Genomic DNA, 45095 nt, shown 5'->3' on the forward strand with positions numbered 1-45095 from the left:
ATGATGAAATCAAACATTAGTAAAACCAGTGGAACTTACCCTGACACGGATTTCCACTGGTTTTTACGATTTTTATCAGACTAACTTCCACTTTTATTGGCGATGGAAGTTAGTTTGGGAATTTAGCCATACCATCTGATAAGCAGGAAAACTTACATTTTCAGAAAAGAAACTATTGACGAGATTTAATTTAAAGGGTATAATAATAAAAGTTAAGGCGGTATAGCCAAGTGGTAAGGCACGGCTCTGCAAAAGCTTGATCGTCGGTTCAAATCCGTCTACCGCCTCTATATTATCGAAGACTCCCACAGGAGTCTTTTCTTTTTCACTATTAGAAAAGCTTTATCAGTTCTACTCTGATAAAGCTTTTGTTTTATTCTGTTTCTTCTTCTGATTCAAGTTCTTGGATTTGAACCTTAAGCTTGGTTACACGTCCATTTTTGACCTTATCATTGGTTAGAGTGATATGCTTATTGCTACTTTCTAACTCATAGCTAAGTTTTTCTGATGTTGGAATAGTTCCCACGCCAGTCAAATAGTAACCAGCGATCGTATCTACATCATCACTTTCAAGTTCAACATCAAAGTAGTCATTGAAGTCATTTAAATTCATTGTTCCTTGGACGATATAGGTATCTTCACCAATTGTATGAACATAGACTTCAGCTCGGTCAGTTTCATCATCAATTTCACCGACAATCTCTTCAAGAAGATCCTCAAGTGTTACCAAACCAGCCATACCTCCATACTCATCCAGTAGGATAGCCATCTGTCTTTGGGTATTTCTAAACTCTTTTAATAAATCATCCACAAAAATGGTCTCAGGTACAAAGAGTGGATCTTGTAAGATTCGCTTCCAGACAATATTGTCAAAACCGCTGGCAAAGGCTTCTTTAAGAAGACTCTTAGTATGAATCAATCCAATAACATTGTCCTTATCTCCATCATAAACAGGAATCCGAGAAAAGTTCTGTTTTAAGATACTTTGGATAATGGTCTGAGTGTCATCTTGAATATCTACCATGAAAGCATCGGTTCGAGGAACCATGACTTCACGTGCCATGAGCTCGTCTAGCGAGAAAATCCCTTGTAACATTTCAATTTCATCAGCATCCAAGGTTTCTTCACTCTTAGACAACATGTACTCAATCTCATCACGAGTCATTTTTTCATCTGCATCGTCAAATGTCATCGGTGTCAATTGACTCAAGAGATTAGTTGATGCTGAGAGCATCCAAACGAAGGGACTCACAATCTTACCAAGAGCAATAATAAACGGTACTGTTCGGATAGCCAAGGCATCCTTAAGATTTAGAGCAATTCGCTTAGGATAAAGCTCACCAAAAACAATAGAAATATAGGTCAAGAAAGCTAATGATAAGAAGCTAGCTACCGCATAGGCAGTTTCGCTATTTCCCATCCAAGAGGCGATCAACTCTCCAAGTGAATCTGCTAGTTTAGCCCCTGACAAGATCGTAATTAAGGTGATACCAACTTGAATGGTTGATAAAAAGTGATTCGGGTTTTCAAGTACCTTTAGTAAACGGATATAGCGTTTATCCCCCTCCTCAGCTTTTTGCTCAACACGTGAACGACTAAGTGAAACCATGGCCATTTCTGTTGCAGAGAAAAAGGCATTTAAAAAGGTCAAAACAACTAATAAAACAAATTGCAGTAACAAATCCTGACTGCTCGGGTCTTCCATTTTCCTTCTCCTAAAAAGTATAATTGAAACTATTATACCATATTTTCCAATTTCTACACATTAATTTTCAATTTCTATGATAAAGGGTCGCTGAATAGAGAGCCGCAATCCAAGTCCCGACGCCCTAGTTCCAGCCTTGTGAATCTTCAAAAAAGCTCTTTAAAATCAGAAGAGCAAAAAAAAAGCAATCGTGTCAACAGTTCATGACTAATAAAAAACGAGGTTGGGATTTTCCCTCAACCTCTTGATCAATTAGTTATTTTTTGTGACTGTGACCTCACCTGTTCGGTAATCTAACTGAATTCCCTTTTGGACATTTGGAATCACGACATTAAACTCCAATTCTCCGTCAGAGGATTTAGCTTCAATCTGCGATGCGGACGGCACCAAGTCTTCCTCAGACGCATAGAGCAACGTCACACGGTAACGCACTCGTTTGTTTTGATCTAGGACTTTTCGAACCAGACTTTCATAGTAGTTTTGGCCTGTGGAATCTTCTGCACGCGCTTGGTTGGCCCAAGCTGTCTGTACGGCAATATTTTTAGGATTGCTGGTAGAAGCATCGAAGCCATCTAAGCCACCTATCAAGGCATAGCCTAACAAGTGTCCTCTATCGACCGCATGGTTATAGCTTCCTTTTAGGTTCTTAACCTGATGCCAACCCGCAGGCGTCCAAGATGTTGAACCATTGCCAGTTTCTTCACGGTCCTTGTACTGCCTTGTTGCTTTTGACATGATTGCATTCGCTACTGTGGGAACTGTCTCTCCTCCTACCGTTTTTGTCTTGTTATCCGCATAGGGTTTGCTTGAAACCTTAGCATCCAGATTGGTTTTATTGTTATTGACGATAAAGGCTCCTGCGCCATTCCACTCTAGAGTACCCTTAATTTGTTTTTTAACTGAATCTGTTAGGACACTTTCAGCCAGTTCTTGACTTGGAGTATCAGACGACTGTGATTTTTGTTTTACTTGTGTTTGTGGTGCAGTGTTGGAAGACTGCATTTGTTTAATATAGTAGCTTCCTGCTGACAAGAGCAAAAAGAGCAAGAGGCCAATTAGGGCCTGCCTTGTTTTTTTATTCATATTTTCTCCTTGTACTCTTCGAAAATCTCTTCAAACCACGTCAGCGTCCATCTGCAACCTCAAAGCAGTGCTTTGAGCTGACTTCGTCAGTTCTATCCACAACCTCAAAACTGTGTTTTGAGCAGCCTGCGGCTAGCTTCCTAGTTTGCTCTTTGATTTTCATTGAGTATTACATTCACTTCCTAGAAAAAGACTGGTCTCCCAGCCTATTTTCCTGTAAATTTTGCGATGAGTTCTTGCCATTTTGCTGGCGCTAAAATAGCCCAAGGATCTTGACCTTTTCCTAGAATACCATAGCCAATCATCAAACCAATAGCAAGAGCTAAGAATCCTAGTAGTAATACTACAATTACTAGGACAAAGCGACGTAAGACATATTTGGATCGTTTATTCATCTTCATCAGCTTCCACACTTACCCGTTCAATCTTAGCTCCTAACTGGGCTAATTTTTCATGAAAACGGTAGTAACCTCTATCTAAATGGACAAGCTTTCCTACAACTGTTTCGCCTTCAGCTACCAAGCCTGTCAAAATCAAGGCTGCACTGGCACGTAAGTCTGTCGATAGAACTTCTGCCCCTTGGAGAGGCTGTCCTCCGACGATACGGGCTGTATCACGGATGATTTCAGAGTGCAAGCCCATACGACGCATTTCCTCTAAATGTTGGAAACGATTCTCAAATACAGTCTCTACCATGGTTGACTCACCTTGAGCAACGGTCATTAGAGCCGTGAACTGTGCTTGCATGTCTGTCGGAAATCCTGGATGTGAAAGTGTCTTAACGTGGACAGCCTTTAACTTTTCACGTTGAGAACGAATACGAATTCCTTCGTCCTCATCGATGACTTCAACACCCATTTCCAATAATTTAGCAATCAAGGGACGATTGTGTTCCCAGATGGCATCTTGAATCAAGACATCTCCACCTGTAATGGCAGCTGCTACCATGAAGGTCCCTGCTTCAATACGGTCTTGTACAACATTGTGGGTTGCACCATGTAGTTGCTCAACACCAGTAATCGTCACAGTTTCTGTTCCTGCACCTTTGACCTTGGCACCCATTTTATTTAGGAGAACAGCCAAGTCGACAATCTCAGGTTCACGCGCAGCATTTTCAATGACTGTAACGCCGTTAGCAAGAGTTGCTGCCATCATCAAGTTTTGAGTAGCACCTACACTTGGGAAGTCCATGTAAATGTGAGCTCCGTGCAAGCGTTCTGCCTTAGCTTCGATATATCCTGCCGTTTGAGTAATTTGAGCCCCCATCGCTTCGAGTCCCTTTAGGTGAAGGTCGATAGGGCGACTACCGATAGTACAACCACCTGGCATAGAAACTTTAGCATGTCCTACACGAGCCAAGATTGGCCCCAATACTACAATAGAAGCACGCATCTTGCTGACATACTTATAGGGAGCTTCTTCTGTGATATCACCGGTTGCATCAACTTCAACAACATGTGCTTCTTGATCAAAGTCTACTTTCGCATTTAATCCACGAACCACCTGATTCATGGTAAAAACATCCGATAAAATAGGAACATTTTTTAAGACCGTTTTTCCTTCACTTGCTAAAATAGTTGCTGCAAGCAGTGGCAAAACTGCATTTTTCGCACCCTCAATGGCTACACTTCCGACAAGGCGATTATCGCCGCCTCGAACTACAATTTTTTCCATAACTATTTTCCTTTACTTCCAAGTTTAGAATAATGTCCGTACTGCTTCTTGCCATAATTGGTAGAGATTTAGGAAAAAAGAACTAATCAGATATCCCAAACCGATACTACACAATACTACCAAAAGTCGTACCTTCCTCGCATTGTCCTTAGTCACCTTCAAAATTTGATCCCATTTGACCAAATCTTTCAAGAGCTGAAAGACTAGGTAGACAAAAAACATATGACTACTAAGGGTAAAAAACAATTGAATCATTTGCCTATTATACCATCTTCTCTTTTTCTACGCTAGTCTATGAACTTACACCGTATTTTAGGGGTTGTTTTTCAAGTAGTCAATTGCATCCTGAAACGTTTTGACTGGAACGATTTTCATGTCTGTTTTAATCATTTCAGCCGCTTCTAGAGCTGTGTCATAATTACTCTTGGCATTTGGATTGGCCTTTTTAGCTTCTTCAGTTACTGGATTATTAGGAGCAAAGAATACAGTAGCTCCCTTTTTAGCTGCGGCAACCACTTTTTTATCAATTCCGCCAATGTCACCTACGTTACCATCTCTATCGATGCTTCCGGTACCCGCAATAATCCGTCCATTTCGAAGAGTAGGGTCTGCAATTTGCGTGTAGATGGATAAACTAAACATCATCCCAGCACTAGGACCACCAATGCCAGCAGTTGAAAACTTGATTGGTACATCACTAGATACTTCTGTGCGGTCAATCAAACCGATTCCGATACCATTCTTCCCATTTTCCAGAGTAATGATCTTTCCTTCAGCAGTTTTGACTTTTCCATCCTCCTCATAAGTAACCTTAACCTGATCACCTAGAGTTTGAGAATTAACGTAGTCAACCATCTCCTTGGAACTCTCAAAAGTCTTATCATTGACAGCTGTTACGGTGTCAGCAATATTAAGAACCCCTTTGAAAGTCGAGTTATCTGTTACAGTCAAAACATAGACACCCAGATATTTGAGCTCTATTTCCTTACCAGCCGTCTTCAAACCTTGATATTTGGCCATGTTTTGCGAAGTTTCCATATAAAACTGGTTGATTCGCATAAATTCCGCATCTGATGAACCACCAGTCATCTCTTTGGCACTATGTATGTCCGTAAAAGGTGTTAGCCAAGCATAGACTAAGTCAACCAGTCTAGCGTGCTTAACTCCAACCGTCACAAATTGGTAGGAACCTTCCTCTTGGTCAGGTTGGTTATTAACTTGTAAGACCTTTCGAATATCTTCAGACGTTCCTGGCACCTCGATATAATAAGGCAGGGGCACTGTAAAAGCGATAAAAGTGATAATGAGCCCAATAATGAGATATAAGGGCCATCTAGTTTTTTTCTTCATTGTTTAACTCCTCTAGGACAGCATTTGGTACATACCCACTGATATCTTGACCAAATTTCAATAGTTCTCTCACAGCCGAAGAGCTGATGTATACATGCTCTGGGCGACTGTGGAGATAGATTGTCTCCATTTCTCCTGCTAGTTGATGGTTGTAAAAATCAAAACTGGCTTCATACTGAAGATCTGTTGCATTACGCAATCCACGCACCAAAACCTCTACACCTAGTTTTCTAGCAACATCAACTACTAATTCATCATGAGAAGATATAACCTGAACATTTTTTAGATGTGCCACTGCTTTTTTAACAGTCTTTATCCGACTTTCTATCGGCAAAAATCCTGTTTTATGAGGATTATAAAAAATTCCTACATACAATTGATCAAAGAGCTTACTTGCACGCTCAATGAGATCCAAATGTCCATTGGTCATCGGATCAAAGGAACCTGTAAATAGCCCAATCTTATCTGACATAAACCGTCACCTTACTAATTCCATATATTTTTTCCTTCCAGATGCCCAAACAGGCAATCTCTTCTGGAAGTTCTACTGATTTATCGGTTTCACAAACCACCATGACATCTTTTGAAAAAAGATCTCGCTCTGCCATTTTTTCAATATCAGACACGATTTGTTCCTTTGCATAGGGAGGGTCCAAAAAGATGAGATCAAAAACGCCATCCACCTGCTCCAACGCACGACTGGACTCCATTTTCAATAATTGAAACTTTGAGGTTTCCTTGGTCATCCGGATATTTTCTGCCACAATATTCTGTGCTCGGCGATCCTTCTCAACTAGGACAGCGCTCGACATCCCTCTTGAAACTGCTTCAATGGATAACCCCCCACTACCAGCATAGAGATCTAGCACGCGCCCTCCTTCAAAGTAGGGACCAATCATATTGAAAATAGCTCCTCGGACCTTGTCCGATGTCGGCCTCGTTGTTTTCCCGTCCAAGGTCTTTAAAGGACGTCCTCCGTAGATTCCTGATACGATTTTCATAAGGTATATTATACCAAATTCTGATGAAATAAGAAAATCGAACCTCTCGGTTCGATTGATTAAAGAATATTTTCGTAAGTATCTCTCACTTCTTGAGGCCAAACACTGGTTTGGACTTCACCGATATGCTTCTTACGAAGCAGGAACATAGCCATACGAGATTGGCCAATTCCTCCACCAATTGTCAATGGGAAGAGGCCGTTTAAGAGAGCTTTGTGCCACTCCAAAGAAAGGCGGTCTTCATCTCCTGTAATAGCTACTTGGCGACGGAGGGTATCTTCATCGACACGAATGCCCATTGAAGACAATTCAAAGGCTGCACCCAAATTATCATTCCAAACAAGGATGTCCCCATTCAAGCCATGATAGCCATTTTCAGACTCAGTTGTCCAGTCATCATAGTCTGGTGCACGTCCGTCATGAGGTTTTCCATCTGGCAATTCTCCACCGATACCAATCAAGAAAACAGCACCAAATTCCTTACAGATAGCATTTTCACGTTCTTTTGGTGTCAAGTCTGGGTAGCGTTCCACCAACTCTTCAGTATGGATAAAGGTAATTTGTTTAGGTAGAATTGACTCAATATCATAGCGTGCTTCTACTGCTAACTCTGTCAAACGAATAGCCTTATAAATCTTTTCGACTGTTTCTTTGAGATAGGCTAGATTGCGCTGTCCGTTTGGAATAACTTTTTCCCAGTCCCACTGGTCCACATAGACTGAGTGAGTTGCATCTAGCGAATCTTCATCTGGACGAAGGGCCTTCATGTGAACAAAGAGGCCTTCACCCTCGCCAAAACCAAAACGAGCCAAGGTATGGCGTTTCCACTTAGCAAGGGAATGAACCACTTCATAGGTTTCATCTGGGATTTGCAAAACCTTAACAGAAACTGGATGTTCAATCCCTGAAAGGTTATCCTGCATCCCATCCCCAACCTTACTCAATATTGGTCCTTGCACTTCTACAACTTCTAATTTATCTTTCAAATACTGGGTAAAGGTATTTTTTACAAAGGAAATTTCTTCCTGTTGATGGATAAAACTTTTCTTCATACATCTCTCCTTTTGAATAATAAGATGATTATACCCTTTTGCCAGTAAAAATAAAAGTAAAAATTAAAAAAAGAGCTCATTTGAGCTCTAAAAGTATTAATCGTCACTTCCAAAGATACGCAAGAAGCTGAGGAAGAGGTTGATAAAGTCGAGGTAGAGACTAAGTGCCAATGAAATTGCCCAACCTGTAGCGACTTGACCATTTGATTCTTCATAAACATAGCGAATCTTTTGGTTATCCCAAGCAATCAAACCTGCAAAAACAAGAACCATGACAATACTGATAATGTAATCGAATAGACCACTGTTTAAGAATACATTAACAATCATAGCCAAGATGAGACCTACCAAGGCTCCAATCAAAGCACGTCCGATACCACTCAAGTCCTTTTTAATCACAACTCCAATAATAGCCATGACAAAGAAGAGAGCTGCGCTGGAAATAAAGGCCGTTAGAACCGTTCCTGGTAGATAGAGCGACACGATGAAACTCAGTGAAAAACCGTTCACTACTGAATAGATGAGAAACATCGGAAGAGCTGCTGGGCTATTTTTATAAGCCATATTACTGGCTGCAATGACAAGAGCAACTTCAACTACTCCTGTCACGATTAGCCATATGCGGGCGTTAAGCATCAACTGAACAAGAAGGTCTTGGAAGGTTGTTAACATTAAGGCTGAAACAAGTGCAGATAAGGCGATCCCAATCCCTACAAAAGCATAGACTTTTGCATAAAATTGATTCAAGCCAGAACGTTCTTGAATAATTGTTTGATTCATATCTTTTTCTCCTTATGAAATCTTTTTACTGATTATAACAAAAATAAACTATTTTAACTCAAATAAAACATGAGTATGCCTGCAGCAATGGCAACGTTGAGACTTTCCGCTTGCCCTTTCATGCTGATGTGGACCAATTGATCTGCCTGGTCTGTCATGAATGGACTGATTCCTTGACCTTCATTCCCCATGACCAAGGCAAAATCTTCTAGCTGAACAAGCTCACGATAATCTTTAGAATTTTGAGACAAGGTAGTTGCCAGAATTGGTAAATTGCCCTTTTTTGCCTCTTCTACAAATGTTTCAACAGGCATCCGATAAATCGGTAAATGAAAATGGCTGCCCTGCATGGATCGGAGAGTCTTCAAGCTATAAATATCTGCTGACTTGCTTGAAACAATGACTCCTGAAAAACCTGCTGCATCTGCCGTCCGAATCATGGTCCCCACATTTCCAGGATCTTGCACATCTTCTAAGAAAAGGTATTTCCCTGAAGTCAAATCCGGCAACTGCTCCTCTTCCTTTTGAACAATAGCAACAATGCCCTGAGGCGTTTGCGAATCTGCTAAATCAAGCAGAATTTCTTCGGTTACAAAAACAGTTTGAGGATAGTCTACCAGTTTATCTCCATACTCTGCAAGGGCAAAAATTTTCTCAATCTTTGCACCAGCTTGAACAGCTTCTTCAAACAAGTGCCAACCCTCAATCAAGTAAGAGGTTTTTCGATATTTTTTTTGATGTAATTTTTTGGCATTTTTCACCACAGAATTGGCTTTAGAGGTTATAATAGTCATAGAAATATTATAACACAATCAAGGAGGTTTGGTATGCAAAAGGTTAAAATGATCGCCCAAGGTCGCGTCCAAGGAGTGGGCTTCCGCTGGGGTGTCTATACCCTAGCTCTAGAACTAGGTGGCATTACGGGTCGTGTCTGGAATAACGATGACGGAACCGTTGAGATTCTGGCCCAGGCAGAGTCTTCTGCCATTATGGCTAAGTTTATCCAAGAAATCCGAAAAGGTCCTACACCTTTCTCTAAAGTAACCTACCTAGATGTGCAAATGAGTAACTTTCCATCTTATTCAGACTTCAAAGTCGCAAATTAGGTCTCTAGAACTATTGTATATTTCCCAAAAAAACAGTAGAATAGAAAGGTATAATTTTTAAAGAAGGAATAAAAACAGTGAAATCAATTAAACGAATCGCTCTCTCGGCTATGGGAGTGGCTATGCTATTAGTCTTAACAGGTTGTGTCCAGGTTGATAAATCAACAGGACTCCCAACTGGTCCCGTTTGGGATTTCTTGGGTGCTCCAATGGGAGAAGCTATCAAATACTTCGCCAATGATCAAGGCCTCGGTTTCGGTGTTGGGATCATCATCGTAACCATTATCGTTCGCTTGATTATCCTCCCACTTGGTATCTACCAATCATGGAAGGCAACGCTTCACTCTGAAAAGATGAATGCTCTCAAGCACGTCCTTGAACCACATCAGACTCGCCTGAAAGAAGCAACAACTCAAGAAGAAAAACTAGAAGCTCAACAAGCTCTCTTTGCTGCTCAAAAAGAGCACGGCATCAGCATGTTTGGCGGCGTGGGATGTTTCCCTATCCTCATTCAAATGCCTTTCTTCTCTGCTATCTACTTTGCTGCCCAACATACTGAAGGAGTCGCCCAAGCAAGCTACCTAGGAATTCCTCTAGGCTCACCAAGTTGGATTCTTATCGCCTGCGCAGGTGTTCTCTACTACGTCCAATCACTCCTTTCACTACACGGAGTTGAAGACGAGACTCAAAGAGAACAACTCAAGAAGATGATTTACATGAGTCCACTCATGATTGTCATGTTCTCTATCTTCTCACCAGCCAGCGTTACGCTTTACTGGGTTGTCGGTGGTTTCATGATGATCCTTCAACAATTCATCGTCAACTACATTATTCGTCCAAAACTTCGTAAAAAAGTACGTGAAGAACTGGCAAAGAACCCACCAAAAGCAGGTAAATCTTCAGCTGCTCGTAAAGATGTCACACCTGAATTAGCAACAGCTATCACAACTTCTAACAAGAAGAAAAACAAAAAACGCAATGCTGGAAAACAACATTCTAGATAAAAAATAAAAGGCTTAGCTAGATAGCTAAGTCTTTTTTGCATTATAAAAGCCCGATGTTCCCATCAGGCTTATTTTTATCCATGTACACGTTTCATGTAATCTTGATAGCTTTCTGTATCCATCAATTCCTTAGCATTCTTGACGCGATCTGCTGTTGGAGGTTTAACTCCTTCAAGTGAATATGGAATCCCAAGTTCACGCCATTTGAACTCTCCCATAGTGTGGTAAGGCAAAATCTCAAACTTATCAACGTTTTTAAGAGTTTTTACAAACTTACCGAGTTCAATCAAATCTTCATCGCGGTCTGTCAATCCTGGCACTAACACGTGACGAATCCATACAGGTTTACCGATTTCTGACAAGTATTGAGCACAGGCCAAGATGTTTTTGTTGGTTTGACTGGTCACAATCTTGTGCTGCGCTTCGTTGATTTCCTTGATGTCAAGGAGAACCAAGTCTGTTACAGCCATGAGCTTGTTGAATTTCTCTAGATAGCGTGGTTTGTTACGGAATGGAAGGGCACAAGTATCCAAGGTACAGTGAATGCCTTTTTCTTTTGCCTTGGTAAAGAGTGCAATCAAGAAATCAATCTGCAAGAGGGCTTCTCCTCCGCTGACTGTAATACCTCCCTTGTCTCCCCAGAAGCCACGATAACGAAGTGCTTCTTCTAGAACATCATCTACTGTTCGTACGCGAGATTTATTGGTTTCCATAGCCCAAGTATCTGGGTTATGGCAATATTGGCAACGCATCTGACAGCCTTGCAAAAAGACAATAAAACGAATCCCAGGACCATCTACCGCCCCAAAACTCTCTGTCGAATGCACCATTCCTGTCACTTGTCCATAGTCAATTATTTCCTCAGACATATCGTTACCTTCCTTGAAAACGTTTTATAGTCTTTATTATACCATGACTGAAAAGAAAAACCACAGATTTTGCCTATTTTTTAGAAAACAATCTGTTTTTCACTTTCAACTTTCATGATTTTCAAAAATCTTCTAATCCTTGTCAAAGCCAAACCCATAGAGAGTCGCAAAATAGTCCTCTGGTCGCTCTGCTCGGCGAATCAATCGTGCTCCACCATCCTCTGTATAGAGAATTTCTGCCGAACGAAGTTTGGCGTTGTACTGGTAGCCCATAGAGAATCCATGCGCACCTGTATCATGAATAACTAACAAATCACCAATTTCTGTTTGAGGTAGCTCACGATTAACTGCAAACTTGTCGTTGTTTTCACAGAGAGAGCCAACAACATCAACGACTTCAGTCTGACCATCAGGATGCATCATATTGGTGATGTGGTGATAAGCACCATACATAGCCGGTCTCATAAGGTTGACAGCTGACGCATCTACTCCTAGATAAGTACGATAGGTTTTCTTTTTATGAGTTACTTTTGTGACTAGAATTCCATGAGGTGCCAACATAAAGCGTCCTAGCTCTGTAAAAATCTTCACCTGACCAAGACCTGCTGGTGTGAGGACTTCTTCATAAACCCGACGAACTCCCTCACCAATCAAGGCAATGTCATTAGGCTCCTGGTCTGGACGATAGTTGACTCCAATACCACCTGAAAGATTGATAAAATCAAGTGAGATTCCTAATTTTTCTTTAATTTCAACAGCTAACTCAAAAAGCTGACGTGCTAATTCTGGATAGTAGAGATGGGTCACTGTATTGGAAGCTAGGAAGGAATGAATCCCAAAGGTTTTAGCTCCCTTTTCTTTCAAGATTGCAAAGGCTTCAAAAAGCTGTTCCTTAGTCATCCCGAACTTAGCTTCACCAGGATTATCCATAATGTCCGTACCCAGTTCAAATACGCCACCAGGATTGTACCGGCAAGAGATAATCTCAGGAATTCCTGCAGCTCGCTCTAAATGCTCGATATCTTCAAAGGCATCCAAGTTAATAGTCGCACCTAATTCACTGGCATAAGTATATTCCCTATCTGGAGTATTGTTAGATGAGAACATCATATCTGAACCTGCAAACCCAAGCTTGTGGCTCATCAAGAGCTCTACATAACTAGAACAATCCACTCCACATCCTTCTTCTTGCAAAATCTTTAAGATAGCTGGGGTTGGAGTCGCTTTAATAGCGAAGTATTCTTTAAAACCCTTATTCCAAGAAAAAGCCTTGTTTACTGCGCGTGCTTTCTCACGAATTCCTTTTTCATCGTAGAGGTGAAAGGGAGTTGGATACTCCTCAACAATCTTTTCTAAGGCATCACGTTTAATAAATGGTGTTTTCATAGAACTCCTTCATATTCATTATCAAAGAAAGGCTGGGACGAAAGTTCCAACCTTTGTATTTCAAGTCAATTCTTATTTTTCTGTATCGAAGATATTTCCAACTTCAACAGCAATTTGTTGGTTCTTCACATCAATATTTGTGACTCTCAAGAGTGACTTGTAGTCGAACTGTTGTTCACGGTCTTCCTGTGCATTATCAGCAAAGACAGCTACACCAGCCAACTCTGAATCAAACTCAGACAAGAGGCTAATCATCCCGTTAATGGTTCCTCCACCCTTCAAGAAGTCATCGACGATCAAGACACGACTTCCTGCTTTGAGGCTACGTTTTGAAAGGAACATCTTTTCGATACGATCACTAGAACCTGAAACATAGTTGACACTAACAGTTGAACCTTCAGTGATTTTCAAGTCGCGACGGACAATGACAAATGGAACATTGAGAACATTTGCTACTGCATTTGCAAGCGGAACCCCTTTAGTAGCCACAGTCATAACGGCATCAATCTTCTGATCCATAAAGCTCTTAGCAATAATGCGACCGATATTTTTCAAAATAGCTGGAGTGCTCAATAGGTCAGATAAATAAATGTAGCCACCCGGAAGAATACGGTCACTCTCTGAAAGTTTATCACGAAGCTCTTCGATAATCGTTTTAGACTCAAGGGTAGAGATCGATGGTGTAAAAATAACACCACCACCAGCACCTGTCACCGTTTGAATATGACCGATTTCAATTTCTTCGAAAGCACGTTTAATGATGACGATATCTTCAGAAATAGACGATTTGGCAGATTCATACTTTTCCGCAAAGGTGTTGAGACTGGTTAATTTGTATGGATTGTTAATCAAGTAATTGGAAATGACAACCATCCGATCACTTCTTCTTAATTTCATTATATTTTTACCATTCTTTTTTATTTAGTCTTTTTCTCATTATATCACACTAAAGCAAAAAAACGAACTTTATTGCCTAAATAAAGTTCATTTTTTTAGTTTCTAGTCTAATTTTGGCTTGTAGAAGGAACGATTGTCCATAGCAAAGACCTTATTGGTCATTTCTCCCTCATCAACAAGGGCCAGAGCTGTTGTCATCATCATCATGCTGGCATCCAAATTATCAATCATATGAATAATTTCTGCTTCCATCACTCGAGGACGAACTGGACTACCATACTCGAGGAGACCATGATGACTGAGAATGACATGGCGAAGAAGTACAACCTCTTCTCTGGTGTCATCAATGCCAAGCTCCATTACTGCTTTGGTAATCTCGCTATCAATCAGAGCGATATGACCAATAAGGTTTCCTCTTACTGTGTACTCTGTCTGGTCAGGACCTGTCAACTCAATAACCTTGGCAAGGTCGTGCAGCATAATCCCCGCGTAGAGCAAGCTCTTATTGAGCTGAGGATAAATATCTGCAATTGCTTCTGCCAAACGAACCATAGTAGCAGTATGATAAGCAAGCCCTGTTTCAAAGGCATGATGGTTGGTCTTAGCAGCTGGATAAGAGTAGAATTCCTTGTCATACTTGGTGTAGAGATTTCGAACAATTCGCTGCCAAATTGGATTTTCAATTTTAAAAATCATCTGCGCCATATACTCACGAATCTCTTTGGCATCTACTGGAGATTTAACCTTGAAGTCCGCTGGGTCATTTGGTTCGCCAGGTTGTGGTAAGCGAAGGGTGATTTGATTAACCTGAGGCGTATTGTTATACACTTCACGACGACCTTGCATATGGACTACTTTCCCTGCTGTAAAGGTTTCAACATTGTGGGGTTGAGCATCCCAGAGCTTCCCTTCGATTTCTCCACTATCATCTTGGAAGGTGAAGGCTAGGTAGTTTTTCCCAGCACGTGTCTGTCTCAGGTCAGCTGACTTGATCAGGTAAAAGCCTTCAAAAAGCTCATCTTTCTTCATGTGACTAATCTTCATATTCTTCCTCATCTTCTTGGAATTGGAGCAAATCAAGCGCAGGCTCACCTTCTGATAACTCAATGTGACGAAGCGTTCGCTCGATAGCTGTAGTACGACGGTTTAATAAATCATCAATATTGCCAGAGGCATGTTGGAGATGTTTTTGTGCCTTGACCAGAATTCCACCAAACTTACCAAATTCGGTTTTGACGTTGGCTAGAGTTTGGCTAATATGATCAGCACTCTTTTGGATATTCAGAGTCTTGAAACCAACTGATAGAGAATTGAGAAGGGCTGACAAGGTACTTGGTCCAGCAACGATAATCTGCTCCTCCCGTCTCAAATCATCAAAGAAAATCGGATTGCGAACGATTTCCGAATAGAGACCTTCTGTCGGAACAAACAAGACTCCAAAATTGGTTGTCCGAGGTGGCGCCAGGTACTTACTCTTAATATCCTTAGCAAAATGCTTGACGCTTGCTAGGAGAGACTTACGACAGCGCTCAATCTCGTCCTTGTCACCTGCTTCATAGGCTTCTTCCAGACGGTAATAATCCGCCAATGGAAACTTAGAGTCAATCGGTAGATAAACATATTCTTGGTCGCCTTGCCCAGGCAACTTGATAGCGTACTCGACTCGCTCACTCGAATTTTCAACCGTTGCAAATTCTCGTTCATACTGGGCAGGTGTCATGATGTCTTCAATAATCTGCCCCAGTTGTAATTCACCTAGAATTCCTCGCGTTTTAGTTCCAGAAAGAACTTTATTTAGCGCACCGACATCTCGCGCAACAGTTTGCATTTCACCTAGGCCACGATTGACAGATTCTAGTTGCTTGGAAACTGTCTCAAAAGAGGCCTGCAAGCGTGTCTGCAAGGTCTTTTCTAGCTTTTCCTCGACCGTTTGGCGCATCTGTTCCAAGCGTTGCTCATTTGACTCCTGCAAGGCTTGGAGGCGTTGGTCAGTCTTATCTCTTGTTTGGAGGAGGTTCTCATTCATCTCCTGTCGAACCTGAGTCAGACCCTGGTGCAATTCAATCCGCACCTCCTGCAAACGGTCACTAACAGCTACTTCTAGATTTTTTTGATCTAGCTGGCTAGCTTGTCGAGCTTGTTCAAATCGATAATCTAGCTGGTCTGATAGATTATCTGCTTGGTCCTCCAAGCTCTTGGTCAGATATTTTTCCTGCTTGTCCTGCCTTTGCCAAATAAGAAAGAGGCCGGCTAGATTAGCAACTAATAAAACAACAAGTAAACTTTCCATCCTACCTCCTATCTTTGCTATGCAAGACGACCACATAGCCATCTGGGCAAGTCACCGAAACTTCCCTATCTATATATTCGTTAGAAGCGTAAACTTTCTTAAAGAAAAAATTCTCCTCTGTCAGTTCATACTTGGCACCGAGTATTGTCAAACGACTATCCCTCACAGGCATAAAGGCCAAATAATCATAGTCCGAACGTGGTTCAAGTCGACTGATTCCTTCTGGGCAATAGCTAATCAAATTTTGCCCATCCTCAATCTCTATTTGACGCATATAGGGCGCCAATTTAAGATTGCTGGGTAGAAAGACATTAGCTAACATATGGTCAATGCGACCACCTAGGGCACCAAAAATAGTCACCTGAGCTTGCGGATTTTTTTCAAAAACAGTGAGAAGGGCTAATTCCAAATCGGTATCGTCTTTTTCTGGTTGGGCTTGAACAAACTGCTGGGCACGTTTTTGAATCAACTGACGTTCTTCTACAGTCACAGAATCAAAATCCCCAACTGCTAGAGCAAGAGGAAGTTTTTCTTCCAATACCCAGAGCGAGCCTCGATCCACCCCGACATAGCAATCAAAAGCTGTTCGATAGTGACCACGGTCTCCACCAGCAAAAACTGCAACTCTAGTCCAGTTCTTTTCTGAGAGCTTGCACTCGTTCATTGACATCTCCCTTAAAGACATAGGACCCTGCTACAAAGACTGTAGCGCCAGCTTCTTTGGCTTGAGCTATGGTCTGATCATCAATCCCACCATCCACTTCAATTTCAAAATTCAATCCTTTTTCCTCACGAAGGGCAGCCAATTCACGTACCTTATCCATGGTTTCTGGCAGAAAGGCTTGCCCACCAAATCCAGGGTTAACTGTCATGACTAATACTTGGTCAACTAAGTGTAGCACATGCTTAATCGCCTCAACAGGTGTACCAGGATTAATGACAACAGAAGGCTTCACTCCCAAAGAACGGATTTTTTGAAGAGCACCATGGATATGAGGTGTTGCCTCGACATGGATGCTGATGATGTCTGCACCTGCACGCGCAAAGTCTTCTAAATGATGTTCAGGATTTGATACCATCAAGTGGCAATCAAAGACCATCTTGCTGTGGGGACGAAGAGCCTCGACCACACCTGCACCAAAACTAATTTGGGGTACAAAGTGACCATCCATGATATCGATGTGGGCATATTCTGCCCCAGTTGCTTCTAGACGTTTGATTTCACGTTCAAAGTTGGCATAATCTGCTGCCAGAATTGACGGAGCAATCTTGTATTGAGACATAGGTTTCTCCTTATTTTGGAATTTTTTTGCTGACTTTTTTATAGGTTTCTCTACGATTTTCAATCTCACTGAGGAATTGTAGATAGTTGTCAAAACGGAAGGTAGCAATGATACCTTCTTCGACAGCTGGTTTCACTGCGCAAGATGGCTCATGGGTATGAGTACAGGTACGGAACTTGCAGTCTCGGCTGACAGAGGCAATCTCTGGAAAGGCCTGGTTGAGGTCTTCTGACGTCGATACTTCATAATCCAGCGATGAAAAACCTGGTGTATCTGCGATTTTCCCACCATTGAGATTGTAAAAACTAACCGCTCGGGTGGTGTGACGACCGCGACCCAGACTGTCTGAGATTTCTCCCGTTTCAAGATTGAGATCTGGTGCGATTTTATTGAGGAGAGTTGACTTTCCAACACCTGTCTGCCCCATAAAGACCGTAACCTTGCCTGTCAACAAGGGTAAAAGTTCTTCTTTACTCGTCACAAAGTCGTAACCAATAGCATCATAGGTTTTCTCGTAAAAATCCAGCTCTCCCCTATCCTCTAACAAGTCCATTTTAGAAATATAGACGATAGGATGAATGTCCTTGTGCTCCAAAAGAACCAAGAAGCGATCCAACAAGTTGCTATTAAAGTCAGGTTCTTTAACAGACATAATAACCACAGCTTGGTCAATATTGACAATGGGTGGACGAACCAGACTATTTTTTCGTTCATGAATCTTGAGAATATAGCCTTCGGAATTTTCCTCCGCAGAAAAATCTACCCAATCTCCAACATAGGGCGTGTGACCTTTTTTACGGAAATTCCCACGCGCCCGTGTTTGATAAACCTGACCACCACTTTCCACATAGTAGAAGCCGGCCAAAGCTTTAATGATTTGTCCTTGCATCTTAGAGTCCTTGTCCTTTAAGCGCATCTGCTAGACTGGCAAATTCTTCTAATCCAAGAGCTTCACCACGAACACTCGGTGACAAGCCCGCCTGGTCCAAAGCCTTAGTCAATTTATCCTTGATTTCATCAGTTTTGCCAAAGTAACCTGTCAGATTATTCCACAAAGTCTTACGACGATGTGTAAAACTAGCCTTGGAAACCTTAAAGAAGAAGTTCTCATCTTTTACTGCTACAGCCGGTTCTGGGCGACGTACCATTTTTAAGATAGCTGAATCCACATTTGGTGCTGGCACAAAGACTGTACGAGGTACGATAAAAGCAACCTTGGCGGTCATGTAATACTGAACTGCAATCGACAAGCTACCGTAAGCCTTGGTATTTGGTTGAGCAGAGATACGATCCGCCACTTCTCTTTGCATCATGACCACAAACTCACTAAAAGGAATGCCACTTTCAATCAAGTGCATGAGAATAGGTGTCGTGATATAGTAAGGCAAGTTTGCCACTACCTTGATTGGCAAGTCAGGATTTTTGAAATTCTGGATATGTTGCGCTAGGTCAACTTTTAGAATGTCCTCGTTGACTACGGTCACATTGTCAAAATCCCGCAAGGTATCCGCTAGGATTGGTACCAAGCGGTGGTCAATCTCAAAAGCCATGATTTCTGCTGCACGCTCAGCCAAAAACTCCGTCAAGGCACCAATCCCTGGCCCGATTTCGATGACATTGACCTGGTCATCAATTTCAGCCGTATCAACAATTTTTTGAAGGATATTGGTATCGGTCAAGAAATTTTGTCCGAAGGACTTTTTAAAAGTAAAGCCGTGACGCTCCAGCACTGCCTTGGTCACGCTATAATCTGCAATTCTCATTTATTCTCTTTTCTATTTATTAGCTAAAAATAATATATAAAACCCACATAATTCCTAGTGCCAACAAAATCCAAAACACTAAAAGAACACGAGGCTTGTTCCCTTTTGAATCAGATCCAGTCATATCAAGCACTTTCTTATCTTCTTGGGGGTTCGTTTTCTTCAGTTCATCCTGATAGGCAACCGAATCTAGAATATTGTCTTCTGGCAATAATTCTGAAGCATAATAGTCAGGAAAACCCATAGCAAGACCAATTAAGTTCTCTTCTGTCAAAGAAAAATCTAAATCTTTGGGTTGATTTTCTCGAATAGCCCGTATATTTTTTAACAGTTTATCAGAAACAACAGACACTTGGTCCATAAAAACAACATCTAAAAGATCAAATCCGAGCACATCACCAGCTTTTACGTTTGCAAGAATATAACGAACAAAGGCATCATATAGTTGCACGGATTGCGGGGCATTCTCTTCTAAAAAAGATCGGTTTTTGAGGACATTCTGCTGGAATTTTTCAATAGAAAGCAAGATATCTACATTCTGCTCTTGGTAAAATCTTTCTGCTTGCTCTTCATCTTCTTCCAGTTTTTCTGCTGTTTCCCAGAGAGCTATCGGAGCTTTTAAATCTTCTTCATTCCAAAACAATTGCCAAAAATAGGGTATTGTGTAAATTCCCTCTGTTAGAATACGAGCTTCATCTTCGTTTTTTAAGTAAATATAACTTCTATTTGCCATATCATTTCCTTTCACAATCTTTGAAAAAGGTTGGTGGTTCAAGTAGGATGTAGATAAAACTATATAGTTTCCCAATGTTAAGAAACTCTCTAATCTTTAGCTCTGCCTTCTAGTTCCTAACTGAGCTCTTGCATCTCTTTAAAAGCTGTTAGACTAACATAGGCACCCGCTTCATAGTATTCCGTTGGATTAATGGCATAGTCAAAAACTTCAATCATGCCTCCCGCTTCTTCAATCATGCCATTCCATTTTTCGTCAAAGACCATTCGCAGACGTTTCCAATCGGTAAATACCGGCACAGAATTTCTGCCATCTTTTCCTTCTTTGACTGGAATGTTGAAACTAGAATCTTTTTCTAAAACGAAGGAATTTCCTTCCTGACTATCGCCCTTAAATTCCGAAGCCGCATCTAGAGGAATTAGGAATTTAGCTTTCGGCATAGCTTCTGAAAAGAACTTATAATAGAGCTTATAAATTACTTCTTCATCTTCTGTCGTCGGGCTATCCAATTGTCCCATCAACAACATCCATCTTACTAAGTCAGGATTCATTACAGGAACTTGTATTTCTGGCAAATTAGAATAATCTGGTTTTTGAACCAAGGCCGAGGCACTGATGCTAACTTCCTTGGAATTAAAGATTGCTCCCAAGGCACCATTTAAGTAAAAGGCTGTCCCAAGGAAATTTTCAATCCCTTTTTTATCTTCCGTATTTTCAATCAGTTTTACGACTGAGTTTGGTCGACTATCAATGGTTTCCTTAAATTGGCGATACCAAGATGGCGTCAAAAGCATGATCATAGGATCAGTACATAGGTATCCCTCTTCTCCCCTGTCATAGGTTGTTGAGAAAAGATAGGGTTCCCCTGTTTTTTCTGAATAAACCGCATAAACTGAATCTGCTGCCAACAACTTATCCTTGACGATTTCCGCTAGACGTTCCAACTTACGAGTATTGGCTTGATAGCTTTCTTCACTTTCAGTTTCCTGATTTTGACGGCATTTCCATAAAAAGAGGCGTAAAATCTCTACGCTATCATCAAGACTAGCTGCCAAATAATCCTCATTGGTTAACTGGCCCTCTTGGATGGCTACAAATGCACGATAAAGAGCATCTGAATAGCTAGATAATTTTTGCTCTTCATCAACACCTGAACTAAAGAGCACACTTCCTTTTTTCAGTTTATCCAAAGAAGGAATCCTATCAACCACTAGATGGGCAAGAACTTCATCAGTTAGACTATCTGCATCTTTGTTTTGACTGCTGAGTTTTTTAACCTCTACAGTACCAAGAGCGTCCATTCCTTGGTCGGGATTGCAAAACTGCAACTGATCTCCAACCTTGATACTACCTTCTAAACTTCCAACAATCAATAATTGATTCGTTTCCTTCATAGGGAACAAATCTAAAACACCCACGCAAGCATTGCCTTTCGTTTCTACCGTTTCCTTACTTGCCTCAGTTGCTTCTGTCTTTTTTAAAAAATCAAAGATTCCCATAACTTTTCCTCATTAACTCCACACAAGGCTAATCCCGTGGAGCACTTTTCTAATGCTTGCTATCAAGCCTGATTAAACCGTATATGATTACTTCTATTGTATCATATTCCCCCTACATTTTGGGACGGATTCTCAATCCTCATAAGATTTCATGGCATCTTCAACTTCAGCTAAACGGATGCCAAATAATTCCAAACGCTTGAGTAGTTGTTTCCCATTGGAATAACCGATACGAAGATTCTCTCCTAAATATTCTCTGCGTTTTCGGCTGTCTGCTCCAGCTAGAAACCCTAATCGAATCAAGTCACTACGGTTAATATCAAAGTCACTTTCCACTTCAAATTGCTCTGTCACCTGAGCCAAGGCTGTCTTCAAGTCTTCATAGCTGGCGTGTTCAATTCCCAGAGAACGTCCCTTGGACTTAGATTTGGGAACAGCCTCATCACGTTTGAGAAAGGCGTGTTGAACTGTCGGAATAGCTGTCATAATCATCCGACGGATTCTTTCCCCATTAAAGTCAGGATCTGTAAAGACAATCACCCCATGACGTTCGTGTAGACGTTGGATTCGTTCAAGGTCTTGTTCATTGATAGCCGAACCACGAGTCTCATAGGTTTCCACATCAAAGTAACGTTTGAGATTGGCCGTATCATCGCGCCCTTCGACTACGATGACTTGGGAAATTTTCTCTTTCATGATTTATGTTCCAATCCAAAGATTCGCTCTGCATTGGCACTGGTCGCAGTAGCTATTTCTTCTGTTGTCATGCCACGTAAGTCAGCAATAAAGTCCACTACATAGCGCGTGTAAGCTGTCTTGTTTTCGCGACCACGCTTGGGAACGGGTGCCAAGTAAGGCGCATCTGTCTCTACCAAAATCTTATCCAAAGGTAACTCTTTGGCAGCTTCCTGAATGTCTGTCGCTTTTTTAAAGGTCACCACTCCAGAAAAGGAAATAGTCATACCCAGTTCCACAAACTTCTCAGCCCACTCCAGAGAACCTGAGAAGGAATGCATAATGCCACCACGGGGACCAACTCCCTCACTCTTAATAATCTCATAGGTATCTTCTAGCGCATCACGGGTATGGACCACAAAAGGAAAGTCCAGTTCCTTAGATAGCTGAATCTGACGACGGAAAACTTGCTCCTGCACTTCTTTAGGAGCTGTCATCCAGTGATAGTCTAAACCAATCTCACCCAAGGCAACCACTTTAGGATGTTTTAGTTTTTCCAGTAAGTAATTCTCAACTTCCCTTGTATAGGCCCCTGCTTCTGTCGGATGCCAACCAATCGTCGCATAGAGTTGATCAAACTCATCTACCAACTCCAAGGCTCGCTCAATAGTCGGTTTGTCAAAACCAACAATATTCATCCGAGTCACACCCATTTCAGCTGCTAAGGCTATTTCTTCTGCTTCTCTTCCTGAAAATTCTTCCACATTCAAGTGGGTATGTGTATCAAAAATCATGTATATTCCCTCGTTTTTTCTACCTTCTATTATACCAAAAAACTAGTCTCATTCTTATAGGAAAAAATATTTTAAAATCACTCACTTTTTCTTGACGACTTATTTTCATAGCAGTATAATAACTCTTGTTGAAATTTTCAGAAAAGGAAAGAAAATGTTTACGAAATTAAAATATACCTTTATTGGTCGTCCCCTTAAGTCCTTAACTGAAGGCGAGGGAGGACTACTTGGAAAAACACAGGCACTTGCAATGCTCTCAAGCGATGCCCTTTCATCTATCGCCTATGGACCTGAGCAGGTCGTACTTGTCTTGGCTAGCCTATCTCCCCTCGCTATCTGGTGGAGTCTCCCTATCGGTATCTTCGTCCTCTTGCTACTTGCTAGTCTAACCATTTCTTACCGACAAATCATTCACGCCTACCCTCAAGGTGGGGGTGCCTATATGGTAACACGAGAAAATCTTTCTCCTGAGCTCGGTTTGATTGCCGGTGGAAGCTTGCTTGTTGACTATATGCTAACAGTAGCCGTATCCGTGGCCGCAGGAGCTGATGCTATCACAGCAGCACTTCCTGCTCTCCATCCCTACAACCTCCATATTTCTATTTTTCTGGTCTGTTTACTCATGCTTTTGAATCTGCGAGGCTTGAGGGAATCTGCTAGCTCTCTGATGATCCCTGTCTATCTCTTTATCTTTAGTACGGTCTTCCTCTTATTGTTTGGCTTATTCCAACTGTTGACAGGTTCTCTCAGCTATCATGCAACTTCTGCAATTGGTCAAACTGTCCCAAGTCTCTCAATCGTCCTGATTTTAAGAGCCTTTACCAGCGGTTCAGCTTCATTAACCGGGGTTGAAGCAATCTCAAATGCTGTTCCATTTTTCAAAACTCCTAAAGAGAAGAACGCTGCTCAGACACTGACCATCATGTCTCTGATTCTTGGATTTCTATTTGCAGGAATTACCTTCCTAAACTACTGGATGGGGATCACTCCTCAACACGGAGAAACAATCCTCTCACAAATGGCTAAAGGAATTTTAGGGGATTCAACTATCGGTCAGATTGTTTATTATCTCTTCCAATTCTCAACTGCTCTAATCCTAGCCGTTGCTGCAAATACTGGTTTTTCTGCCTTTCCGATGTTGGCTTACAATATGGCTAAAAACAAGTACATGCCCCATCTCTTTATGGAAAAAGGAGACCGCCTTGGTTATTCAAACGGTATTTTGACCTTAGCCTTTGGCGCTATGATCCTTCTGCTCATTTTCAACGGAAATACAGAACGCTTGATTCCTCTCTATACTATCGGAGTTTTTGTTCCTTTTGCCCTTTCTCAAACAGGGATGATTCGCCACTGGAAAAAAGAAAAAGGCTCTCATTTCTTAAAATCTGCCTTCGCAAATATCCTCGGCGCTATCATTTGTTATGCTATCGTTCTTATCTTACTCTTCTTCAGACTTGGAGATATCTGGCCCTTCTTCCCAATTATCCTAGTCTTAACCTTCCTCTTTTTGTCTATCCACAGTCATTACCAAAAAGTGGCCAAACAGCTTCGACTTTATGAAGGAATTCAAAAGAAAACCTACGATGGCAATGTCGTCCTTGTCTTAGTGGGAAATGTGACCCGGGTCAGCGTTGGAGCGATTAATTACGCGCAAAGTATTGGAGATGAGGTTTTGGCGATGCACATTTCCACCAAGGAAACTGAGGAAAAAGACCAAGAAATCCTCCAAGAATTTGCCGACTACTTCCCAAATATCACTCTAAAAAACATTAATACTAGCTATCGCGATATCATCACACCTACAGTTCGCTATGTTCGTAAAATCTCTCAAGAAGCCAAGAAAAAGAACTACACAGTCACAGTTCTAGTACCCCAATTTATCCCTAACAAACCTTGGCAAAATATCCTACACAATCAAATGAGCCTCAAATTAAAATATGCTCTCAGATGGCACGAAGATGTCGTCGTTGCCAGCTATTCATATCATTTGAAAGAATAAAGAAAAGCTCAAAATCAGAAATTCACCTTCTGATTTTGAGCTTTTTTCTATATGTTGTCTTTCCAATACATCTGCTGAAGTTTTTATTCTAAAAAAGGTATTTTAGAAAATTCACTTTTTTAGGCAACAGAAAAGCCAGTAGACTCGAGTTCCTACTGACTTCTTTGTTGAATTCGTTTGGATTATGCAGCCAAAACTTTGCGTCCTTTACGACGACGAGCTGCCAATACGCGACGACCGTTTTTAGTTGACATACGGTTACGGAATCCGTGTTTGCGCGCACGACGTAGTTTACTTGGTTGATAAGTACGTTTCACGATGAATACCTCCTCATAGATTTTGTATTCGTTTAGCCGGCTATAAAGTGATCAGTTACTAAACATACTTTACTATTCTATCTGATTCTTTCGCATTTGTCAATAGCTCTGGCAAATGTTTCCAGCTTTTTTGCTATGAAAGCCTTATCTACGATACTGCTTCAAGAAACGTGTCATCTTTTCTTGGATTTGGGCTAACTCATCTACGCGTGGCAGATAAACGATACGGAAGTGATCTGGTTCTTTCCAGTTAAAGCCTCGTCCGTGAACCAAAAGTACTTTTTCTTGTTTCAAGAAATCAAGGACAAACTGTTCATCATCATCGATACGGTACATATTGCGATCAATTTTAGGGAAGATATAAAGACCCGCTTTAGGTTTAACCGCAGACAAACCTGGGATATCTTGAATGGCATTATAAATGAAGTTTCTTTGCTCGTAGATACGACCACCTGGTAAGAGTAATTCGTCCACCGATTGGTGACCACCTAGTGAAGTTTGAACAACCTGTTGAGCCAAGACGTTGGAACAAAGGCGCATGTTTGAAAGCATGTTGAGACCTTCAATATAGCCCTTTACATGATGTTTAGGCCCAGACAAGACCATCCAACCTACACGGAAACCAGCGATGCGGTGAGATTTAGACAGACCATTCATGCTGACACAGAAAAGGTCTGGAGCCAAACTTGCTACTGGTGTGTGGACATTGCCGTCCATAACCATACGGTCGTAAATTTCATCCGCAAAGATAATCAAGTCATTTTGACGAGCAATCTCAATAATATCTAACAAGAGCTCTTTGGGATAGAGGGCTCCCGTTGGATTATTTGGATTGATCAAAACGATAGCCTTAGTATTTGAACTAATCTTAGACTTAATGTCATCTAGGTCTGGATACCATTCAGCTTCTTCATCACAGACGTAGTGAACGGCATTTCCTCCAGCCAAGCTAACTGCAGCTGTCCAAAGTGGGTAGTCAGGCATTGGAACCAAGACTTCATCGCCATTGTCCAAGAGACCTTGCATGGACATAACAATTAGCTCACTAACACCATTTCCAAGATAGATATCATCAATACCTACATTTGGGAATTTTTTGAGCTGACAGTACTGCATAATAGCTTTGCGGGCTGAAAAGATACCTTTTGAATCTGAATAACCTTCACTATCACGCGCATTCATAATCAAATCATGGATAACCTCATCTGGTGCGGTAAAACCAAACTCAGCTGGGTTCCCTGTATTCAAACGGAGGATTTTTTCTCCATTTGCTCGCATACGCATGGCTTCCTCAAGAACTGGTCCACGAATATCATAAGCCACATGCTCTAATTTGATTGATTTGTTAAATTCTTTCATTTGATTTCCTCAATTCATCAGGATAGTTAATATTATACCACTTGATAGAAAAATCGTAAATCGCCCACTACTATTCCACAAAAAAACCTTGCTTAACGCAAGGTAAACAGAGCAAGGTCGATTTCTTTCTATTTTTGGGAGAAGAAAGAGAAAAATATGCACCTCTAGTAAGATATACATCTAAATCTAAAGTCTCGCATATAAACTTCGAATCGAAAACGAAGGCATCGTTATGGATGATAGTTGCATGAACTCATGAATTTCTTCCTGTGTCCAGCAAAACGCAAAGAAAAAATAAGTCGACTCAACAAACAACATAGACGATGTCTGGGCTAATTCGAGTCTGTTTGTAAAGAATTTTACCATATCACTGACTTCTTTTCCCTGCCCTGTCACTTAGTATTATACACTAAAACTTTTGCATTTTCAAATAAGTATATATAAAAATTGCTTTTTTAAAAAGGGATTCCTAAAAGTATCCTTTCTCATACATTTAATAGATTTTACTATGTTCATAAAAAAGAGAGAACCAGGTGATTCTCTCAGATTTTACTTCTACAAATATCTAGAAGGAAATTTAATTTCGCCAGATTATTTCGCAATTTCTGCCAACATTTTTTCGATGTGTTGGATGGATTTTTCACGTCCAAGCAAGTAGATGGTTTCTGGTAGTTCTGGCCCATGCATCTCACCTGAAACAGCGATACGGATTGGCATGAAGAGGTTCTTCCCTTTGATACCTGTTTCTTTTTGAACTGCTTTGATTTGTGGGAAGATGTTTTCCACCACAAACTCGTCGTCTGACATAGACTCAAGTTTTGCCTTAAAGGCCTCAAGTACAGTCGGAACAGTTTCACCAGCCATCACTTCTCGTTCAGCTTCTGTCAATTCTGGGAATTCTGAGAAGAAAAGGTCTGTCAATGGAACGATTTCGTCCACTGACTTCATTTGTGGTTTGTAGAGTTCCACCAATTTTTTAGCCTTGTCTGTCAAACGTCCTGCTTCTTCAAGGAATGGTTTTGCCATTTCAAAAATAGTTTCAAGGTCTGCATTCTTGATATAGTCATTACTCATCCAGTCTAGTTTCTTCTGGTCGAAGGCTGCTGGAGACTTGCTAAGACGGTTTTCATCAAAAAGCTTGATGAGTTCTTCACGAGAGAAGATTTCGTCTTCCCCACCAGGGTTCCAACCAAGAAGAGCGATGAAGTTAAAGACTGCTTCTGGAAGGTAACCTTTCTTCCGGTAATCTTCGATAAATTGAAGAGTGTTGGTATCGCGTTTAGACAACTTCTTACCAGTTTCAGAGTTGATGATCAAGGTCATGTGACCGAACTCTGGAGCTTCCCATCCAAGAGCTTCATAGACCATGAGCTGTTTTGGTGTATTAGCAATGTGGTCGTCTCCACGAATGACGTGAGAGATTTGCATGTCGTGGTCATCGATCACAACGGCAAAGTTGTAAGTTGGGTACCCATCTTTCTTTTGGATAACCCAGTCCCCACCGATATTGCCACCTTCAAATTCGATATCACCTTTGACCATATCATGCCATTTGTAGATACCAGACTCATTAACTGCCAAACGAACAGTTGGGATAATACCTGCGGCTTCACGTTCTGCAACATAAGCTGCTTTTTCTTCCTCGCTCATACCAAGGTATTCGTTAATGTAACGAGGTATTTCACCAGCTGCTTCTTGGCGTTCACGTTCAGCTGCCAACTCTTCTTCAGTGACGTAAGATTTGTAGGCTTTCCCTTCAGCAAGCAATTGGTCGATATATTTTTGATAGAGTTCCAAACGCTCTGATTGGCGGTAGTTTTCATGAGTTTCTGGACTTTCATCCCAATCCATGCCCAACCAACGAAGGTTTTCAAGCTGTGAACGTTCTCCGTCTTCAACGTGACGCTTGCGGTCTGTGTCTTCAATACGGATGATAAAAGTTCCACCATGGTGGCGTGCATACAAGTAGTTAAACAATGCTGTACGGGCATTTCCAATATGTAGTAGTCCTGTTGGACTTGGTGCATAACGCACACGAATATCTTTTGACATAGTTTCTCCTGTAAAGTCTATAGGCATCTGCCTTTTTGCTCTCTATATTATATCACAAGTCTTGCCAGAGTCCAATTTCTCTTTTCAAGAAAAAGCAAAAAGAGTGGTAAAATGTACTGACCCCAAAAAGTTAGACAAATAATTTATCCGAAGGATTTAGTTCTGTATTGCACAGGACTGAGTCCTTTTAGTTTTACCTTAATGCGTTTATTGTTGTAGTAATCAATATAGTCTACAATGGCTTGTTCCAATTGCTTAAGCGACTCAAATGACTTCTCATAACCATAAAACATCTCCGATTTCAGAATGCCAAAGAAAGATTCCATCATGCCGTTGTCTGGGCTGTTACCTTTACGTGACATGGATGCTTGAATTCCCTTACCCTCTAGAAACTGATGATAAGAATCGTGTTGATATTGCCAGCCTTGGTCACTATGGAGAATCGTATTCTCGTAGCGCTTCTCTGTGAATGCTTGTTCCAACATTGTTTTTACTTGTTCTAAGTTGGGTGAAGTTGAAAGATTATAGGCGATAATTTCGCTATTAAAGCCATCTAAAACTGGTGATAAGTAAAGCTTTTGAGCGCTTGCTGGAATGGCAAATTCTGTCACGTCCGTATAACACTTTTCCATTGGTTTAGCTGCTTCAAATTGGCGTTGAATAAGGTTGTCTGCTTTCTTGCCAACATCTCCTTTATGAGAAGAATACTTGCGTTTCTTGCGGATTCTAGCTTGTAAATTGAGCACTTTCATCAAGCGTTGAACTCTTTTATGATTGACCACATAACCACGATTTCTTAATTCTAAATGGATTCGACGATATCCGTAATTTCCTTTTTGTTCGGTAAAAATAGCTTGAATTTCAGCTTTAAGCTTTTGATCCTTATCTGGTTTGTCTAGCTGTTTCAAATGATAGTAGTAGGTCGAACGAGCGAGTTTAATGGTTTTTAGAAGAATATCTAACGAAAAATCAGTGATTAATTCTTGAACAATTTCTGTCTTTCTTCTTTCTCTTTTTCCTCCTTCAAGCGGAGTTCTCTCAACTTTTTTAGGACAGCATTCTCCGCTCTCAGATACTCGTTTTCTGCTTGAAGTCGTTCTAACTCTGTCATCTCTTCGGGTTTCTTCTTTGGTTTACGTCCCATTTTAGATGGTCTCCCTTTTGTTTTCTCAACAATAGTATACCCGTTTTTCTTGTATTGTGCCATCCAATTTGGAAGCATACCACGATTTGGGAGAGCATATTCGAGAGAAACTCTATCTTGAGACCAGTTTTCATGTAGAACTTTATCAATCATTTCTTGTTTTAATTCAGGAGAATAGTAACGATTTTTTTCTTTTTTGACGAACTCTATTCCATAACAATCAATCAATTTAATCATGTACTTAAGATTAGAAATGTTTATCCCAAATTGATTTGAAAGCTGCTTGAAGCTTTGACCTTGCTTTCTAAGTTCATAGATCTGAATCTTATCCTCATATGTTAATTTCATAATAAAAACACCCCAAAAGTTAGATTTTTTCTGTCTAACTTTTGGGGTGCAGTTCAAAACCACTCTTTTTATTCTATTATAGACGAGCGTTAAGTTCTTTGCTCAATTCTTCAAATCCTGGTTTACCAAGAAGGGCAAACATATTTCGTTTGTATGCTTCAACACCTGGTTGGTCAAATGGGTTGATAGCGTTCAAGTAACCTGAAAGGGCAATTGCCAATTCGAAGAAGTAGATCGTGTAACCAAGAGTGAAGGCATCTTGCTCAGGAAGAGTCACGTACATATTTGGTACGTCACCATCTGTGTGGGCAAGAAGAACACCGTCAGTTGCTTTTTTGTTAACGAAGTCAACGTCTTTTCCTTGAAGGTAACCAAGTCCGTCAAGATCTTCTTCCAAAGTAGGGATAATCACGTTCTTACGTGGTTTGTCCACACGGACAACTGTTTCAAACATGATACGAGTTCCTTCTTGAATAAATTGACCCAATGAGTGCAAGTCAGTTGAGAAGTTGGCTGAAGTTGGGTAGATACCTTTTTGGTCTTTCCCTTCTGATTCACCAGCCAATTGTTTCCACCATTCTGAGAAGTATTGAAGTGATGGCTCGTAGTTTACCAAGATTTCAGTTGCATAACCTTTACGGTAAAGGATGTTACGAACAGCTGCATATTGGTAAGCTTCGTTTTCAGAGATTTTATCTGAAGTGTAGTCTTTACGAGCTGCGTTAGCACCTTCCATAAGGGCTTTGATGTCTGCACCTGACGCAGCGATTGGAAGCAATCCAACTGCTGTCAATACTGAGAAGCGTCCACCGATATCATCTGGAACCACAAATGTTTCCCAACCGTTAGCATCTGCTTCAACCTTAACAGCACCTTTTTGGCGGTCAGTTGTTGCGTAGATACGTTTGTTAGCTTCTTCTTGTCCGTATTTCTTAACCAAAAGTTCTTTGAAGACACGGAAAGCGATGGCTGGCTCAGTTGTTGTACCTGATTTAGAAATCACGTTCACTGAGAAGTCTTTATCTGAAACATACTCTACCAAGTCAGCAAGGTAAGTAGATGAGATTGAGTTTCCAGCGTAAAGGATTTGTGGTGCTTTACGTTCTTCTTTTGTTTGCAAGTTTGCAAAGTGGTGGTTCAAGAAGTCAATTGCTGCTTTCGCTCCAAGGTATGATCCACCGATACCGATAACAACCAAAACATCGCTGTCTGATTTGATTTGTTCAGCAGCTTTCAAGATGCGGTCAAATTCTTCGCGGTCGTAGTTTTCAGGAAGGTCCAACCAACCCAAGAAGTCGCTCCCAGCACCAGTTCCTTTACGGATCAATTCGTCTGCAGCTGTAACTTGTGCTTGCATGTACTCCACTTCATGTGGTGCAACAAATTTGTCTAATACTTTTGAATAATCAAATTTAATATGTGACATAGTATTCCTCCAAAATTTCTTCTTTTCTATCATAACGCTTACTAACAATTTTTTCAAGTTTTTATACTGAAAATTTCCGATTTTTATCACAATTCAAACGTTTGCGTAAAAACACAATTCTATAAAGATTCGTAAATAATGAATAAAAAAACGACTAGGATTCTAGTCGTTATAATTCATTCAATAAATACTCAAATAATTCTAAGTTGCCATCTTCTTCATTGACCAAAAATTCTGGATGCCACTGAAGACCAATAATACGGTGTTCATCAATGGATTCAATTGCTTCAACAGTTTGATCACGTGGATCCACAGCCGTCACACGGAAATTGGGTGCCAGATCTTTAATGCTCTGACGATGCACTGAATTAACCCGACTTTCTTTACCAAATAATTTAGACACTACACTGCCATCCACTGTCTCAATAGAATGTGAAGTCCCAAAAGGTAGACCTTGCCAATGACCTTCAATATCCTGATTGAGTGTCCCACCAAAGGCAACGTTGACAAGCTGAACGCCACGGCAAATGGCTAAGATTGGCTTGTTCTGACGTAGGGCCTCTTGTAGAAGAGCTAGCTCAAACTCATCTCGAGCTAGGTTATAATCATCGCTATCAATCGTTTTTTCCTCACCATAAAACTGAGGATGGACATTTTGCCCTCCAGTCAAGATAAGCTTGTCAATCATTTCTACGTAGTCATGGACAACTGACTCATCACCAACTGGAATCACCAAAGGAAGTCCGCCAACCTGACGAATACTCTCAGCGAATTTACAAGAAACAGATGAATGAATATTTTTTCCTTCTGCGTCCACGGGACATAGATTTGCTGCAACTCCAACAACCGTTCTTGCCATTACTGATTTCCTTTCGTTTTCCATTGATAATCTTATCTTACCATCCTTCCCCACTCCTGTCTAATATGTATTTTTTAAGTCCGTGATAAAATTTTTTTATCAGAAAAAGTTGCCCAAAATTAGGACAACTTTTTTGCTTATACTCAATGAAAATCAAAGAGCAAACTAGGAAGCTAGCCGCAGGTTGCTCAAAACACAGTTTTGAGGTTGTGGATAGAACTGACGAAGTCAGTAACACATATACGGCAAGGGGACGCTGACGTGGTTTGAATTTGATTTTCGAAGAGTATTATTCAAAGACAAATTGATTGTGATACAGTTCGGAGTAAAAGCCTCCAAGCTTGAGTAATTCGTGATGATTTCCTTGTTCAATAACCTCACCATCCTTAAGGACAATAATCTGATCTGCATTGAGAATGGTTTTTAAGCGATGGGCAATCACAAAACTAGTTCTTCCTGCCACGATAGCTTCCATGGCATTTTGAATCTTGCTTTCTGTTACAGTATCAACGTTTGATGTTGCCTCATCTAAGATTAACACCTGTGGATCTGTCATCAAGGTACGAGCAATAGAAATCAACTGTTTTTGACCGGTTGAGAAGACGCTCTGGTCATCATTAATCAAAGTATCATACTTATCTGGCAAGCTTTCGATGTAGTCATGGATATGCGTAGCCTTAGCAGCTGCTTCTACCATTTCCTGACTGGCATCTGGTACACCAAATCGAATGTTGTCCCGAATAGTTCCACTAAACAAAACAGAATCCTGTAGAACAATTCCCACCTTACTTCGCAAACTGTCTAAATCAAACTCGCGAATATCTGTTCCATCAAAGCTGATACTACCTGCATCCACATCATAAAAACGATTGATGAGGTTCATAATGGTTGTTTTCCCTGAACCTGTCGGACCAACTACCGCAATCATTTTCCCTTTTGGAGCTGAAATGCTAACATCTTTCAAAATCGGTTTCCCTGGGAGATAGGAGAAGTCTACGTTACAAATCTCCACACCATCTTTTAATTCGCTAAAGACTGGAGCATCTTGAGGACGGATTTCTTCCTCTGCATCAAACATTTCTTGGATACGGTCTGCACCTGTAAAGGCTAGTTGCAAACTTCCCCAGCTCGCCGCTAATTGGATAATGGGTTGGTAATACTGTTGCGAAAACTGAGTAAACATGACAATCAAACCAAGTGCAGTTGCTGTCTCGATACTCTGATCATTCAATAATACAGCTGAACCAACAAAAATAACTACTGCTGTATTGACCAAGCTCATCCCGTTCATAACAGGAAAGAGAATTCCTGAAAACATTCTGCCCTTGAAAGTGGCCTTTCGAACCCGTTCATTCTGCTCGACAAAACCAGCAATCACATCTTCTTGAATACCTTGAACGATAACGGCTTTTTGTCCAGAGATACTCTCATCCATATAAGCATTGAGCTTCCCAACTTCTTTTTGTTGGAGGTTGGTATATTTCCGCGCTAGCTTCAGGATAAAGAACAACATGATAACAGCTATTGGAGTGCTGGCAATTGTGATTAAAGCCAAGGTGATATTTTTTGCAAACATGACAATCAGCAAGCCAATATAAAGGGCAATGTTGGTCATAACAGACACCAGGCTTTCGTTAAAAGCTTGGAGAATATTATCCAAATCACTGGTAAAACGTGACAGGATATCACCATCTTGATGGCGGTCAAAGAAGGAGACGGTCAAGCGAGAAAGCTTGCCAAAAAGTCCCTTACGCATTTCATTTGTTGATTCGGCAATAATCCTGCTCATCAAGACCATATAGATGAGACTCGACACTACTAAAACTATCAAAATATAAGCAAGATTAATTAGGAGTCCCAAGAGACTTTGCCAAACCATATCTGAATTTCCATTTTGATAGGCTATAACCAAATTGGCTAGTTCTGTGACTGTTTGACCTGCAAATACTGGAAAGAGGGCTTGTGCTACCGTTGCAATGATAATCATAGCAATAACAACGACAAAGGATATCTTGTAAACTTTAAAATAGTTCCAAAAAAATTCAAATGTCTTCATCCTACTCCTCCTTTCCTTTTTGCGTTTCGTAAATTTCACGATAGACTGGGTTTGTTGCAACCAAGTCAGCGTGTTTACCTTGACCAATCAAACGACCTTGGTCAAGCACTAAAATTTTATCAGCATGAACAACAGAGCTAATTTTTTGCGCGATGATAATCGTAGTCGTACCCTTCAAGTCCTTGTTGAGGGCTTCTTGGACCAAACGTTCTGATTTGGCATCAAGGGCGGAGGTTGAATCATCAAAAATCAAAATCTTAGGATTACTAACAATCCCACGCGCAATGGACATCCTTTGTTTTTGTCCACCAGAAAAGTTGGTTCCACGTTCCTCAACCGGACTTTCAAAGGCTAAGTCCATACGACTAATAAATTCACTCGCCTGGGCGATACGAGCTGCGCGTTCCATCTCTGAAACTGTTGCATCTCCCTTTCCTTGTCTGAGATTATCTGCGATGGTTCCACTAAAGAGAATGGCTCTTTGTAGGACGATAGAGACTGTCTTGCGAAGCGTCCCTTCACTAACTGTCCGAATGTCCTTTCCTCCAATCTTGATAGAACCTTGTTGAGGATCAAACAGTCGTGGAATCAACTGAGCCAAGGTTGATTTACCTGCACCGGTTGCTCCGACAACCCCAACCATCTCACCAGCTGCGATATCAAAGGATACATCTTTTAGGATAGATTCTTCATCATTTGGATAGGTGAAGGTTACATTTTCAAAACTAAGACTTCCTTCCAATTCTTCATCTTCCACATCCTTGAAGGTCATAGCCGGTTCTGTATCCAGGATTTCACGAATACGACGGAGGGAAATCATGGCACGAGTGACTGAATTCCCCAAAAATCCGATCATAACGATGGTAAAAATAATCTGACTCAAGTAGTTTACAAATGAAGCAATGGAACCAACGACTGATGGATCTGACTCTGCCATACCTGCTACAAGCCAGATTGAGAGAAAAACAGCCCCATACGAAATCAACATCATTGCAGGTTGCATAACAGAAAAGGCATAACCAATATAAAGGTTTTCTCCCAGCAATTCATCTGATACTTGCGTAAACTTATTAAATTGATCTTTTTCTCGGACAAAAGACTTAACCACGCGCACACCACGTAAATTTTCTTTAGCAATGGCATTGATACGCTCTAGTAAGGTCTGGAACTTTGAAAAGCGTGGTCCCACCACTCCCATCATAAAACCCATTATGGCAACAATCAGAACGACCATGAGAACTAGCACCCACCACAGAGAAGGTAGGGTGACAACTGCTAATATAAAGGAACCGATAAACAAAAGTGGTAGTCGAAAGAGAATTTGGAAGGTCATCATGACTACGTTTTGAATCTGGTTGATGTCATTGGTCATACGAACAACAAGATTCCCTGCGTTAAATTCCTCAATATTGGCGTATGAAAAAGTTTGAATCTTACGAAAGGCATCTTCCCGTAAGTCTGACGAAACTCCTTGAGCAATATAGGCGGCTAACACAACATTGATACCACCTGCAATCAAACCAATCAAGGCAACAAGGATTAACCAAAAACCAATATGATAAATAGCTTCATTATCACCAGTTAGCAGTGCCTCCAAAACTTCCTGCAAATAACGCGGTTGCAAGAGTGAACTCGTTACCATTAGACCTGTCATAATTAAGGAAGCTAGAGCCTGCCATTTATAGGCTTTTATTTTCTGAAACAGCATATTTCCCCCTTCTAAGATAGACAAAAGGGAACGACAACTCTGTCAATCCCTTCTTATACTTTCATGTTGATGCTATTCTAACAAAAAAGAATGCTATTGTCAAAGCACTCAACTCTTACAAGCTTGTGCAATGACGACATCAGCATTCTATTGAATCATCTAAAACATCTTCTAATTTAAGTAGAGAATTTTTATTGTTCTGAACTAGCTTGCTCTTCTAGTTTAGCTCGTCCAATTTCACGGTAGCTACGGTCGCCAACAATCTTGACTGAGAACTGACCATCCTGGTACTCAAGAATCGTCACACTTCCATTATCAAGGCCATGTGGATGCATTCCGTTGATTAAATAAACAATGGTTCCAATAGTCATTCCATGGCTGACTACGAGAGCATTTCCTCCCCCATTAGCTTCCATTTCCTTAGCAATGGCTTCAAAACCTTCCCAGATACGCCCACTTAGTTTTTCCCAGCCTTCAGCCCAGCCTGCTGTATCCACTTCTACCAGACCTTCAGCCAGCTCAGCATAGGACAAACGATGCACATGATCGACATTAAAGATACGCGGAATGATCCCCATAAAAAGGTCTCCATCATAAGCACCATCAAAACTACCAAAGCACCATTCACGGATTCGCTTATCCATACGATAAGGAATTTGCCCTGTTAAACCTAGTTCCTCAAGGATAATTCCCATAGTCTGAATGGTCCGTCCAGAGTCGCTTGAATAAGCACGCTCAAATCTTAAACCAGACTCACGCAAGCCAATCCCCAATTCATGAATGCCTCGTTCCCCTTCAGCTGTCAGTGGAGTATCACTCCAACCTTGAGCACGCCCAATCGTATTAAACATTGTTTTCCCATGACGCACTAGATACAATTTTACACTTGACATATTCTGTCCTCCATATGTATCTATTATAGCATGATTTCAGGTAAAAACCTCGTCCTAACCCACTGAGTCCAACATCACCACTTAAACTAGATTTTACAAATCTAATAATCTATGTCTTATCATTCTTAGAAGGAGCAACTTTAGATGTCTCGGTGTCCTCTTTTTTTACCTGTTCTTCTTTTGACTTTTTTTCTGTTTTCTTCGTCTTATCGTCGGTCTTTTTCAAAGGTGGAAAACGAAATTCAAACTGATTTTTCCCAGTGTCAACAATCGCTGTAAACCCCTTTTGGTCATTACGATAAGTTGCCTTTCCTGCATTAAATGACTGCTGACCACTCTCAGAACTAGCTTTTTCATAGATTCTCTTAGCCATTGCAAAGGCAAGGAGTTTTTCTTTATTGAGGGCATAATCCTGATGATGAGCCACTTGTCGATTCAGATAAAACTGTAACAAGAGACTAAAAATTCCAGCAATAGTAACTGCGTAAAGGAGAACTCCAGCCCTAACTTTTTTCTTTTTCCACACGATAGATGAACTCCCTCTCTAGTCCCTTTTCAAACTGAAAATTAAAATGAACATTTTGCTCGTTTTGGTAAATATGAGCTAATTTCAGACCGTAAACCATCGGCTGGTAGCCACGTCCACTGGCATCTGTTTTTCGAAAATCATTTGACTTTGATTTACCCATGGAAATAGGTTTCCCATCCTGTTTGAGGTAAAGTCTATCATTCTCTACTTTTTCAAATTGGGCTCGATTCAGCTCTGCTTCCAGCTGATCCACAAATAAAAGCCATTCTTTTTGCTCACTTTTCTGCTGGTAGCGAACTTCTGAAACCAAGAGTTGGCTCATAGATTGAAAAAGAAGCAAACTCCCACTAATCACAATAAGAGCAACCAGGGATTCTAAAAGAGTAAACGCTCTGACTCTACTTATCTTGAATCGCCAGTAATTTTTCAGTTCCATAATACACCTCCAAACCTCGCTCATTCGAGACAACATGAACTGTAAGCCCATTGACAGTCAACTGCTTTTGTCCAGTCTGCAAAGCCATACGAGCCACACGCAAAACTTCTTCCTGTTCTAAGAGTCTTGCTTCCTGTCGTCTACTTTCTTGAATCTGCCCTAACAAGAGGGTTGCAATACTGGCAAAAATAGCTAGTGAAATCACTGCCTCCAGTAAAATAACCGCCTTAATTTTTTGCTTCTTGAATACGTTTAATCTTTCCATTTCCTAGATATAGTTGGTAGCGAACTACTTCTTTCCTTGTTTGAAATCTCACACTTGCAAGAGACGAATTTCCTCCAGCCTTATCAAAGGTGATTGACTGATTGGACTGTAGTTGAATCCCTTTAGGGATGGCTAATTTCTGATAGCCATTTCCAATACTTCTCTCTTCCAAAATCAAGTTGATCTTCTGCTGACTAGCCAGACTTCGCTTCTGGGTTTCCCGATAAAGTTCCTCAAACTCCATAAAGAAAATCTGTTCTTCCACACACGCAAAAGTGGATTGAACCGAACTTGACAAACCCAGAGCTAACAGGCTGACTATCCCTAAGACCAATAGACTTTCTAGCATGGTAAAAGCCCTAATCCGCAACTGTTTGACTGGTCTTTTGTTTTGCATGGTATTCCTTATAGGCTTTTGCTTGCTCAGCAGTGATGCGTCCTTCTGCCTCTAGTTTACTTAGACTAGCATCCTCATTTTTATCTAGAGTATAGAGTTCAGCTTGGCTTTCTACCACCTTGACGACTGCTGCTTTACCCTTGTCATTCACTGCATCCTTTTGCTTAGTTAGGTTTGGCACAAATAGTAAGAGTAGAACACTAATGATAAGGAGGACCACTAACATTTCCACAAGAGTGAATCCTTTTACCTTTGCTTCTTTTAATTTCATCATCATTTTTTTCATCTAAAAATTTACCTCCATATTTTGATACATTGGCAGCAACATAGCTGCGTACAATAAAACAATTAGCAGAGCTACAAAAATAAAGACCAGGGGTTGAACTAAGTTCATCGTACGATTAACTCGAGTAAAGAATGCCTCCCAAGTTTTCTCTGCATAGATTTCCAATTCGCTTCCCAACTTGGATTTGACTTCTCCATATTCAATGATTAAACCCAACTCTCTTCTAAAAAAAGGATAATTCCGCACAACCATAGAAAATTCATGCCCATTTTGCAAGGACAGGGATAAATCATGTCCGATTTCCTTAAAAAGAGGATTTCCTTGCTCCTGCATCATCTGAAAAATCTGTGATAGCTCCAGACCTTGACCAATCATATTGCCCCATTCCCGAGCATAATAGGCCGTCAGATAATATTGAATAAACACACCTAGAAAGGGGATTCTAGCTAGAAAAGAAAAGACTTGTATCTTCCTAGATTTTCTGTAGAAGACCAATCCCGTTAAAGATGCTAGACTTAACGCTAGAACAATCCCAAGAAAAATTTGTGGTAGATTACTAATCACTAAGGTAGCTATGTTACTACTATCCAGTTGGGGCAAGAGATAATTTCGCAACCCCAACATAATGAGCAGTAAGAAAGCTAACAAAATGATTGGATAGGTCGCAACTTCGATTAACTTTTTCTTGATCTTAGCAAGATTATCTAAATACTCTTCAATTTTCCCTAAACTCAAATGAAGGTTCCCATGAACTTCAGCCAAGGAAAGTTGCGTGACAATTGAACTTGAAAAACCTAAAGTCCCCATCATTTCCGAGAAGGATTTTCCCTGTGAGAGTCCTAGTCGCATCTGCGATACATAGTCCTTTTCCAACAAGAGACTTCTATCTAGAAAGGAAATGATTTCTACCAGGTGAAAACCGCTAGAAAATAAATTGTTAAAGAGTGTGATGATTTTCTTCTGCTTACTGGTAGCTAATTTTCTCCGTTTCAGCTTGAATCGCAGTGATATGTCCTTCTTTAAGAAGCTGGTCAATTTGTCCATTCCACTTTTCTGCCTGGTGTTCTTGATAATTTCCATTTGCAAAATCAATAATTCCTCCTCCTGCGATTAGTCTCTGGTAACAAACACCTTGTAAAACTACTGCCAGTTCATCTTCACTGACACCAAGTTCTAAAAGGCGCTCATAAACCCCACGAACACTCTTGGCATGGATGGTCGAGAATACCGTGGCACCTGTCAGACTAGCTCGTACAACGGCACGGGCTGTTTCACTATCTCGAATTTCTCCAATAATTAAAAGATCTGGACGATGTCGTAGGGAAAGTTTTATCAAGTTCTCATAGCTAAGTCCGATAGCTTCATTGAGCTGTAATTGTAGCATTGCTTCTTGCTTAATCTCGACCGGATCTTCAATAGACATGACCTGTTGTCCCTTAAACAATGACTTGGCTAATTCATGCATCAAAGTAGTTTTGCCACTTCCTACGGGGCCTGCAAAAAGATAAAGCCCGCGTTTCCTAAAGCCCTTTTCCAGTTCTATAAGGTCCTGAAACCAGAAGCGCAACTCTTGTTCTTGATCATGCAAAAGCCGGATTACTAGACTCTCATGACCACGATAATCTCCCACCGTCGATAAACGTAATGAAGAAACCTTGTCTCCATGCTGATAATCACAGGAACCAAGCTGACTACGGCGTTTTTCTCCAACGTTCATCCCCGCAATAAACTTAAAATGACTAATGACAGCCCCCAACTTTTCAAAGTCATAGGTGTTAATCAAATGTCTCTCATCTCCAACTCGCATATGTAGCTCATAAGTCTTTTCTTTAGGAACAAAATAGATGTCCTGAGCTCCCTGTTTTTTGGCCAGTGTAATCAATTCTTGTGCAAGTGTTTGTACCATATCTTCCTCCTCATTCTTATTATTCGAAGAAAATATAAAAAAAGAAGAAACAACTTCATTAAAAAGTTGTTTCTTCTTTTTTTATGCGACAAGTACGGTGGATTTCTAAACCAGTCTGCTTTTCGTAACCAGGTCTAAATTTTTCATCAGGAATGACTTGACCATCTTCCAACAAAGCCAAGGAATGATACTGCTGAAGATATTCATCGCATTCTTCACACCAGCGTTTATCTTCTGGATCCCAAAAAATAGTCATCAAGTCTCCTCTACTTTTGTAAAGGGGAATTTCCTTTTCTAACTCAAACCAACAAGACTTATAATATTTCAAGGCGTCATAATAGTTATCAAATTTTTTGCTCGCAATGACGTCGTCTTCCCAGCCTTCTATAAACCACCACGGTTCAAAATCTCCGTACATTTTTATAACTCGATACATAGTTTAACTTCCTTTGTACCGTATATTATAGCGAAATTTTGAGAACAATGAAAGAATTTTGCTCATTTTCACGAATTATATAACATTTTCAAAAAATCCAGCTATTCAAAAACGAATAACTGGATTTAAAAACAAGATTAACCTTCTGAAATATCGTTTTCAATGATCACTTTAATCGCGTGATGATCAGCAGCCTTACTAAACACTTCATAGGCCTTTTCAATTTCACTAAGTTTGAAATAATGAGTTACCAATTTTTCAGGTTCAATTTTATGACTTTCTAAGGCTTTCAAAAGCTGAGGAGTTGTATTGGTAGAAACCAATCCAGTAGTCACGTTAATGTTCCGAATCCAAAGAGTATCCAAATCAAACTGAACTGGTTTACCATGCACACCACAGTTGGCTACTGTTCCGTCCACACCGATAATCTTTTGGCAGAGATCAAACGTTGCAGGAATTCCTACCGCCTCAATAGCGACATCTACACCTCGACCATCTGTCAAATCATAAATTTCTTGAATTGCCTTTTCAGGATCTGCAGAATTAATTTTATGAGTAGCACCGAAAGAAACTGCAGTATCCAAGCGGTTATCGTCTAGGTCCACCATAATCAATTTAGCTGGTGAATAGAATTGTGCCGTCAAAAGAGCTGCCAATCCAACTGGCCCTGAACCAACGATAGCTACACTACAACCAGGCTCAACTTTCCCTTTTAAGACACCAATTTCATAGCCAGTTGGCAAGATATCAGATAACATAACCAAAGCTTCATCAGACAAGTCAGCTGGAGTATGATAAAGAGTATTGTCAGCATGAGGCACACGAAGATATTCTGCTTGCATACCGTCGATCAAATGTCCAAAAATCCATCCACCTTCGTCTTCACAGTGGTCATAGATTCCTTTTTTACAATAGTAACACTTGCCACATGCACAAACGCAAGAAATCAAAACCTTATCACCCTTTTTGAAGTTTGAAACTCCTGCTCCGACTTCCTCTACAATACCAATTCCTTCATGTCCTAGGATAGTACCACTCTTACAAGCAGGAACATCCCCTTTAATAATATGAAGGTCTGTACCACAAATAGTAGTCTTAACGATACGCACAATAGCATCTGTTGGCTTGCGAATAACTGGTTTGTCAACATCAACAAATGACGCAAGTCCTGGTTTAACATAAGTATAGGCTTTCATAAAGCTTACCTCCGTTTTTTTATTTGTATTGTTTATATCATAATTGTAAGCCTTTTCATAAATAAAATCAAGTAATATGTGAAAAAATTAACAAATTTAATTAAAAAAAGTAGAAACTAAATTAGTTTCTACTTTATAGATTATGCTTGATAACGTTTTTCACCATCTAGGTAAGTTGCTACCAAATCCAAATCCTTATCAAGAACGATAAAGTCAGCATCGTAGCCTTCACGGATTTGTCCGCAAACGTCATCTATATGAACTGATTTTGCTGGATTGAGACTGGCCATCATAACTGCTTCATGAGGATTTGCAATTCCCCACTCAACGACATTTTTCAACCCATCTTTAAGTTTGAGAATGGAACCTGCCAAGTTACCTGTAGATTTAAGGCGAGCAGTTCCATTTGCAACTACAACTGGAAATTCACCTAACATATAATCGCCATCTTGCAAACCACCTGCTGTCATACAGTCAGTGATAAGAGCTATATTTTCAGTTCCTTTTTGTTTAAGAAGAATTTCGCAAGCCTTAGGATCCACGTGATGACCATCACAAATCAATTCTGCATAAGTGTGTGGTAACTCATACATAGCACCAACCATTCCAAGTTCGCGGTGTGTTAAGCCACGCATTCCATTATAGGCGTGAACCCATACACTAGCTCCGGCATCAACAGCTTTTTTAGCTTCATCAAATGTAGCATTAGAGTGACCAAGAGCAACAGTTACACCTTCACCAGTAATAGTACGTACAAAGTCCTCAACCCCATCACGTTCAGGTGCAAGAGCAATTTTATTAAGAAGACCATTAGCAGCCTTCTGCCAAGCGCGGAACTCATTCATACGTGGATCTTTCATATAGGCAGGGTTTTGAGCCCCCTTAAATTCTTCGGTGAAGTAAGGTCCTTCAAAATAGATACCACGAATCTTAGCACCAGATGCTTCTTGATAGCGTGCACCAATGTTTTCAGTAACAGCCAGCAATTGTTCGTATGATGAAGTTAGTGTAGTTGGTAGGAAACTAGTAACACCTGTGCTAAGAAGACCTTCACTCATCGTATGAAGAGTTCCTTCAATATTATTATCCATGACATCCACACCACCAAAACCGTGAATGTGTGTATCAACGAGACCAGGTGCGATGCTATAACCAGAATAATCTAAAATTTCAGCATCCCCAGAAATCTCTTCAACATGCTTACCAAACTTGCCATCAATAAGTTCCAAATAACCTCCACGACGAATACCATGTGGATAGAAAAATTGATCAGCTTTAATATACTTAGGCATAATGATAACCCCCTTAAGAAATAATCTACTATTTATTATGTCAATTACATTATAAACCTTTCAAAACAATTTGTAAATGGTATAGACCTTTTTTAGTGAAATTTTAATAAATTATTCAACAAAAAAAGACAAGATCCGAAAACCTTGTCTTTAATACTATACCGGCGGCCGGGGTCGAACCGGCACGTCCTTGCGGACACTGGATTTTGAGTCCAGCGCGTCTGCCAATTCCGCCACGCCGGCAAATAGTAACTGGGGTAGCTGGATTCGAACCAACGCATGAGGGAGTCAAAGTCCCTTGCCTTACCGCTTGGCTATACCCCAATAATATAAAATAGGCGAGTGATGGGGATCGAACCCACGCATGCCAGAGCCACAATCTGGTGTGTTAACCACTTCACCACACCCGCCATAATTTTAAAACACGGGCAGTAGGAATTGAACCCACACTGAAGGTTTTGGAGACCTTAGTTCTACCTTTAAACTATGCCCGTAGTTAAGGTTATGGAAGGGGAGGGATTCGAACCCCCGAACCCGAAGGAGCGGATTTACAGTCCGCCGCGTTTAGCCTCTTCGCTACCCTTCCAAAATATTTAAATGGCGCGAGACGGAATCGAACCGCCGACACATGGAGCTTCAATCCATTGCTCTACCAACTGAGCTACCGAGCCTTATTGCGGGAGCAGGATTTGAACCTACGACCTTCGGGTTATGAGCCCGACGAGCTACCGAGCTGCTCCATCCCGCGTTAATAATAAAGGAGGATGTGGGATTCGAACCCACGCACGCTTTTACACGCCTGACGGTTTTCAAGACCGTTCCCTTCAGCCAGACTTGGGTAATCCTCCAATAAATAGTCCGTACGGGATTCGAACCCGTGTTACCGCCGTGAAAAGGCGGTGTCTTAACCCCTTGACCAACGGACCATATTTCAATGGGCACGAGTGGACTCGAACCACCGACCTCACGCTTATCAGGCGTGCGCTCTAACCACCTGAGCTACGCGCCCAAGTTAAAAAACTTGGTAAATGAACGAAATGTTCAAAGCGGGTGACGAGAATCGAACTCGCGACAACAGCTTGGAAGGCTGTAGTTTTACCACTAAACTACACCCGCTAAAATGGGAGTTAACGGGATCGAACCGCTGACCCTCTGCTTGTAAGGCAGATGCTCTCCCAGCTGAGCTAAACTCCCTTTAGCTAAGCGACTTCCTTATCTCACAGGGGGCAACCCCCAACTACTTCCGG

47 protein-coding genes and 13 tRNA genes are annotated in these 45095 nt (G+C 40.9%); 4 read left to right on the forward strand and 56 right to left on the reverse strand.

The features are described 5' to 3' along the window. Nucleotides 1-216: 216 nt before the first annotated feature. A tRNA-Cys gene (locus QM911_RS05465) sits at nucleotides 217-287 on the forward strand. An 86-nt stretch (nucleotides 288-373) separates the two neighbouring features. Here the strand turns inward: QM911_RS05465 and QM911_RS05470 are convergent. The 12 genes from QM911_RS05470 to QM911_RS05525 form a co-directional block, all read right to left on the reverse strand. Beyond that, the gene (locus QM911_RS05470) at nucleotides 374-1705 is read right to left on the reverse strand and encodes a hemolysin family protein (RefSeq protein WP_414313349.1); all 1332 of its coding nucleotides are present in this window, start codon (nucleotides 1703-1705) and stop codon (nucleotides 374-376) included. A 252-nt stretch (nucleotides 1706-1957) separates the two neighbouring features. Next, on the reverse strand, nucleotides 1958-2788 hold the full coding sequence (locus tag QM911_RS05475; protein ID WP_414313350.1) for a DNA/RNA non-specific endonuclease: 831 nt from the start codon (nucleotides 2786-2788) through the stop codon (nucleotides 1958-1960). A 40-nt stretch (nucleotides 2789-2828) separates the two neighbouring features. After that, the gene (locus QM911_RS05480) at nucleotides 2829-2951 is read right to left on the reverse strand and encodes a hypothetical protein (RefSeq protein ID WP_414313351.1); all 123 of its coding nucleotides are present in this window, start codon (nucleotides 2949-2951) and stop codon (nucleotides 2829-2831) included. Between the two features lie 43 nt (nucleotides 2952-2994). Continuing rightward, nucleotides 2995-3189, reverse strand: coding sequence for a DNA-directed RNA polymerase subunit beta (locus tag QM911_RS05485; protein WP_081478784.1), 195 nt, complete (start codon nucleotides 3187-3189; stop codon nucleotides 2995-2997). After that, nucleotides 3176-4462 (reverse strand): UDP-N-acetylglucosamine 1-carboxyvinyltransferase, encoded by a 1287-nt coding sequence (gene murA, locus QM911_RS05490; RefSeq protein WP_414313352.1) that lies wholly within the window; start codon nucleotides 4460-4462, stop codon nucleotides 3176-3178. The genes QM911_RS05485 and murA overlap by 14 nt, the downstream gene beginning before the upstream one ends. Before the next feature lie 24 nt (nucleotides 4463-4486). Beyond that, nucleotides 4487-4717: a DUF1146 family protein gene (locus QM911_RS05495; protein ID WP_033587493.1), complete on the reverse strand. Its 231-nt coding sequence runs from the start codon at nucleotides 4715-4717 to the stop codon at nucleotides 4487-4489. A 57-nt stretch (nucleotides 4718-4774) separates the two neighbouring features. Continuing rightward, a complete protein-coding gene (locus QM911_RS05500; protein ID WP_414313353.1) occupies nucleotides 4775-5812 on the reverse strand; it encodes a SepM family pheromone-processing serine protease in 1038 nt (345 codons plus the stop codon). Then, a complete protein-coding gene (gene coaD, locus QM911_RS05505; RefSeq protein WP_414313354.1) occupies nucleotides 5796-6284 on the reverse strand; it encodes a pantetheine-phosphate adenylyltransferase in 489 nt (162 codons plus the stop codon). Before coaD ends, QM911_RS05500 begins: the two co-directional genes overlap by 17 nt. Continuing rightward, nucleotides 6274-6813: a 16S rRNA (guanine(966)-N(2))-methyltransferase RsmD gene (rsmD, locus tag QM911_RS05510; RefSeq protein ID WP_414313355.1), complete on the reverse strand. Its 540-nt coding sequence runs from the start codon at nucleotides 6811-6813 to the stop codon at nucleotides 6274-6276. The genes coaD and rsmD overlap by 11 nt, the downstream gene beginning before the upstream one ends. A gap of 59 nt (nucleotides 6814-6872) precedes the next feature. Beyond that, nucleotides 6873-7865: an aspartate--ammonia ligase gene (gene asnA, locus QM911_RS05515; RefSeq protein ID WP_414313356.1), complete on the reverse strand. Its 993-nt coding sequence runs from the start codon at nucleotides 7863-7865 to the stop codon at nucleotides 6873-6875. 96 nt (nucleotides 7866-7961) lie between these two features. Beyond that, nucleotides 7962-8645, reverse strand: coding sequence for a Bax inhibitor-1 family protein (locus tag QM911_RS05520; protein ID WP_075228308.1), 684 nt, complete (start codon nucleotides 8643-8645; stop codon nucleotides 7962-7964). Between the two features lie 53 nt (nucleotides 8646-8698). Next, on the reverse strand, nucleotides 8699-9439 hold the full coding sequence (locus tag QM911_RS05525; protein WP_414313357.1) for a TrmH family RNA methyltransferase: 741 nt from the start codon (nucleotides 9437-9439) through the stop codon (nucleotides 8699-8701). Between the two features lie 33 nt (nucleotides 9440-9472). On the opposite strand from QM911_RS05525, the gene QM911_RS05530 reads away from it, so the two are divergent. Continuing rightward, the gene (locus QM911_RS05530; RefSeq protein ID WP_049502928.1) at nucleotides 9473-9751 is read left to right on the forward strand and encodes an acylphosphatase; all 279 of its coding nucleotides are present in this window, start codon (nucleotides 9473-9475) and stop codon (nucleotides 9749-9751) included. A 77-nt stretch (nucleotides 9752-9828) separates the two neighbouring features. Further along, on the forward strand, nucleotides 9829-10755 hold the full coding sequence (gene yidC / locus QM911_RS05535) for a membrane protein insertase YidC (protein ID WP_414313358.1): 927 nt from the start codon (nucleotides 9829-9831) through the stop codon (nucleotides 10753-10755). A gap of 74 nt (nucleotides 10756-10829) precedes the next feature. Here the strand turns inward: yidC and pflA are convergent, their stop codons facing one another. The 13 genes from pflA to QM911_RS05600 all read right to left on the reverse strand — a co-directional run bounded on the left by pflA (nucleotide 10830) and on the right by QM911_RS05600 (nucleotide 22944). Next, on the reverse strand, nucleotides 10830-11624 hold the full coding sequence (pflA, locus tag QM911_RS05540) for a pyruvate formate-lyase-activating protein (protein ID WP_001287990.1): 795 nt from the start codon (nucleotides 11622-11624) through the stop codon (nucleotides 10830-10832). A 132-nt stretch (nucleotides 11625-11756) separates the two neighbouring features. Next, a complete protein-coding gene (locus tag QM911_RS05545) occupies nucleotides 11757-13010 on the reverse strand; it encodes a diaminopimelate decarboxylase (protein WP_414313359.1) in 1254 nt (417 codons plus the stop codon). Between the two features lie 72 nt (nucleotides 13011-13082). Further along, nucleotides 13083-13907 (reverse strand): pur operon repressor, encoded by an 825-nt coding sequence (gene purR, locus QM911_RS05550; RefSeq protein ID WP_049528290.1) that lies wholly within the window; start codon nucleotides 13905-13907, stop codon nucleotides 13083-13085. Between the two features lie 102 nt (nucleotides 13908-14009). Continuing rightward, complete coding sequence (locus QM911_RS05555; RefSeq protein WP_000703215.1) at nucleotides 14010-14951, reverse strand: 3'-5' exoribonuclease YhaM family protein; 942 nt, start codon at nucleotides 14949-14951, stop codon at nucleotides 14010-14012. Beyond that, the gene (gene rmuC / locus QM911_RS05560) at nucleotides 14941-16197 is read right to left on the reverse strand and encodes a DNA recombination protein RmuC (protein ID WP_414313360.1); all 1257 of its coding nucleotides are present in this window, start codon (nucleotides 16195-16197) and stop codon (nucleotides 14941-14943) included. The genes QM911_RS05555 and rmuC overlap by 11 nt, the downstream gene beginning before the upstream one ends. Nucleotide 16198: 1 nt before the next feature. Then, nucleotides 16199-16861: a thiamine diphosphokinase gene (locus QM911_RS05565; RefSeq protein ID WP_414313361.1), complete on the reverse strand. Its 663-nt coding sequence runs from the start codon at nucleotides 16859-16861 to the stop codon at nucleotides 16199-16201. Further along, nucleotides 16824-17480 carry a ribulose-phosphate 3-epimerase gene (gene rpe, locus QM911_RS05570; protein ID WP_414313362.1) on the reverse strand — a complete coding sequence of 219 codons (657 nt, stop codon included), beginning with the start codon at nucleotides 17478-17480 and terminating at the stop codon, nucleotides 16824-16826. Before rpe ends, QM911_RS05565 begins: the two co-directional genes overlap by 38 nt. 10 nt (nucleotides 17481-17490) lie before the next feature. After that, nucleotides 17491-18369: a ribosome small subunit-dependent GTPase A gene (gene rsgA, locus QM911_RS05575; protein ID WP_414313381.1), complete on the reverse strand. Its 879-nt coding sequence runs from the start codon at nucleotides 18367-18369 to the stop codon at nucleotides 17491-17493. A gap of 1 nt (nucleotide 18370) precedes the next feature. Beyond that, nucleotides 18371-19243, reverse strand: coding sequence for a 16S rRNA (adenine(1518)-N(6)/adenine(1519)-N(6))-dimethyltransferase RsmA (gene rsmA / locus QM911_RS05580; protein ID WP_414313363.1), 873 nt, complete (start codon nucleotides 19241-19243; stop codon nucleotides 18371-18373). 19 nt (nucleotides 19244-19262) lie between these two features. Continuing rightward, nucleotides 19263-19976 (reverse strand): dimethyladenosine transferase, encoded by a 714-nt coding sequence (locus QM911_RS05585; RefSeq protein ID WP_414313364.1) that lies wholly within the window; start codon nucleotides 19974-19976, stop codon nucleotides 19263-19265. Nucleotides 19977-20092: 116 nt separating this feature from the next. Beyond that, nucleotides 20093-21475 (reverse strand): SseB family protein, encoded by a 1383-nt coding sequence (locus QM911_RS05590; protein ID WP_414313365.1) that lies wholly within the window; start codon nucleotides 21473-21475, stop codon nucleotides 20093-20095. 132 nt (nucleotides 21476-21607) lie between these two features. After that, nucleotides 21608-22171 carry a ribonuclease M5 gene (rnmV, locus tag QM911_RS05595; RefSeq protein WP_414313366.1) on the reverse strand — a complete coding sequence of 188 codons (564 nt, stop codon included), beginning with the start codon at nucleotides 22169-22171 and terminating at the stop codon, nucleotides 21608-21610. Next, the gene (locus QM911_RS05600) at nucleotides 22168-22944 is read right to left on the reverse strand and encodes a TatD family hydrolase (RefSeq protein WP_414313367.1); all 777 of its coding nucleotides are present in this window, start codon (nucleotides 22942-22944) and stop codon (nucleotides 22168-22170) included. Before QM911_RS05600 ends, rnmV begins: the two co-directional genes overlap by 4 nt. A gap of 154 nt (nucleotides 22945-23098) precedes the next feature. Between QM911_RS05600 and QM911_RS05605 the strand changes: the two genes are divergently transcribed. Beyond that, the gene (locus QM911_RS05605) at nucleotides 23099-24943 is read left to right on the forward strand and encodes an APC family permease (protein WP_000494455.1); all 1845 of its coding nucleotides are present in this window, start codon (nucleotides 23099-23101) and stop codon (nucleotides 24941-24943) included. Between the two features lie 182 nt (nucleotides 24944-25125). Here the strand turns inward: QM911_RS05605 and rpmH are convergent, their stop codons facing one another. From rpmH to QM911_RS05760, 31 genes are all read right to left on the reverse strand, one after another. Continuing rightward, nucleotides 25126-25260 carry a 50S ribosomal protein L34 gene (rpmH, locus tag QM911_RS05610; RefSeq protein WP_000831905.1) on the reverse strand — a complete coding sequence of 45 codons (135 nt, stop codon included), beginning with the start codon at nucleotides 25258-25260 and terminating at the stop codon, nucleotides 25126-25128. Between the two features lie 144 nt (nucleotides 25261-25404). Further along, nucleotides 25405-26619, reverse strand: a complete 1215-nt coding sequence (locus QM911_RS05615) for a pyridoxal phosphate-dependent aminotransferase (protein ID WP_045762715.1) — start codon at nucleotides 26617-26619, stop codon at nucleotides 25405-25407. A 591-nt stretch (nucleotides 26620-27210) separates the two neighbouring features. Next, nucleotides 27211-28671 (reverse strand): glutamate--tRNA ligase, encoded by a 1461-nt coding sequence (gene gltX / locus QM911_RS05620; protein WP_414313368.1) that lies wholly within the window; start codon nucleotides 28669-28671, stop codon nucleotides 27211-27213. Between the two features lie 143 nt (nucleotides 28672-28814). Continuing rightward, nucleotides 28815-30163, reverse strand: a protein-coding gene (locus QM911_RS05625; RefSeq protein WP_414313369.1) for an IS3 family transposase whose coding sequence is annotated in 2 segments (ribosomal slippage) — nucleotides 28815-29722 and nucleotides 29722-30163 — 1350 coding nt in all. Because the reading frame shifts where the segments join, the coding sequence is not laid out codon by codon here. 76 nt (nucleotides 30164-30239) lie between these two features. Next, a complete protein-coding gene (locus QM911_RS05630) occupies nucleotides 30240-31589 on the reverse strand; it encodes a glucose-6-phosphate isomerase (RefSeq protein ID WP_006155638.1) in 1350 nt (449 codons plus the stop codon). 169 nt (nucleotides 31590-31758) lie between these two features. Then, nucleotides 31759-32448, reverse strand: a complete 690-nt coding sequence (locus QM911_RS05635; protein ID WP_414313370.1) for a gamma-glutamyl-gamma-aminobutyrate hydrolase family protein — start codon at nucleotides 32446-32448, stop codon at nucleotides 31759-31761. Nucleotides 32449-32737: 289 nt separating this feature from the next. Then, entirely contained in the window at nucleotides 32738-34504 is a 1767-nt protein-coding gene (locus tag QM911_RS05640; protein ID WP_075228321.1) for an ABC transporter ATP-binding protein, read from the reverse strand. Nucleotide 34505: 1 nt separating this feature from the next. Next, complete coding sequence (locus QM911_RS05645; protein WP_414313371.1) at nucleotides 34506-36212, reverse strand: ABC transporter ATP-binding protein; 1707 nt, start codon at nucleotides 36210-36212, stop codon at nucleotides 34506-34508. A gap of 191 nt (nucleotides 36213-36403) precedes the next feature. After that, entirely contained in the window at nucleotides 36404-37105 is a 702-nt protein-coding gene (locus QM911_RS05650) for a histidine phosphatase family protein (RefSeq protein WP_049509191.1), read from the reverse strand. A 109-nt stretch (nucleotides 37106-37214) separates the two neighbouring features. Further along, complete coding sequence (gene comGG / locus QM911_RS05655) at nucleotides 37215-37631, reverse strand: competence type IV pilus minor pilin ComGG (protein WP_414313372.1); 417 nt, start codon at nucleotides 37629-37631, stop codon at nucleotides 37215-37217. Beyond that, entirely contained in the window at nucleotides 37609-38070 is a 462-nt protein-coding gene (gene comGF, locus QM911_RS05660) for a competence type IV pilus minor pilin ComGF (protein WP_414313373.1), read from the reverse strand. Before comGF ends, comGG begins: the two co-directional genes overlap by 23 nt. Continuing rightward, the gene (gene comGE, locus QM911_RS05665) at nucleotides 38033-38335 is read right to left on the reverse strand and encodes a competence type IV pilus minor pilin ComGE (RefSeq protein ID WP_049509188.1); all 303 of its coding nucleotides are present in this window, start codon (nucleotides 38333-38335) and stop codon (nucleotides 38033-38035) included. The genes comGF and comGE overlap by 38 nt, the downstream gene beginning before the upstream one ends. Beyond that, complete coding sequence (gene comGD / locus QM911_RS05670; RefSeq protein ID WP_414313374.1) at nucleotides 38298-38732, reverse strand: competence type IV pilus minor pilin ComGD; 435 nt, start codon at nucleotides 38730-38732, stop codon at nucleotides 38298-38300. The genes comGE and comGD overlap by 38 nt, the downstream gene beginning before the upstream one ends. Further along, nucleotides 38695-39018, reverse strand: coding sequence for a competence type IV pilus major pilin ComGC (comGC, locus tag QM911_RS05675; RefSeq protein ID WP_414313375.1), 324 nt, complete (start codon nucleotides 39016-39018; stop codon nucleotides 38695-38697). The genes comGD and comGC overlap by 38 nt, the downstream gene beginning before the upstream one ends. Continuing rightward, a complete protein-coding gene (comGB, locus tag QM911_RS05680) occupies nucleotides 39019-40062 on the reverse strand; it encodes a competence type IV pilus assembly protein ComGB (RefSeq protein WP_414313376.1) in 1044 nt (347 codons plus the stop codon). Beyond that, nucleotides 39983-40924: a competence type IV pilus ATPase ComGA gene (gene comGA, locus QM911_RS05685; RefSeq protein ID WP_414313377.1), complete on the reverse strand. Its 942-nt coding sequence runs from the start codon at nucleotides 40922-40924 to the stop codon at nucleotides 39983-39985. The genes comGB and comGA overlap by 80 nt, the downstream gene beginning before the upstream one ends. 58 nt (nucleotides 40925-40982) lie before the next feature. Continuing rightward, nucleotides 40983-41360, reverse strand: coding sequence for a DUF1033 family protein (locus QM911_RS05690; protein ID WP_414313378.1), 378 nt, complete (start codon nucleotides 41358-41360; stop codon nucleotides 40983-40985). A gap of 137 nt (nucleotides 41361-41497) precedes the next feature. Further along, on the reverse strand, nucleotides 41498-42556 hold the full coding sequence (locus QM911_RS05695; RefSeq protein ID WP_414313379.1) for a zinc-dependent alcohol dehydrogenase family protein: 1059 nt from the start codon (nucleotides 42554-42556) through the stop codon (nucleotides 41498-41500). 140 nt (nucleotides 42557-42696) lie between these two features. Continuing rightward, complete coding sequence (gene nagA / locus QM911_RS05700) at nucleotides 42697-43848, reverse strand: N-acetylglucosamine-6-phosphate deacetylase (RefSeq protein ID WP_414313380.1); 1152 nt, start codon at nucleotides 43846-43848, stop codon at nucleotides 42697-42699. A gap of 159 nt (nucleotides 43849-44007) precedes the next feature. Continuing rightward, nucleotides 44008-44091, reverse strand: a tRNA-Leu gene (locus tag QM911_RS05705). A 9-nt stretch (nucleotides 44092-44100) separates the two neighbouring features. Next, nucleotides 44101-44172, reverse strand: a tRNA-Gln gene (locus QM911_RS05710). A gap of 13 nt (nucleotides 44173-44185) precedes the next feature. Next, a tRNA-His gene (locus QM911_RS05715) sits at nucleotides 44186-44258 on the reverse strand. Nucleotides 44259-44271: 13 nt separating this feature from the next. Continuing rightward, nucleotides 44272-44342 (reverse strand) — tRNA-Trp (locus QM911_RS05720). An 11-nt stretch (nucleotides 44343-44353) separates the two neighbouring features. Then, nucleotides 44354-44434 (reverse strand) — tRNA-Tyr (locus QM911_RS05725). A gap of 12 nt (nucleotides 44435-44446) precedes the next feature. Further along, nucleotides 44447-44519 (reverse strand) — tRNA-Phe (locus tag QM911_RS05730). Between the two features lie 3 nt (nucleotides 44520-44522). Next, nucleotides 44523-44596, reverse strand: a tRNA-Met gene (locus QM911_RS05735). A 10-nt stretch (nucleotides 44597-44606) separates the two neighbouring features. Then, nucleotides 44607-44696: transfer RNA gene (locus tag QM911_RS05740), tRNA-Ser, on the reverse strand. Between the two features lie 6 nt (nucleotides 44697-44702). Further along, nucleotides 44703-44774: transfer RNA gene (locus QM911_RS05745), tRNA-Glu, on the reverse strand. Nucleotides 44775-44783: 9 nt separating this feature from the next. Then, nucleotides 44784-44857, reverse strand: a tRNA-Ile gene (locus QM911_RS05750). Nucleotides 44858-44893: 36 nt separating this feature from the next. Continuing rightward, nucleotides 44894-44964, reverse strand: a tRNA-Gly gene (locus QM911_RS05755). A gap of 5 nt (nucleotides 44965-44969) precedes the next feature. Then, nucleotides 44970-45042: transfer RNA gene (locus QM911_RS05760), tRNA-Val, on the reverse strand. Nucleotides 45043-45095 lie beyond the last annotated feature (53 nt).

Origin of the sequence: Streptococcus infantis, assembly GCF_047460825.1 — a bacterium.
In the GTDB taxonomy this organism is placed as follows: domain Bacteria; phylum Bacillota; class Bacilli; order Lactobacillales; family Streptococcaceae; genus Streptococcus; species Streptococcus infantis_V.

Bases quoted from the DNA above. Each gene is read 5' to 3' on its own strand.
- QM911_RS05470 (WP_414313349.1), bottom strand. From the start codon at position 1,705: ATGGAAGACCCGAGCAGTCAGGATTTGTTACTGCAATTTGTTTTATTA.
- QM911_RS05475 (WP_414313350.1), bottom strand. From the start codon at position 2,788: ATGAATAAAAAAACAAGGCAGGCCCTAATTGGCCTCTTGCTCTTTTTG.
- QM911_RS05480 (WP_414313351.1), bottom strand. From the start codon at position 2,951: ATGAAAATCAAAGAGCAAACTAGGAAGCTAGCCGCAGGCTGCTCAAAA.
- QM911_RS05485 (WP_081478784.1), bottom strand. From the start codon at position 3,189: ATGAAGATGAATAAACGATCCAAATATGTCTTACGTCGCTTTGTCCTA.
- murA (WP_414313352.1), bottom strand. From the start codon at position 4,462: ATGGAAAAAATTGTAGTTCGAGGCGGCGATAATCGCCTTGTCGGAAGT.
- QM911_RS05495 (WP_033587493.1), bottom strand. From the start codon at position 4,717: ATGATTCAATTGTTTTTTACCCTTAGTAGTCATATGTTTTTTGTCTAC.
- QM911_RS05500 (WP_414313353.1), bottom strand. From the start codon at position 5,812: ATGAAGAAAAAAACTAGATGGCCCTTATATCTCATTATTGGGCTCATT.
- coaD (WP_414313354.1), bottom strand. From the start codon at position 6,284: ATGTCAGATAAGATTGGGCTATTTACAGGTTCCTTTGATCCGATGACC.
- rsmD (WP_414313355.1), bottom strand. From the start codon at position 6,813: ATGAAAATCGTATCAGGAATCTACGGAGGACGTCCTTTAAAGACCTTG.
- asnA (WP_414313356.1), bottom strand. From the start codon at position 7,865: ATGAAGAAAAGTTTTATCCATCAACAGGAAGAAATTTCCTTTGTAAAA.
- QM911_RS05520 (WP_075228308.1), bottom strand. From the start codon at position 8,645: ATGAATCAAACAATTATTCAAGAACGTTCTGGCTTGAATCAATTTTAT.
- QM911_RS05525 (WP_414313357.1), bottom strand. From the start codon at position 9,439: ATGACTATTATAACCTCTAAAGCCAATTCTGTGGTGAAAAATGCCAAA.
- QM911_RS05530 (WP_049502928.1), top strand. From the start codon at position 9,473: ATGCAAAAGGTTAAAATGATCGCCCAAGGTCGCGTCCAAGGAGTGGGC.
- pflA (WP_001287990.1), bottom strand. From the start codon at position 11,624: ATGTCTGAGGAAATAATTGACTATGGACAAGTGACAGGAATGGTGCAT.
- QM911_RS05545 (WP_414313359.1), bottom strand. From the start codon at position 13,010: ATGAAAACACCATTTATTAAACGTGATGCCTTAGAAAAGATTGTTGAG.
- purR (WP_049528290.1), bottom strand. From the start codon at position 13,907: ATGAAATTAAGAAGAAGTGATCGGATGGTTGTCATTTCCAATTACTTG.
- QM911_RS05555 (WP_000703215.1), bottom strand. From the start codon at position 14,951: ATGAAGATTAGTCACATGAAGAAAGATGAGCTTTTTGAAGGCTTTTAC.
- rmuC (WP_414313360.1), bottom strand. From the start codon at position 16,197: ATGGAAAGTTTACTTGTTGTTTTATTAGTTGCTAATCTAGCCGGCCTC.
- QM911_RS05565 (WP_414313361.1), bottom strand. From the start codon at position 16,861: ATGAACGAGTGCAAGCTCTCAGAAAAGAACTGGACTAGAGTTGCAGTT.
- rpe (WP_414313362.1), bottom strand. From the start codon at position 17,480: ATGTCTCAATACAAGATTGCTCCGTCAATTCTGGCAGCAGATTATGCC.
- rsgA (WP_414313381.1), bottom strand. From the start codon at position 18,369: ATGCAAGGACAAATCATTAAAGCTTTGGCCGGCTTCTACTATGTGGAA.
- rsmA (WP_414313363.1), bottom strand. From the start codon at position 19,243: ATGAGAATTGCAGATTATAGCGTGACCAAGGCAGTGCTGGAGCGTCAC.
- QM911_RS05585 (WP_414313364.1), bottom strand. From the start codon at position 19,976: ATGGCAAATAGAAGTTATATTTACTTAAAAAACGAAGATGAAGCTCGT.
- QM911_RS05590 (WP_414313365.1), bottom strand. From the start codon at position 21,475: ATGGGAATCTTTGATTTTTTAAAAAAGACAGAAGCAACTGAGGCAAGT.
- rnmV (WP_414313366.1), bottom strand. From the start codon at position 22,171: ATGAAAGAGAAAATTTCCCAAGTCATCGTAGTCGAAGGGCGCGATGAT.
- QM911_RS05600 (WP_414313367.1), bottom strand. From the start codon at position 22,944: ATGATTTTTGATACACATACCCACTTGAATGTGGAAGAATTTTCAGGA.
- QM911_RS05605 (WP_000494455.1), top strand. From the start codon at position 23,099: ATGTTTACGAAATTAAAATATACCTTTATTGGTCGTCCCCTTAAGTCC.
- QM911_RS05615 (WP_045762715.1), bottom strand. From the start codon at position 26,619: ATGAAAGAATTTAACAAATCAATCAAATTAGAGCATGTGGCTTATGAT.
- gltX (WP_414313368.1), bottom strand. From the start codon at position 28,671: ATGTCAAAAGATATTCGTGTGCGTTATGCACCAAGTCCAACAGGACTA.
- QM911_RS05630 (WP_006155638.1), bottom strand. From the start codon at position 31,589: ATGTCACATATTAAATTTGATTATTCAAAAGTATTAGACAAATTTGTT.
- QM911_RS05635 (WP_414313370.1), bottom strand. From the start codon at position 32,448: ATGGCAAGAACGGTTGTTGGAGTTGCAGCAAATCTATGTCCCGTGGAC.
- QM911_RS05640 (WP_075228321.1), bottom strand. From the start codon at position 34,504: ATGAAGACATTTGAATTTTTTTGGAACTATTTTAAAGTTTACAAGATA.
- QM911_RS05645 (WP_414313371.1), bottom strand. From the start codon at position 36,212: ATGCTGTTTCAGAAAATAAAAGCCTATAAATGGCAGGCTCTAGCTTCC.
- QM911_RS05650 (WP_049509191.1), bottom strand. From the start codon at position 37,105: ATGTCAAGTGTAAAATTGTATCTAGTGCGTCATGGGAAAACAATGTTT.
- comGF (WP_414313373.1), bottom strand. From the start codon at position 38,070: ATGGAACTGAAAAATTACTGGCGATTCAAGATAAGTAGAGTCAGAGCG.
- comGE (WP_049509188.1), bottom strand. From the start codon at position 38,335: ATGGAAAGATTAAACGTATTCAAGAAGCAAAAAATTAAGGCGGTTATT.
- comGD (WP_414313374.1), bottom strand. From the start codon at position 38,732: ATGCAAAACAAAAGACCAGTCAAACAGTTGCGGATTAGGGCTTTTACC.
- comGC (WP_414313375.1), bottom strand. From the start codon at position 39,018: ATGAAAAAAATGATGATGAAATTAAAAGAAGCAAAGGTAAAAGGATTC.
- comGB (WP_414313376.1), bottom strand. From the start codon at position 40,062: ATGGACAAATTGACCAGCTTCTTAAAGAAGGACATATCACTGCGATTC.
- comGA (WP_414313377.1), bottom strand. From the start codon at position 40,924: ATGGTACAAACACTTGCACAAGAATTGATTACACTGGCCAAAAAACAG.
- QM911_RS05690 (WP_414313378.1), bottom strand. From the start codon at position 41,360: ATGTATCGAGTTATAAAAATGTACGGAGATTTTGAACCGTGGTGGTTT.
- QM911_RS05695 (WP_414313379.1), bottom strand. From the start codon at position 42,556: ATGAAAGCCTATACTTATGTTAAACCAGGACTTGCGTCATTTGTTGAT.
- nagA (WP_414313380.1), bottom strand. From the start codon at position 43,848: ATGCCTAAGTATATTAAAGCTGATCAATTTTTCTATCCACATGGTATT.